Source organism: Paenilisteria riparia FSL S10-1204 (genome assembly GCF_000525995.1).
In the GTDB taxonomy this organism is placed as follows: domain Bacteria; phylum Bacillota; class Bacilli; order Lactobacillales; family Listeriaceae; genus Listeria_A; species Listeria_A riparia.
In genome coordinates, this window is sequence record NZ_AODL01000007.1 from 115,343 (window position 1) to 172,423 (window position 57,081).

The window sequence follows — 57,081 nt, forward strand, 5'->3', positions numbered from 1 at the left end:
GCAATGCCGCCAAAATAGCTCCTGCAGCAAACAACGCCACTTTTTGTTGTTGTGGATTCGCGATAAAACTTTGCAAACCAACTGCAATTGTCAAGTTCTCTGGCGTACGCAAAAGGAATTTAGCAAGCAAGAAATCACCGAATGGTCCCATAAACGCCCAGAGCGCCTGAACCGCAATCATCGGCCGAACGAGCGGTAAAATAATTTGTCCGAAAATCCGGAAATGTCCTGCACCATCGAGCTTTGCAGACTCATCCAAATCACGCGGTACCGTATCAAAATATCCTTTCATCAGCCAAATATTCATCGGAATTCCGCCACCAATATAAATCAGCGTCAAGAACCAGAACTGATCTAGTGCACCAAGTAGCATGGCCAATACATAGAACGCAGTTAGCGCAGCCATTGTTGGTACCATCTGAATAATTAAGAAGAAAATCAAACTGTTCTTACGACCTTTAAACCGATAACGACTATACGTATAACCCGCAATCGTTACAATCGCTACTTGGAAAACCATCGTCGTTACAGCAATAATCAACGTATTCCGGTACCAATCCAAATATAGCGTATCATTAAACAATGTCGAGAAATTATTCAGCGTCCAATTGTCGCCCCATTCCAACGTAAATGCTGCAATGTTACCCGGTTTAAAAGCCGACGATGCTGTAATCAAAATCGGATATAAAATGACGATAGACAACATAAGCAAGAATAAATACGTAAAGAATTTCATCAAAAAGCTACTTGTTCGCTGATCTTTAAAAAAACGCCCTCATCCTACATCATCCCTTCATTGCCAAAAGCATTTGTTTTCTTAAACGCAATCATGGATACCGAAATAACAACTATCGAGATAAGGAGCGTCACAGCAGCTGCAACTGCATATTGCGGCGATGTCCCTGTCGTCAACTTATAAATCCACGAAATCAAAATATCCGTTGAACCCGCGCCTGCACCAACGCTTCCTGGTCCACCTTCATTGAATAAGTAGATAATAGAGAAGTTATTAAAATTAAATGTATATTGCGTAATAAATACTGGCGCTGTTACAAATAAAATCATGGGCATCGTAATTTTGCGGAAACGAGCCATTGCACTTGCTCCGTCAATACGCGCTGCCTCATATAGTTCACCTGGGATTGCTTGCAATACCCCTGTAACCATCACATATATATATGGGAAGCCCAACCAACCTTGAATCGAAATCAGCGCTACTTTTGTCCAGAACGGGTCTGTTTTCCAAGCAAGCGATGGAATATCAACAAACGGTAAATGGTTTAATAATGGGATAACTTGCATATTAATCGCACCGATGCTGTCATTAAACATATTTGAGAAACTCATAATCGTAATGAAAGCCGGTACAGCCCAAGGAAGTAAGAAAATAACTCCAAAAAGACGTTTTCCTTTAATAAAACTTTGATTCGCCACAACTGCCGTAAATACACCTACTACAATTTGTAATGTCGTCGCGCAAATCGTCCACACGAGTGTCCATGAGAATACACTCAAGAAAGTATCTCGATATGAGCTAAGGAAGAAAATACTAAAGAAATTCTTAAAGCCTACCCAGTCAATCAAATTTGCTGGTGGAATATGATAAAAATCATAGTTTGTAAAAGCCATGAAAAGCGTAACTAACACTGGAAAAATAATTACAAATGTCATTACAAGATATGCAGGCAGTGTGAAAAGATATGGAAAACCTTTCTCTACCATGTTTTTTAAAATATCGATCGTTTTTGTATTAACCGTCTCTCCCAAGTTCCACGTTATCGCCACACGTTTAGCATCAAATATATTAAGGATATAAAAGCCGATAAAGAGAACCGTAACGATAAGTTGCAACGTTCCTTCAATCATTAGAAACAGGGAATGATCCACACCTGGCACAGAACCAAGCGTAATCAGTCCGACAAATGCATTAATACCAACTGCGATAAATTCAATAACAAAAGCAACGAATACAGCGAGAAAAACAATCCCTTTAAAAGCCTGCCCGTTATAAAATTGTCCCAGTCCTGGAATGATCGATAACAGCGTCGCTTTCCGAACATTTTTAATTGGTTGTTCCTTATTCATCGCGTTACCCCTACCTTTTTATAGCTTAGATATGTACATAACCCAGATAAAACAGAGGCAAGCACCCATATTCTGCAAGTTTCGCAAACTTCCAACGTTCACATACACCAGTATGCTCCGCTCCGGCTTCCACCAAACTTGCAGAATACAAACGCTCTCGCTCGATTTGTTCAAAGCTGTATCTACGTCTTACCATTGATTCTTACAGGCAACGTCCTCAAGCTTCTTTCTGCGTTCTGTATAAACCCAATTGCTTTATTTATTTTTGATATTTTTGGTCAATATTGTCTGAGATTACTTTCACTGCGTCGTTAGCAGATTGTTTTGGTGTTTTATTGCCAGATGCTGCATCAAACATTAAGTTCTCAGCGCCCGTCCAAACTTCAGCCATTTCTGGAATGTTTGGCATTGGTTGTGCATTTGCGTATTGCGCAATTACTGCTGATGTTAATTCATCTTTCTTAGCTTCTGCTGCGTCACGTGATTCATGGTTTGCAGGTATTTCATTTGTCATGTCATACAATGTGTTTTGGTTGTCGGTGTTTGTTACGTAATCCAACCATTTTTGCGCTACATCTTTGTTCTTAGAGTAGTTCGAGATAACCCAACCTTTACCACCAGCGAATGGAGAATAAGGCTTGCCATTATCCAGTGTTGGAATTTCTGCCACACCATAGTTTAATTTAGCTTCTTTGTAGCTTGCTGCTGACCAAGGGCCGCCGATGATTGCTCCTGCTTTACCTTTGACAAATTGATCTTGGATAAAGTCGTCTGCACTCTTATTGTCTTGCATTCCTTTTGGCCAGTAATTTTGGAACCATTTCGTTGCGTACGTGATACCTTCTATAGATCCTGCATTATTTAAACCGATATCTTTAGGGTTTGTGCCATTATCACCAAATACATAGCCACCATAACCTGCTAGTAAACCATATGAGAAATAGAAATCTGTCCACTTAGCTAAGAAAGCGGTAGATTTACCTTTTTCTGTTGGAAAATTGAAGCGAGAATCTTTTGTTAGGGCTTCTAAATCTTTAAATGTTTTTGGCGCTTTGTCTAGTAAATCTTTATTGTAATACAGTACTAGCGTTTCAATAATTGCTGGTGCACCGTATACTTTGTCGTCAATCGTTACTTGTTTCATATCGTTGTCATCTAGTTGATCTTTATTTCCTAGTTTCACCTCAGCTAAATGCCCTTGTTGTCCCAGACTTCCGATTCTGTCGTATGCCGACATCATCACATCTGGTGCTGTTCCTGCTGGTCCATCTAATGGTAAAGCTTCTAGTGTTTCAAACATGTCTTTTTTAACAACTTTGACAGTTACATCGTTATCTTTTTCAAATTTGGTTTTAATTTTGTCTATATATTTTGCATAGCCTTCATCGACTGAAACTGTCAATGTCTTCTTACCGTCACTGCTTGAACTGTCTTTAGACGAACTTCCGCTACCACATGCTGCTAACATTAAAACCATTACTGCTACCATTGCTAATAAGCCGAACTTTTTGAATGAACTCATTACCATTTTTCCTCCTCTTTCTTTGAAAAACTCCTGTATCGACAAATGATGTCGCACATTCGATTTCCACACCCTATTTTGAATTGATTTGTGAAACAGGTTAACCTCTAGCGCTATTATAGACTTAGAACGAAAACGTTTTCAAGGTATATTTTTGTGTTACCGATAACAAGATTTTTAACAAGCGCTGTACTTATTTGTTTGTGAAAACAAGTACAGCCCGTTGATTAATCTTCCAATGTTACGAACGATTTCGCAGGTACAGTGACTTCCTCGAGTGCTTTTTCGGACCATGCGTCTTGTAACACCGACATGTCTGTGAAGTCCGCTTTCGTTAGAGTTATAGCTTCTTCTGCTTGGTTAAATACGAATGTTAGGCGAGCACCGTTGTATGTTCTTGAGAAAATAACACAACGGTTTTCATCATCGACTGTATGCCAAACTAGGTCGCCGTAGGTGAGCGTTTGTTGGTGTTTTTTACGGAAAGCGATGAGGTGTTTCATGAAGCTGAACATTTCTTTGTCTTGCTTTGTTTCATCCCATTCCATACATTTGCGGCAAAGCGGGTCATCAGCGCCATCCATGCCGATTTCTGTGCCGTAATAAATACACGGAGATCCTGTATGTGCAAACATGAACGCAAGTGCTAGCTTAGCTTTATCTTTATCGCCATCACAACGCGTGAGTAATCGCGCCGTGTCATGCGAATCAAGCATATTGAACATGACGTGGTTTACTTGTTCTTGATAACGCATCAATTGGTCGCTAATTCCAGATACCATTTTAGATGGTGTGATACGCTCTTCTACATAGTTTTCGATAATCGTTTGTGTGAATGGGTAGTTCATTACGGAATCAAACTCGTCGCCAAGCAACCAAAGCCAAGAGTCATGCCAAATTTCACCGAGAATATATAAATCATCTTTTTCAGCACGAACAGCTTTACGGAACGACTTCCAGAAAGCATGATCGACTTCATTGGCTACATCCAAACGCCAGCCATCAATGTCAAACTCACGAACCCAATATGTTGCAATATCAAGCAAATACTTTTGTACAGCAGGATTGGCTGTGTTTAATTTAGGCATATGCATGGTGTATCCAAATGTGTCGAATGAGAGTGTGTTTTTACCTTCAATGTTCCCATTTTCGCCTGGTGTCACTGGGAAAGAATGTATATGGAACCAGTCTACATATTCTGATTTAGAACCATTCTTCAGCACGTCTTGCCACTCCGGAGATTTATCGCCAATATGATTGAAAACAGCATCTAGCATGACTTTTATACCACGTTTATGTGCTTCTTGAATGAATTGACGAAACGTTTCTTTATCCCCAAAATGCGGATCAATTTCAAAATAATTTAGTGTATCATACTTATGGTTCGTTGATGCTTCAAATATAGGCGTTAAGTAAACCCCGTTGATTCCAAGCTCCACCAAATAGTCTAAATGCTCGATAATGCCCGCAATGTCCCCACCAAAAAAGTCATCGCGCCCCGGATCTTTACTTCCCCATGGCAAGACATTTTTTGGTGAAATATCAGGGTTTCCATTACCAAATCGTTCTGGGAAAATCTGATACCAAATCGTTTCTTTCACCCATTCAGGTGCTTTAAAAACTTCCGATTCATGCAGAAATGGAAATTTAAAATAATAGTCCATCACTGCACGATTGTCTTCTGTATTTTCGTAAAAACCACGTCCACCATAGAAAACTTCTTCTCCTGCCATGTCTATTAATACAAAGCCATACTGCAAGCGACGTTGCTCTGGTTTGACTGCAACCATCCAGTAGTCATGTTCTTCTGTCGTCGCTATTTTTTGAAGCGAAATGTTTTCAGGTTGCCAGCCATCTTTTGTATGCAAATAAGGATCCGCACCAATCATAACAACTTCTTTTATGTCGTCTTTCTTGCTGCGAACCTTGATATGTAGCGTTTCCTTGTCGTAACCATACGCAAAAGCGCTAAATGGCTGATGATAAATTGCTGCTCTTTCCATCTTTAAAAAACCACCTTTCAATTATCTCCCTTTACGTTAGCACGCATTGAAAACACTTACAACAGAATAACGCTCGTTAACGATAACAGAATATGCACTTCACGTTACCATAAGAAAAACAAGCCTTGTTGCGGCTTGTTTTTGTCCTATTCACGACCAACTACTGTTGAGCCACGAATGATAAGTTTGGGAGGAAATAAAATGGAGCCTTGCTGTGCCCCGCCTTCATTAATCTTCTTTAGCAATAACTGGGCACAAGTTTCGCCCATTTCGATAACTGGTGAACGGACTGTGGTTATTTTTGGAGAGGAGATACGATCTAGGAACACGCCATCAAAGCCTGTCACCGCAATATTTTCTCCAAAATTCATATGCAGAGCCGTTGCCGCTCGTACAGCGCCAATCGCCATTCGGTCTGAGGCACAAACGATTGCAGTTGGTTTCTTTGTGTTTTGCAGTATATCCAATGCTTTTTTCTCGGCTATACGAGAACTGTTTTTCATGAAATAACTTTCTTCTATTAAATCGTGTGCCTTCATAACACTTGAATAGCCAGTTAAGCGGGAACGCATGAACTCTTCTTCTAACAAATTTATGCCAAAAAAAATAATATGTCGGAAACCAATATCATATAAATGCTTCGTAGCGAGTTCAGTCCCTAGTCGATTATCCACGTCAATTGCATCGATGTTACGTTTGTTCTCTCCATATGCAATCACTGGCTTCTCAAGTCCTGCAAGTACTTTATCAATTTCTTGGTCACGCATGCCAGTCACAATTAATCCATCATAAGGCCCGATATTCTTAGATTTCTGCGTCACTAGTTGCAATGAATAGGAGTGTTTATCTAATTCTCTACTAATTCCTGTAAGCAAATTCATATAGTACGGCTCTACCGTATCGATTTCTTCTAAAATCAAAAATTTAACAACTTGAGTCCGATTTTGAACCAATGCTCTTGCCGCATAATTAGGAACGTATTCCAGCACTTCCATTGCTTGATATACTAATTGTTTTAGCTCGTCAGAAACTTGATCTGGATGATTGATAACACGTGAAACAGTCATTTTAGACACATTTGCTTTTTTTTGCAACATCTGCTAATGTAGCCATCCATATCCTCCCTTGCTCCTTTTCTCTCTTTCATTGTAGCAGTTTTTTTAGAAAATGGTAGCCTTATTTATTTTTTTCATAATCTCAAAAATAAGATTTGACAAAAAAAAGCACCTTTTCCGTAAAGAAAAAATGTGTATAAACTATGTAATTTAGCGTTTTGACGCAACCACAACTTTTTTTACAGCATGGTGTTCTTTACGTGTTTGAATCCATTTTACAAAAAATCGAATTCCTACAACAAGCCAACCGCATACTGTACCTACAAGGATAGCGACTAGACCGATGATAACAAATTGGGCTATGGGAAAAATAGGTGCACTAATACCAGCAATACCTAAAATAAATACAACTATCATCGGAATAACGAAATACCGTACCTCATGTTCCCCCACATCGAACGCTCCTTTACTGAAAAATTAATCTCGTCAAAACTATAGTTTCAGTATACTCCCAAACGTACCTTTTTTCAATACAGACAACGCTTTCAATAACAAATAAATTTATTGTCTTATTTTATATATAATGTTGCTATGACTCACTTTATATTCAAAAACTTGTCTACTTTACATAAAAGTAACATTTGTTCATAAAATGTAACACACATTTTTAGCCATTTTAGATGCTTTGAATTTGAAAAAATTCTTCTAATAGAGAAGCAACAAACTTAGATGTTTTGTTTTTTTTCGTCATTTAGTGGATTGATGCCTGTAAATGTCATCGCTTGAATTTGATTACTAAGAGCCAGATTTTTCATGAAATAGCGAATCTCTCGCCAATAAATACCACCTTGAGATAAGAAATCAGTTCCTGGTGTAAATTCTGGATCAATTGCGTCGACATCTAAAACTAAATGTACAGGTCCTTTCTTTTTTGCCATCCATTGAATAATTTCATCCGTCACCATACTAAAACCCATTTTATCGATTGTTGTCATTTCGTAATGCATAATTTTTTCATTTTTAATTAAATCTATTTCTTTCTGACCAATGCGCCTAGTTCCTAGTATACAAATGTCATCACCTTTAATAAACTGTTGATTCATAACCGTTTCTAAGACTTCAGGTCCCCTGCCAATAACTGTCGCCATCACATTGTGACATAAATCATCGCCTTGAAGGACTTGTTCCATATCGGCATGAGCGTTAACCCAAATCACCATCTGTTCAGTATCATTCGCCTGCATCCCTGCAATTGTGCTTAGTGAGATAAATTGGTCCCCTCCAAATACAATTGGCATCGCGTTCTCTAATCGAATATCAGTAACGATATCACGTAGTTCTTTCGCTTTATATGTAATCGCTTTCATATCCTTTGATTTTAAAATAGCTTCTTGCTCCATTTCCGTAAAAAAAGCCATGTTATGATAATCAATTATGTCATTTCCCATCTTGTCTAATGCGCCTATAATTCCTGTATAGCGAATCGCATACGGTGCTAATGCAACACCTTGACGCTTTTCATGAAACATCCATGGTACACCAAGAATCCCGAGTTTTTCCATCCACATTCACCTTTTTCTAAATTATATCTTACATTCTACCATAAATCCTCGCCTATGTTAAAAATAAACTTTATTAAATTTAACTAAAATTGTTTTTTTAAGGTAGGTTGTGGTATTAAAAAGGCTTTTTCACCTAGAATAAAACGCTAATTTCAGTTCTCTTAATCCAACCTAAATGATATTCTGTCCGTTTTACGCTTGCTTTATTTTTTGGTAGGATGAGCTTAGTCCTCCTGTACAACCATTTTGTATAGTTGTGAATTGCTGAGAATATGCAAAGAGATGTCACAGTCATCCCTTTTTTTTCCTGAGAATCTATCCCCCAGATTTTTTGGCTCCTATTGTGACATCTCCGCGCTATTCTTATTCTTTTAAGTGATATGGATAGGTTGACACGACTACATCTTTTTTAAATAACAATTTGGTTCTAATTAATAAACTTGTTTGGTTATGCAATACATTTTGCCATCCTTTTTTCGGTATAAACTGTGGTATTAGAACGGTTAATGAGTATTTATCTTGATTAGCTTTTTGCTGTGCTGTGTCTATAAATTTCATTAAAGGCTCAGTAATCGAACGGTATGTGGAGTATAAGTCAACGATTCGGACTTCTGGATGTATCCGATTCCAGCGCTCTACGAATTCTTTCCCTTCTTGACGATCTAATGAAACGTGAACAGCGATAACGGTATCACCGATTGACTTAGCATAACGTAAAGCACCTTCTACCACTTTTGTTGTATCAGATACACAGATAACGACAGCATTCCCTTCGAATGCAGGTAAATCCATCTGTTCATCAATACGAAGCTGCGGTGCTAATTTGGCATAATGCGTTCTTGTTCTGTGGAACACATAAAGCATCGTTGGCATCAAGATGAACACTGGCCATACTTCGCTCATTCTCGTTATAAAGAGTACAATCAGAACTGTAAAAGATATAAAAGCACCTAATAGGTTAGCAGATAGCTTACTCTTGTAACCTTTTGGTTTTTCTTTTAGCCACTTAATGATCATACCTGTTTGCGATAGCGTAAATGGAATAAATACACCTACAGAATAGAGTGGAATTAATGATTCTGTTTTACCTTGGAATAAGATAATTAGTAATATTGATCCTAATGCTAGCGTGATAATCCCATTGGAGTAACCAAGTCTATCTCCTCTATCTAAGTACATTCGTGGCATGAATTTATCTTTGGATAAGTTGAAAGCAAGAAGTGGGAACGCAGAAAATCCTGTATTCGCAGCTAAAACTAAAATAAGTGCCGTTGTTGCTTGAATAAAGTAATAGAAGAAGTTTCGTCCGAATATATTTTCAGCAATCTGTGAAAGTACCGTTGATTTAAGTTCTGGTACAACCCCATAGAAGTAAGCAAGTAAGGTAATTCCCACAAAGAAAAATCCCAGAATGGATGCCATGAGAATCAGCGTTCTGGAAGCATTTTTTGCTTTTGGGTCTTTAAATAGAGGAACTGCATTAGATATCGCTTCAATTCCTGTTAATGATGCAGAACCAGAGGCAAATGCCCGAAGTAAAAGGATTAATGTCACACCAGATACATGGGTTCCAACAGAAGCGGTCTCATGTGTGACATCTTGACCTAAAGCAAGTTTGATTAAGCCTGTGATAATCATAACTATCATAGAAAATACGAATAGATAAACTGGAATCGCTAGTATCGTTGCAGATTCCGTCACACCACGAAGGTTGATAACAGTCACAACGATAACTAGTATGATAGCTAACGGTACTGTGAATTGATATAACGATGGTATTGCAGCAACAATTGCGTCAGTCCCAGATGACACACTTACTGCTACAGTTAACATATAATCAACTAATAAAGATCCCCCTGCCAATAATCCAGCATTCTTACCTATATTCTCTCTGGAGACAACATAAGCACCACCACCATGTGGATATGCATAAATAATCTGGCGGTAAGACAAGCTGAGTGCAAATAATAGTACTAATACGCATATAGCAATCGGCAAGGAGTACCACATTGCTGCTGCTCCAACCGTGATTAGTACTAGCAAGATTTGCTCAGTACCATAGGCAACAGAGGACAGTGCGTCTGATGATAGTACTGCCAAAGCCTTTAATTTCCCTAGTTTTTGCTCCCCAGCCTCTGATGATTTAAGTGGCCTACCGATTAAAATTCTTTTCAATGGAGATGGCATTTTTGTTCCCTACCTTTTTCACTAATTTTTATGTGCTTATCTGTTATAAAAATAGCATACGTCACATTATAACACAGCATTTTGAAAATGGGATAGCCCTTTTCAGCAGAATGAAAATATAGTGTAAATTGGGTTGCATCATCTCATTTTTTTGTATAAATATTTATTTTTCTATAATTATTATAAAGTAATATAATCTTCTATTTCCTTGTTACTCTAAGCTTTAAACCTATTTTTAATTTATCTGAATAAAAAGAATTTAATTTAAGTATTTACAAACCACCCATTCTCTTTATATAATAGTTTTCGGCTGGTAAATTTGCTAGCCAAACATGGCCCGTTGGTCAAGCGGTTAAGACACCGCCCTTTCACGGCGGTAACACGGGTTCGAATCCCGTACGGGTCATTTTTTTAAAATTTTCGCATCAAAGTACTAGTCAAAATTCAAATTTTGTTATATTATAAGATAGTATCTTTTATGGGGCTTAGCTCAGCTGGGAGAGCATCTGCCTTACAAGCAGAGGGTCAGCGGTTCGATCCCGTTAGCCCCCACCATTCATCTGTAATTGTTAATTAGGAACAGTTCTCTTGGGCGGTTAAACAGTATTTGCTGTTTTGCCAACTTAGCTCAATCTGGTAGAGCAACTGAATCGTAATCAGTAGGTTGCGGGTTCAATTCCTGCAGTTGGCATTGGAACGATTTTAATATGGAGGGGTAGCGAAGTGGCTAAACGCGGCGGACTGTAAATCCGCTCCTTCGGGTTCGGCAGTTCGAATCTGCCCCCCTCCACCATTTATTGGGCTATCGCCAAGCGGTAAGGCAACGGATTTTGATTCCGTCATGCGTTGGTTCGAATCCAGCTAGCCCAGCCATTATTTTAGAGCCGTTAGCTCAGTTGGTAGAGCATCTGACTTTTAATCAGAGGGTCGATGGTTCGAGCCCATCACGGCTCATTAGAAAAGCAATTGATAATTATCAATTGCTTTTTTTGTTGCTTCTTAGCATGTATCTGTATGCACTTAATAGTATACCTTACAAAGAAGAGAAGCTAGCCAAACTAAGGCTTGCATTGAATCGATAAAAAACTCACTTTGTTTTTATTCCTGGTTGCTGGCTTACTTATGCTATAATAAACGTAAATCTGCTTTACGAGGAGGAAATTTTTATGACAACTTTTTCATCTCATTTTTTCTCGACATCGCTTGAATTGCGTACTTCTTTGCAGGTGTTTATTCCTGATCAAATTGATGAGAGTAAACCTATGCGATTATTGTATTTACTGCATGGGCTTTCTGATGATGATACTGCTTGGCTTACAAATACGTCGCTTGTTCGTTATGCGGAGAATCGGAATATTGCTATTGTAATGCCGCAAGTTCATCGTAGCTTCTATACAGATATGCAAATTGGTAATCGCTATTGGACATTTTTGTCGAAAGAATTACCTGCCTTAGTTCATCGTTGGTTCCGCTTGCCTGCTGAACCTGAGAACACCTATGTTGCAGGACTTTCTATGGGCGGATTTGGTGCGTTAAAATGGGGCCTAAACTATCCTGAGAAATTTGCTGGAATGGCTTCGCTGTCTGGGGCACTCGATTTGGTTGCGCTTCGCCATCAGAGACCAGAAATGGAAGTGGAGATGGTTCCTACTTTTGGGAACATTGAGGATATGGAAGGTTCGTTGAATGATTTGGTCGCTTTGTTACCTAAGGTGGCAAACCAAGACCGGAAACCGCGAGTGCTGCAACTTTGTGGGACGGAAGATTTTTTGTATGCGAATAATCTTGGTTTTAAAGCGGCAATTGAGAAAATGGATTTTGCCTACATATATCGGGAAATTCCTGGGGAGCATAATTGGAAATACTGGGATTGTGAAATTCAGACTGTGCTTGATTGGATTGATAAAAAAGGAGATTTTGCATGAGTCATACTAGAAAAAATGCCACGGTTTTATTTACTTTAAGTGCTGTGACGGCGATTGGATTTCTTGTTTTTCTGATTGGTGTTGCAACGAATGCCCGTTTTATTAAGCAGTTTGATACGTATTGGATTGATATTGTTCGTGTGAATATTTCTACGAAGAAGACGGATGTCATTGCTTTTATTACGAATTTTGGTGGTGTTGGAGCTATTGTTATGATGACAATCGTGCTACTACTGATTTTTATTTTCTTGAAGCGTTATACGATTGCGATTTGGTTTGGTGGAACAGTTTTGATTGGTGGCGCACTTTTGCCATGGATTATTAAGCAACTTATTGCTCGGCCGCGCCCTAATGATATGCTTATTTCGCAAGGTGGTTATAGTTTCCCGAGTGGGCATGCGACGGGGTCAACGGCATTTTACGGGATGATTGCGGCGCTACTTATTATTGCCCTTTCCGAAATATGGCAGCGGATTGCGATTGGAATCGTCGCATTTTTAATTATTTTGACGATTATGTATACGCGGGTATATCTTGGTGTGCATTATCCGTCGGACGTTACGGCTGGGCTGTTGCTTGGTAGTACAGCAGTATTTGCTGGGAGCGCGTTGTTTCTACTTTACAGCCAATCTTGCCATCGCTATTTGCTTTCGCGGAATTGGAAAGATGTGTATTTGAAAAATTAGGATGAAAAAAAGGCTATTCTGTCAGCAATTGACAAAACAGCCTTTTTGTTATTTCCGCTTATTTCGAGCGCTTTGTATCAAGTTCCAAATAATTAAAATCAGAACGACAATTAATAAAAGATTGATTAACGCTCCGCCAATATGGAAAATTAGCCCTATAAGCCATACCGCGAACAGGATCACGATGATTCCCCAAATAATTCCTAGCATGTGTAACCCTCCTCGAATTATGCCATTAGTGTCTTTACCACAATTAAAACAACTTCAAACATTTTTTACTCAAATCGAACAACAATTTTTCCTTTTGCATGGTGCGTTTCGCTTAATGCATGTGCGTCATAAACTCCTTTTACAGAGAACAGGAATGTCTCGCCAACGATAGCTTTTACTTTTCCTGATGCCATTAGGTCTGCTATTTTTTGTAGTTGTTCTCCGTTTGGTTGTAGCCAGATGCTTTTTGCTAGGATGTTTTTGGCTTTGGCTAGGTCTTTATCTGGTTCTGATACGATTGAGATTAGGCGTCCCGTGCCCTCTTTTAGCACTCGGAAGCTGTCTTTTTGGATGTCGCCACCCATTGTATCAAAAACGAGGTCTATGTCTGTTAGAACATCTGCAAAATTGGTTGTCCGGTAGTCGATTACTTCATCAGCGCCTAGTTCTTTTAGGAACGCAGTGTTTTTCTCACTTGCTGTTGTCACGACATAGGCGCCAGCGTTTTTTGCCAGTTGAATCGCCAATGTGCCGACACCTCCAGCTCCTGCGTGAATAAGGACCTTTTCGCCTGCTTGCAAGTTACCGTGATCGAAAAGTGCTTGCCATGCTGTCAGGCCTGCTAACGGGATGGATGCGGCTTCTTCAAATGATACGTTGTCAGGAATTTTAGCTAGCAATGGTGCGTCGACCACTGTATATTCTGCGTATGTTCCAAAACGTGTCGTCTCTGGTCTTGCGAATACTTTGTCACCAACTTGCCAATCGGTTACGTCTGCGCCAACTTCAGAAATAATACCAGCCGCGTCCCAGCCAAGGATAATCGGAAATGGCCAGTCCATCATTTGTTTCAAGTAGCCTTCGCGTAATTTCCAGTCGATAGGGTTAATGGATGTAGCTTTTAGCTGAACCACGACTTGTCCTGCGCCCGCTTTCGGATCTGCAACAACTGCGTCTTTTAGCTCTTCTTTGCCACCATAATTTTCAATAATAACTGCTTTCATTTTAAAATTCCTCCTCTATCTCTCATTTCATATTGTGCGACATTCGTTCTAGCAAAGTCGTAAACGCCGCTAGTTCTTGTTTGGAAAAACCGCTTAATAACCGTTTTTGAAAAGCTTTTTTCTGTTCGGTTAGAAAGGTTAGCTGATTTGTACCTTGTTCTGTAAGGCGAATAAAAGTGGCTCGCCGGTCTGGTGCTTTTTTCTGGCGGGTGATGAAGCCGTCTTCTTCTAGTTTTCGCAAATGCCTTGTGATTGCTGCGGCATCAAGGCCGAGTGAATGTTGAAGTGCTTGCTGATTCTGCTCGTTTGCGCAAGAAATCTGATGGAGTAGCTCGACTTTTGTTGCGCTCATTTGTAATGTTGCTTCGAAATTTTGATTCATGTTTTTGCATAGGTCGTGCATTTGTGCGAGTAGTTCCGCGCGCTTGGAGCAGTCATCGGACATTAGTTTTCCCCGCCTTTCTTATTAATTGATACGTCAATCATTTTACGCGTTTGAGATTTGGTTGCAAGTTATTTGCTTGTGGTCGGAGAAAATAGGTTTGACAGTCTCAAATCCCTTGTGCTACAATAATTCTATCAAATTCGGGGTGTTAGCTCAGCTGGGAGAGCGCTACGCTGGCAGTGTAGAGGTCAGGGGTTCGATCCCCCTACGCTCCATTCGAACAAAAAAAAAGGAAACTGGACGGCAACACATCCAATTTCCTTTTTTTTATGTATATGGGCGGTATTTTCTGCGCAATTCGCTTTGTTCTCGTTTTCTTCGTTCCACGTCGTCTTTAAAGAATAAGCTGATTTTGCCTTTTTCAATGCGGTCTAGTTTGCCTCGTTTGACTAAAGAGGATAGTGCTTGTTTGGAGATGCCTAAGAAGACTGCGGTTTCTTCAGTGGTTAGGAAGTATTTTTCTAGGAGTCCGAGAGCTTTCTTTTTTTCCACGAGTGGGTCACCTTCTTTCTATTTTCTTATTTTACTGGATTCGGGGACTTCTTTTCAAGTGCTGGCCTTAAAAAGCTTTATTCTCATTCGAAAAAAGGCTATACTTAGTTTGTTACGATTATTGAAATGGGGGTTTTCCTTTGAATTCGATTATTGATCATTTGAGGAGTCATCGGTCGTTTCGGAAGTTTCAGACGGACCGAACGATTCCAAAAGAGCAGTTAGACGCGATTATTCGAGCAACGCAAAGTGCACCTTCTTGGATTAATGGGCAGCAATATTCGATTATTGCAGTGCAGAGTCCGGAACGGAAGCAGAAAATGGCGGAGTTATGCGGAAATCAGCCGTACATAGCGGAGAGTTCGGTTTTTCTTGTGTTTGTTGCCGATTTTTATCGGACGTATTTGGCAAGTGAAACGCATGGTGGATCCTTAGCAGCAGTGGAAAATGTGGACGCTTTACTTGTTGGTGCAACTGATGTTGGCCTGGCTTGTGAAAATACGATTATTGCTGCGGAATCTTTTGATTTAGGTGTTGTTTGCATCGGTGGGATTCGACGCAATATGGCAGATGTGATTGATTTCTTGCAGTTGCCGAAATATGTTTTTCCGGTGGTTGGGCTTTGTATTGGTTATCCGGATGTGGAAATGCCGATTAAGCCGCGTTTTCCGAAAGAAGCGGTTTATTTTGAGGAGACGTATCAGACGGATGTGACGGATGCTATGACCGCGTATGATGAAACGATTATTCCTTTTTCAACGCGTGAAGGTGGTATTTCTTGGACGAAGCGGGTGTCTGCTTTTTATGACAAAGACTACTATCCTTCGATTGCGGAGACGTTGAAACAGCAAGGTTTTTTGATGAAAGATAAAAATTAGGAGGCTACTATAATGACAAAAGCTTTATTTTTAGATTCTGTTTTTCAAGATCGAATTTGGGGAGGTACGAAACTGCGCGATTTCTTTGGCTACACGATTCCATCGGAGACGACTGGCGAATACTGGGCGATTTCGGCGCATCCGCACGGTCCTTCTACGGTAAAAAATGACGCGTATAAAGGCAAAACCTTGATTGAGCTTTGGGAGCAAGAGCCCGCATTGTTCGGCCATCCGAAAGAAGCTGTTTTTCCGTTGCTTACGAAAATTTTGGATGCGAATACGGATTTATCGGTGCAAGTTCACCCGGATGATGCGTATGCGAAAGAGCATGAGAATGGCGAGCTTGGTAAGACGGAATGTTGGTATATTATTGACTGTGAGCCTGGTGCTGAGCTTGTTTACGGGCATAATGCGACGTCGAAAGAGCAGTTGATTGAATGGACGCGTGACGGTAAATGGAATGAGTTGCTTCGTAAAGTGGCGATTAAACCGGGCGACTTTTTCTATGTGCCAAGTGGAACGATTCATGCGCTATGTACTGGGACGCTAGTTTTAGAGACGCAGCAAAGTTCGGACACGACGTATCGTGTGTATGATTATGATCGTGTGGATGACCACGGCAACAAGCGTGAACTGCATTTAGGTAAAGCAATTGACGTGACGACAGTTCCGCATCATGACGCTATTTTAGATATTAAAACGGAAACGACTGGTGCGCTTACGAAGACAACGTTTGTAGATAGTGACTTTTTCGCAGTATACAAATGGGACATCGACGGCAAAGCGGACTTCACAGCTACAGCGCCGTACACGTTGGTAAGTGTTCTAGCTGGCGAAGCGGTGTTAACCATTGACGGGGATACAACGCCAATCAAAAAAGCGGATCACTTCCTACTTCCAAACACCTGCAAAAACTGGACAATCGACGGTAAAGTAAGTTGCATCGTGTCTACGCCTGCTAAATAATTTGGAACAGAAGCCTTCACATTATTGTGGAGGTTTTTTTCACAAACAGGTGCTGAGACATCGGGCTTCGTGGTATGTTACAATTTAGGTATTACATAGAGAGGAAGTGCTTTATATGAACGAAGCAGTTAAAACGTTGGATGGTTGGTTCTCGCTGCATGATTTCAGATCGATTGACTGGCCTGCTTTTCGCGAGGTATCCCCTGCTGATCGCGATTCTATGCTCAATGAATTACAAAATTTCTTAGGAGACATGGACATAACGAAAAAAATGGGCGAAGGGGAACACACGGTTTACTCGATTTTAGGTCAAAAAGCAGACTTGCTTTTCTTCACATTGAGACCGACTTTGGAAGGCTTGAATGAAGTTGAAAACCAACTGAACAAAATGCGTATCGCGGACTATTTACTCCCTGCTTATTCGTACGTTTCTGTGGTGGAGCTTAGCAATTACTTAGCGAATCACATGGCAAAAGGAGAAGATCCACTCCAAAATAAACATGTTCGTGAACGTCTGTATCCTGAATTGCCGCCTCGCAAACACATTTGTTTCTATCCAATGACGAAAAAACGAAATGGTGTGGATAATTGGTACATGTTGCCGATGGAAGAGCGCCAAGTGATGATTCGTGATCACGGTGCGATTGGTCGGACGTATGCTGGTAAGATTAAGCAAATCATCGGTGGGTCTATTGGTTTAGATGATTTCGAGTGGGGCGTTACGCTATTTGCGGATGATGCACTTGATTTCAAACGAATTGTAACAGAAATGCGTTTTGATGAATCTAGCGCGAGGTTTGCTGAATTTGGCTCATTTTTAGTGGGAAATTATATTGCTTCAGATGAGCTAAGTCTTTTTTTTAGAATCTAAATGGGAAAGAGGAATCCAAATATGGACTCCTCTTTTTGTATGCTTATCTTTCATGACAAAATTGTAAGTAATACGCCCTATAATGTCATATTAGCGAATGGAACGCCCACCAGATTACCTGTAGACTACTAGTATAAGTTAATTTTTTAGGAGGAGTTTACATGGAAATCGTTCTACATGCAAAAAATGTTCGTAAAGTCTATGGCATTAAAGGTAATGTATATACAGCTTTAGATAATATAAGTTTAGAAATCGTAAAAGGAGACTTTGTTGGGATTATGGGGCCAAGCGGTGCCGGGAAATCAACCTTGCTAAATGTCTTCTCAACTATCGACAAACCAACATCTGGTGAAATCAAAATTTCTGGTCAAGAAATAGAAACAATGAACGAACAGCAAATGTCGGCTTTCAGGCGCGACCAACTAGGTTTTATTTTCCAAGATTACAACTTGCTAGATACATTAAGTGTGCGAGAAAATATCATTTTACCACTTGCACTTGCCAAACAGCCTATCAAAGAAATGGAAGCACGCCTTGAAAAAATCGCCGATACATTTGGAATTCGCGATATTCTTGACAAATATCCAAACGAGATTTCCGGCGGGCAAAAACAAAGAACAGCTGCCAGTCGCGCCATTATTGCTAATCCAAGTCTGATTTTCGCAGATGAACCGACTGGTGCGCTAGATTCCAAATCGGCAACGGATTTATTGGAGAGTTTAAAAGACTTGAATGAGCGCGAGCATTCGACAATCATGATGGTAACGCATGATGCTTTCGCTGCTAGTTTTTGCAAACGAATTTTATTTATTAAAGATGGTGCTATTTATACAGAAATTTATCGCGGTACGAAAACGCGTAAAGAGTTCTTCCAAAAAATTCTTGATGTGTTGGCGAAATTAGGAGGGGACATGAATGACGCTATTTGATTTAGCAAAAAAGAACATCAAACATAACTTTATTCACTACTTTCTTTACTTCGCATCGATGATTTTCTCGATTATGATTTATTATACGTTCGTGTCACTGGCGAAAGACCCCGCAGTTATTGCCCGAATAGACAAGAGTGCCAAGCTTTCAGTAGCCTTCGATGCCTCGTCAATCGTACTTATTATTTTCGTGGCTATCTTCATTTTATATTCGAACCATTTCTTCACACGAAAACGTAAAAAAGAAATTGGCCTGTACTCCCTGCTTGGTCTTCGCAAAAAAGAAATCGGCCGCATGCTCTTTTATGAAAATTTCCTAATGGGGCTTGGAGCCTTGGTTGTTGGAATTGCTTTAGGAACCTTGATGTCTAAACTATTCGTAACTATTTTGCTCCGTATAATGAATATTGGCGGTATTAGTAACTTCGTCTTCTCAATCGATGCTGTGATTAATACAGTCGTTATTTTCCTAATCATTACGCTCGTGACATCATTCACTGGTTACCGCATTATTTATCGTACAACACTCTTAGACCTATTCCACTCCGAAAGTAGCCGCGAAAAAACACCAAAAAGCAATATCTTCTTGGCACTATTATCTGTTGCTTTAATCGCACTCGGTTATGTTATCGCGCTGCAACCACTGGAGTCGAAATTCTCCATTTGGGTGAAACTTGGATTCGGACCAGGTGCACTTATTATTTTAATCTCTGTCATCTTAGGAACCGCACTATTATTAAGTAACTTCTTGCCGTTCCTATTAGGTCAAATTCGCAAAAACAAACGAATTTTCTATAACGGAACGAATATTATTAGTAACTCTCAGCTCTCGTTCCGCATCGCATCAAACGCTAGAACACTCGCTGTCATCGCCATTTTGAGTGCAACAACACTTACAGCAATCGGCGCTATTGGTAGTCTTTATTATAGTGCAAACAAAGACGCAGACACGAGTTACCCAGCAACTTTTGAATATCATGTTGTAGATAAAAAAAGTAACGAAGAAGCTTTGCAATTAGTTAAAAACAACAAGAAAACACCATTTATCAGCAACCAAGAAACCGTTGTGAATTACGTCAAAGCAACAAGTGATCGTGAAATGCCTATCGAATATGAGCCAGAAGAAGGCTTTGCTATTCTTAGCCAATCGCAGTACAATAAGCTTCTCAAACAAGAGGATAGCAACGTGAAAAAAGCCAACTTGAAAGACCATGAAGCTATTCTCATCGCGCCATCCATCGCTTACACCCCAGATAATGAGAAAGCACTAAAAAACCAGCAGTTCACATTAGAAAACAGTACGAAACAGCAAGTGACACTGACTGATGCTAGGCAAGAATCACCATTCAGTACGATTTTTGGCATACTCATTGTTTCTGATGATGTCGCTGCAACAATAAACAATGTAAAATCCACAACTGTTCAAACGATTATGACTGAATCACCAAAAGATGGCGCAGCACTAGGTGATCAAATGAAAAAAGTACTTCCAGAATCCGCCATGTTCACAAGCTTCCCGAACGGATATGAAGAGATTATGAGCATAAGTGGTGTACTTTTATTCATCGGCATGTTCATTGGACTTGTATTCCTTGCAGCAACGGGTAGTATCATTTACTTCAAGCAGCTAACTGAAGCATATAACGATGTTCCAACATACGATATTTTGAAGAAAATCGGTTTAGACCGCAAGCAAATTCGCAAAACTATCGCTAAACAAATTCTCGTCGTTTTCCTTGTTCCACTGATTTTAGGAATTGCGCATAGCTCGGTAGCATTGATTGCCCTATCGAATATGTTGCAGATGGATTTGACCTTACCAGTTATTATGACGACTGGAATTTACACATTGATGTTCATTGTGTATTACTTCTTGACAGTAAATACGTATACGAATATTGTGATGGGAAAGAAAAGATAACGTATAACTCGAAAGCAAAATGCACTAAAAAATGACGTATGGAGAATCTGAATTTAGATTCTCCATACGTCATTTTTATTCTAAGAATTTTCTCTTATTCTCATAACCGAAGCATATTGTCATGCTTACAAATTAGTTTGCAACAATTACTTGAACTAGGCTTCTAAGATTTAGAGAATCGCTTAACACTAGTTTATGTCCAGCGATAAACGTTTGTCCTGCTGGTAGTGTATAGCTGTAGTTACCTAGGCTATCAACTTTTACATCATTACCAGTTGCAAGAACTTTTTTGCTTGTAACGTCGTTAATATTGATATAGTGTCCTGGAATTCCTTTACCTGTAATAGTTGTGCGGCCATTTTTAACTGTATCTACAGACAATGATCCAGCGAAAGAATATACAACGTCTTTTAGATTAAAAGAATCACTTACAGAATATGTGTGCCCAAGTTGTACAGCATAGCCTGCTGGTAATTGAAGACTGAAATGACCTGATGCATCAATTTTCAAGTCATCACCAGTTGCGAAAACTTTTTTACTTGTGAGGTCATTAATATTAATGTAGTGTCCTGGTGTTCCTGTTCCTGAAATAACCGTGTCGCCAATTGCAACTTTGTTAACTGACAAGTTTACGTACGCTGGTTGTACACTTGCAGATGCAATAGCTGGAGCTACAGCTGAAACGGAAGCTCCTAAAGTCGCTGCAGCAACGAATGCAATCCCTGCTTTTTTCAATAAATTCTGTTTTTTCATGTTTATTCCTCCATGTCAACTTTTTTGAAGCAAGTTTAATTATTGAATATTGTCTCTATTCGGACTTCAACTAAAGTAAAATAGATAGTAGTATTCATAAATTCCTTACTTACACTATGTATTATAGCAAAGCCACTCACTGATTCATACCGAACCTTCTGTGAATAATTATTCGATTGATAGTGTTTTTACGGGTTTTTTACGCGTACAGGAAATTTTAGTTATTTTTAATATAGCTAAATATCGTTTGTTGCTTTCGTGGCTCTATCTAAACTCCGATCCCATTTTCGCTGGTTTCGTTGCATTATCTACCTCTTCATCTCGTGAACATCATTTAGATGCTATCCCTAAAATAATCATAAAAACAAGAGGAAAAGCACCGGCAATAAAATGACCCGTGCTAAAAATAGAGATATATTGCGAACATTATTAATTAGTGCCTCATTTTAACTATTTATTTCCCCAATGCCTCCTTAGACACATACCCCGAAAGAAGCCCTTGCAAAGAATGCATCTCTATCTTCCGAAGCTTAAGTACTGTTTCAAATAACTCTTCTTTCGTGCAATCTAGTGATTCTTTCGCACAATGAATAAGTAAAAACTCAATAATTGCTGTATAGAAACTCGTATGATTAGAAACGACATCTGTAAGACTTGTCTCCATATCAAACCGATCCTCTCCAATTTCCATTGAATGAGGAACCTCATCTAAATTTGCCAAAGCACGTTTGCAAAGTAGAATAGACTCTTTGCGATGTGCCTCTAGGTAGCCCGGAATATATTTTCTTTTCTGATATTCCTCTGACTCTACATAATACATACTAATCCAATAATTCACTGCTTCCTCTATATGGATATTTAAAAAGCTCCAAACATTTGACATACCAATCTCCCCCTTTCATAGCCCTAGATTTCTCGATGGCCTAATAACTGAGCCAAATAGGGAGTTAGTCTCCATTATAACTACTGCTAACAAAAAATAACATAACAAGTTCTCTACTCCTCTTATTTCTGTATTTTACAAAAAAAAATGTTTTTTTACAAATATTAAGATGCATGCGAAAAAAAAATAGCTAAGCAAGGATTAGCAAATAAACCTGACTAATAGATTTATCCAAGCTTATCTGCTATGCTAATAAAGCAAAAATGAAAGGAGCCAATGAATATGGCCAGGACAATATCGTATTTAACTTTTAGTGGGAACGCAAATGAAGCCCTTGATTTTTACCAAGCAGCCTTCGACATAGAGGTAACCATGAGGAATTTATATAAGATGTTACCGAACTTTTCCGGTGACGAGGCGCAAGGTGAACTTGTAGCACATGCCCGTTTAGCAAAAGATAGTGTGGAGTTATTTTATGTTAGCGATGCTCCAAACGGCGAAGTAGTAAGCGGTGACCAAGTGTCTGTTACATATTTTGTTGACAACAAAGAAGCCCTTGAAAAAGCCTTCACATCACTTTCGAAAAATGGCGTGGTAAAGATGGAAATTCAAGAAACTGGCTGGGGTGTAAGTTACGCGGAAGTAACAGATCAGTTTGGCGTGAATTGGAAATTGAATTTTCAGGTTTAGGCATGATTTCAGTGGGATTTTGATGCAAGGCATGGATGAATTATATTTTAAGCATACTAAGATTGGTAGCGGCTTGTACATCAGAGATTCTGAAAATCCTTCCATGTTCCAACCTTTTTCTGCGTATGTATAGAAATCACAACACAAAAATAGCACCCTTTGTTAAAATTAAAGTACCAACCAAAACCCAACAAAGGGAGTGCTATTTATGTATATCAATTATAACATGGACCAATTAATTTTTCCAATGGATTTAGAAACAATGATTCCAGAAGATCATGTATTACGTATCTATCTTCCTGGCTACCTTCTTAAAAACGAATTTGACTACAAAAGACTATATTAGCATATTATTAGGGGCGGATTAGGGTTATAACCCAGGGCATGGATGATTATATTTAAAAACATCGATCGGTTGCTGATCGGTGGTTTTTAGCTTTAGGTATTCAACGTTTTCCATGTGAAGTCTCGTACTTTATCCAGAGGTTCATTTAATTTCATTCTTTCGTCGAAATCATCTACCCAAATATAAAATTCTCCGAGGCCACCGTGCGGCGGATAAAGTGAATTGTTCATTCTTCTAAGTGCTTCTAACACTTCATCTGTCACTTCTCCACTGTTTACCTCGTCTATGAATTCTAATATGTTCTTTAATTGACGAATTTGCGGTCTATTTGAACTACTTCCATACCTCGTCATTTCTTTTAAAATAACAAGGTATTGTTTTTTGAGCAAATCGAACTTATTATTCATCCCATAGTGGCGATTGGTACTCTGGATTCTTATTTTGTCTAACTCTCAGCTTGTTATACTCAACTGTTAATTTTAATTTCTTCAAAAAATCATCTACTGCATCCTCATAATCGGAATAACTTTTTACCTTTCCCATCAAACTGGCTCTATCTGCCAGTGAATACACCTTATATTCATTTGTTTCACTATCATATTCAATTCTTGTTTGCCATTCATCTCTATTTTCAGTAGGCCTATTAAAAATAGAAACACGCAAACTACTGTAACCTAACTCATCTATTATGTGCTCTAATTCCAGTTTATTCTCACTAATTGTATTCATTTACTTTACCTCCTTTAATAGTCCCATTTTTTCATACCACTCAACCGAAGTTTCAAATTTTATTTGCGTACCTCCGCCAGAACCAAATACTTTGGATACTTCTCCTTGCTGAGCTTTTGCCATGTCCGAAAATGTAAATTCATACTTATCCATTAGTATTGTTAGTTCGTCTTTATCTAATTGAGCCATTTTATTAAAGCCTTCCTTTAGATTCTCGACGTTGATATCTTTCATAATTTTATATTGATGATATTTCATGCTAGTTTCTGGATAAGGCAAACCTCTTGTATCGTAATCCAATATTTTACCATTCTCAACTGGACTGATAAATCTACCACTGGCATCGCCATATCTATCAATCACCTGGCCAACTTTTAAATTCGCATCAAATGTAATGGCTTTTCCAGCCTTATCTACAACAAAACCATCCGCTTCTGGCCATTTTATACCGCCTGACTCATCTAGATATTTAGGTGAGCGAACAAGGACTCCCCATTTTGATTCGTATGCTATTTCTCCGTTTTCTAAAACGATTTGCTTTGGAGAGAACGGCTTTGCAACTGCTCCGAATTCATTGCTCAAGGCATTTACTTCAGCATTTGTATTTATTTCATTTACTTTTTTTATTTTACCTAAATCATTAATACCTTTTGTAATTCCAAATAAACTAGCAAACACAATGGTACTACTTGCCAGGCCGTAAGCATCCCCTTTTTTATAGGGCTCCAAATAGCTTTCTACAATGCCATTCCAAAACATGCCTGCCGTTCCTGATGGATCACTTTTTAAGTTTTTTCATCAACATAGCGATGCTTTCTAGGTGCTTCTCCGGGTGTTTCAAGCTTTCTATCGCTCTTTTTCCGAATCCGAAAATAGAATCTCTTGTAGATGCGCCGATTTGGCGTACTTTATTTCGATCATATTGGCGATAATCTTTCTCGATTTCAGAAGCGTGTGCGTGATCCATTTCCATCAACCGCCGCATATCTTGGCTGATTCGGTGCATCGCTTCGCCTTCGTTTTGCTGTAATTGTGTCAATTTCTGCCGTAAGTAATCATCTAAGTCTTCCATCAATCCTTGATTATGACGCATAATCCATAGCTCGTCCGGATCATCTGGCAAGGCTCCAATACTCGGCTGCGACACGCAAAACACATCATACTTTGAAACACCGATTGGTTGCTGATCGGTGTTTGACTCTAGCCGTAATGCTACTTAAAAAATTAGTAGCTCCAGCAATAGTATTTTGAATTTCTTTATATCCCAATCAATATAAAACAATCACTACTATTTCTGCCAAAGCGGTGATGGATAGTCCGCCTGATACCCTTCTTCTACATCGCTTCTGTTTCTTTTTACAGATAAGAATAGGGTTCTAAAGAATTTTTCTTTAGCCTCTTCGAAACTATTAAATTCAAACGATTTTCCAACCACATAACTTCTCTCATCTCTAGAATTGACTATAAATTTCCCATCCTCCCAGAATAAATGAACAGCGAATGGGGTCCTATCCTTTTCACTAAATAGCACATAACGCAGTGATTCATAATGATTATTTTTAATTTCCGAAATGATAATTGCTTTAAATTCATCAATATTTATGTTTTCCATACTCATTTAACCTCCTTTATTAGCCCTAATTGTTCATAGTACTTAACACTTGTAGTAAATCTAATTTGTGCTCCCCCACCTGCTCCAAAAACTTGAGCAACTTTACCTCGTTGCGGATTCGCTAAATCTTCAAAACTTAGTCCCCATTCTTCCATTATGTCATCAATCTTGCTTTGGACTTCTTTGGAAGATTTGCTATAGGCAGTCTTTATATTAGTCTCTGTGATATCTTTAAGTACCTCATACTGGTGATATTTCATACTACTCTCTGGGTAAGGAAGCCCTCTAGTATCATAGGCTAGTATTTTCCCACCCTCTACCGGGCTTGTAAACCTTCCACCAGCATCTCCGTAGCGGTCAACAACTTGCCCAACTTTCAAATCAGCATTAATTGTAATCGCTCTCCCATTTTTATCTACAGCAAATCCATTTGCTATGGGCCACTTTATTTCCCCAGCTCCATCAAGATAATTAGGTGAACGAACCAGCTCCCCCCATTTAGATTCGTATGCTACTTCTCCATTTTCTAAAACGATTTGCTTTGGAGAAAAAGGCTTTGCAACTGCTCCAAATTCATCGCTCAAGGTATTTACTTTAGCGTTTGTATTTATTTCATTTACTTTTTTTATTTTCCCTAAGTCATTCATACCTTTTGTAATTCCAAATAAACTAGTAAACAAAATGGTACTGCTTGCCAGACCGTAAGCATCCCCTTTTTTATAGGGTTCTAAATAGCCCTCTACAATGCTGCTCCAAAACATACCTGCCGTTCCCGATGGGTCACTTTTTAAATTTTTCATCAGTATAGCGATGCTTTCTAGGTGCTTCTCTGGATGTTTCAAGCTTTCTATTGCTCTTTTTCCGAATCCGAAAATAGAATCTCTTGTAGATGCGCCGATTTGTCGGACTTTATTTCGATCATAGTGGCGATAATCCTTCTCGATTTGAGAAGCGTGTTCGTGATCCATTTCCATTAACCGCCGCATGTCTTGGCTGATTCGGTGCATGGCTTCGCCTTCTTCTTGCTGTAATTGCGTCAACTTTCGGCTTAAATAATCATCCAGATCTTCCATTAAACCTTGGTTATGACGCATGATCCATAGCTCGTCTGGATCATCTGGCAAGGCTCCAATACTCGGCTGTGGCACGCGAAACACATCACTTTTCGCATGATCTAAAATATCGCGCTGGGTTTCTGCCAGACTTTGAAGTCCTCGGGCATCGATTAACATGTCCCTATTCCGATAGGTTGGACTGTCAATCGATTTGAGATCCGATACATAGCTTTCCAGGTACGTATAAAGCTTCGTCACGGTTCCTTGTTGCCGAGAAATATCGTCTCGGTGGGCGCCGAATTCAATGGAAAGGGCATCCGCTAGTTTCCCCTTTTTGTTTCCCCACTGCATCTTGGACATTCACCAGAACATTATCCAGCGTCTCTAAACTTGCCTTCATTTTGTGCAAAGATGTCAGCACTTCCTCCAATTCTCCCATATTGATTTTAAAGTCCATCAGCCTTTGCCTCCTAACTTGGCATCCGTTTCGATGAACGCACGCACTGCGGTTTGGCTATCCACAAAAGCTTGTTTTAACTTCGTAAATTGGTCCGCTTCTATTTCTGTCACTAATCCTTCTTTTACTTCGATGTAGCGTGTCATAAAATCAGGGGAAACTTGCTTATTCAATGTATCCATGGTGTGTTGAATCCTTGTGGCTTCAGCTTTGAAATCTAACGCGGCTTGCTCTCCCATTTTTAATTGCTTCAAAATCCAAGCAGTGTCTATATCAATTTGCGTTGACATATCATATCTCCCTCTGTAAAGCATTCGCTGTCTGCTCACAGTAGGAAATCATGTCGTTGGCTTCCGCTTCTATTTGATTCAGCCTATGTATCATTTTTTCCTTTATCTCGTGGTTTTCATCTTGTATCCCGTTTTTCCTGTTCTTAATACCATCCACTATACTCTCTAAACCATGCTTTCTAGCAGATATCGCATGTCGAACTTGTTCGTAATGTGGCATAGGTCACTTCCTCTCATGTTAGTATCTTCCACCTCTGATTATAGCAAACTAGGGTAAAATAAAAAAGTTCTCGCAGACTTCAACTCTTTATTCCAATTAATAATACTACACAGAAAATAGTTTTTCAGTGTTATAGCACAAAAAAAATCGCTAATCCGGCAATGTCAGCAGGTTTAGCGACTAAAAGGGAGTTTAAGGTAAGAAAGACTCTCAATTACTAAAAAGGGAGAAAAAGTAATTAAGATGTCGTTGCTTACATGTATAGTACCCCGTTCATTTAAATTACAATCCTCTTTTTCAATATTTCTTTGTTAAAGTTTGATAACAAAAATTACCACGTGTCGGCTAAAAGCCTGAAAACCGTTCTCCCATAGGCTTTTTTATATTACAAAATACTTTTTTCTTTGACTACTGCAACGATGAAACATATCCATCCTGCGATAAATGCCACACCGCCAAGTGGTGTAATTGCGCCGAGCACAGAAATTTTTGTAAGACTTAACACATACAAACTTCCGGAAAACAACACGATTCCTGTGGCGAATAAGTAACCTGCTGTGCGTAACAAACCACGGTTCACTTTGCCAAGGAGCAGTCCGACAATCAGTATCGCCGTTGCATGGAACATCTGGTATTGCACGCCTGTCTCATAAGTCGTATGATAGCTGCCCAACGTTTCTTTCAAGGCATGTGCTCCAAAAGCTCCAATTCCAACTGCCAAACCTGCAAAAATTGCGCCTAAAATCAACATTTTCTTCATTATAAATTCTGTTCCCCCTTAAAAATCTAACAAGGAATCACCGTTCGCGCCGTCATCTGTTTCGATTTTCTGACTTTCAAGTGATGTCGGTTTTGATATTGGCAACTCGCCAGTCATTGCTTTATATTCTAAATCACTGCTAAATGTCTTTGGTATTTCTTGTTTCGCACCACGCATTACTTCTACCAAAACTGCTAAGCCATGCAAATGTAGCTGTTTTTCTTGTTCGGATTTCGCTATTTTTGCTTGTTGTAATTCCTGCTCCATTTTGGCAAATAGTGCTTCGTCGGATACTGTCATCCTTCGCTTCCTCCTTGTTCGCCTAGTTCGCGAATGACGCGTGCTGGATTTCCTGCAACAACGGTGTTTGCTGGAACGTCTTTGGTCACGACGGAGCCTGATCCTACAACGACATTGTCGCCAATCGTTATTCCGGGATTAATGACGCTGCGTCCGCCAATCCAGACATTATTACCGATCGTAACGCTTTTCGCATATTCAAGACCACTATTGCGTTCTACCGCATCCAATGGATGATACGCCGTATAAATATGCACGCCTGGTGCAAACATGCAGTTGTTCCCAATCTTAATCGGCGCGCAATCTAGCAAGACACAATCGAAATTCGCATAGAAATCGTCGCCAACTTCGATATTATAGCCGTAATCGCAACGCACATTTGGCTCCATATACACATTTTTACCGACACGACCAAACAAATCACGAATATGTACTTCTCGCTCCTCTTTATTACTAATCACAGCATTAATCGCCGCACATGCATGTCTCGCACGGTCACGATCTGCCACTAATTCTGGGTCCCCTGCACGGTATAACTCACCGCTAATCATCTTTTCGCGTTCTGTCATCATTACCTGCCACCATCCTTTTCTCATCTTCTCCTTCCATTATACTGGTTTTAACTAAAAAAACCTACCTAAAAAAGCCCTATTCAAAATTCTCGGTTTGAACAGGACTCATCTTTTTATTACTTGTCAGACGGCATAAATTGAAATACTTTCTTCAGCGGACTTGTAATCAATGTCACGACTGCCAACACGACCAATACAAATTCAGGCTCAAAACCGCCCAAAAAGCCGTCGGAAAGTTTCACGGTCACGATTGCCACGCCTAAAATCCCGATAAATAATGCCGAAACATATGGTACTAATACGCCAAACGCAAGCGCCAATCCGCCGACCAATTCAATACTTGCCACGATATATCCCATAAACCCAGGAATTCCTAAACTTTCGAAAAACTGTACTGTTCCGCCAATCCCATTTGTGAATTTTTGTAGTCCGTGTAGGAACATCAATCCACCTAGTAAAATCCTAACAATTAAAATCCCGTATTTATTCATTTTGCAAAACTCCTTTGTCTGTAAGAATAGGTCCATTATCCTCGAAAACTATATCCCACTGATTAACTTGGTATTAAATTTTTATTAAATCTGTCTTGTTAAGCGTATACAGTTAGAATTTTACTTACTGCAATTTTCATAAAAAAGTGATATTCTAATGGGGTAGGCAAGAAAATGGGAGGATTATAATCTATGATAAAAGTAATTGCTTCAGATATGGACGGCACACTGCTCAACTCGAAAATCCAAGTGGATGAAGAAGGCGTGAAAGCAATCGAACAGGCTCGCGCAAAAGGAATTCATTTTGTTCTCTGCACTGGACGGATGTATGACGACGCAACACAATTAATCAATCACGCGAATCTTTACGCTCCGGCAATTTGTATGAATGGCGCTGAAATTCGTGATGAACACGGTAAAATCCTGAAACAAATCCCAATTGACACACCGTCAGCACGATACACGTATAAAGTTTTAGAAGATTTGGGTATGTATTGCGAATTTTTCACAGACATTGGTCCGATTTCGCCGAATAAAGACAAGGGAATCGCGCTGATGAAAGATATTCAACGCAAGGCCCATCCTAATTTCACAGCGGAAGAAGTGGAACAATATGTGATTGAACGCTTTGAAAGCAAAGATGTGCATGTGATTGATGACCCAGAACGCATTTTTAATAATGATGACATAACGATTTTGAAATTCATCGCTTTCTCGTCAGACCAAGCGATACTCAAAAAAGCGAAAGATACGTTGGAATCAGAAGGAAATCTGGCAATTAGTTCCTCGTTCTCTGATAACATCGAAATCACGCATATCGACGCCCAAAAAGGACTTTCTTTACAATATTATGTAGAACGCATGGGCATAACAATGGACGAAACGTTTGCAATCGGTGATAATTTTAATGACGTCTCCATGCTAAAAATGGCTGGGTACAGCGTCGCAATGGGAAATGCCGAAGCTCCTATCAAAAAACTAGCGAAATACCAAACCGACTCCAACGACGAACATGGCGTAGCAACGGCAATCCGCAAAATGCTTGAAACAAATAACTAAGTTTTATAATTGGAGGTAATAGACATGACAATCAAAAAAACATTAACTATCGCCGGTTCTGACTCGAGCGGTGGTGCAGGGATTCAAGCAGATTTAAAAACATTCGAAGAGTACGGCACATTCGGCTTCTCGGCACTGACAACAATCGTAACGATGGACCCAGACAACAACTGGAGCCACGGCGTTACGCCACTTGATGCGGACCTACTTCGTGCTCAATTGAAAACCGTTCTTTCTGGCGGTCCCGTTGATGCAATGAAAACAGGTATGCTCGGTTCTGTCGAAATCATTGAAGCAACACGCGATGCCATCGACAAATACGATTTAAAAAATGTCGTGATTGATCCCGTTATGGTTTGTAAAGGCGAAGACGAACTTATCCAACCAGAAAATGCGGATGCCATTCGTGAACTATTATTACCTCGCGCTTTAATCACAACACCCAATCTTTTTGAAGCTGGACAACTTTCTGGTCTCGGCAAATTGTCCACATTAGACGATATGAAAGAAGCCGCTAAAAAAATCATTGACCTCGGTGTGAAATATGTTGTTATCAAAGGCGGAAAAGCACTAAAAAGCGATAAAGCCATCGATCTAATGTATGACGGCACGACTTTCACTGTTCTGGAAACACCAAAAATCGATACCAACTACAATCACGGTGCTGGTTGTACATTCGCCGCAGCAATCACAGCCGGTCTTGCAAAAGGCTTAACTGTCGAAGAAGCCGTGCATAAAGCAAAGGATTTCGTCACAGCAGCAATCAAAGGCGGTTTTGCACTCAATCAATTCATCGGCCCGGTATGGCACGGCGCTTACAACAATGCTGAAAACAGATAATTCATGCCTTACTATTTGAACCTTGTTTGGATTTTTCCAGCAAGGTTTTTTCTTTTCTCACCATTTCACAATCAATACATGATATAATAGTGAGGAAACTTATTTTAGGGGGATTTAAACTAATGACACAAAAAAAAGATGCGATGAGTAAACCGACATCTGAAAAAAATTATTTCTGGCCAATTATGATTTTGTCGTTTGTAGCGGTAGTTGTGATTTTACTACTGTTCTTCTCGCCAATCGGCTATCAAGGAAAAGTGGATTATGATTTGACAATTTTCCCGCGCTTAAATGCGATTTTTAACAGCTTCACATTTGTCTTTTTATTAATTGCTTTGTGGGCTATTATTGTGAAAAAGAATATAAAGATGCACCGTGGATTTATTTTAGCAGCGTTCACATCGACATTGTTTTTCTTAGTTAGCTATTTGACGTTCCATTACATGTCTGCTGAAACATCTACATTTGGTGGCGAAGGTATTGTTCGTCCGATTTATTTCTTTATTTTAATTACGCATAGTTTTCTTGCTGCGATTGTTGTTCCACTGGCGTTATTTGCGCTCGTGTGGGGCTGGACAAATCAGATTGGCAAACATAAAAAGATTGTTCGCTGGACAATGCCGATTTGGTTGTATGTAAGTTTGACTGGTGTACTTGTTTATTTATTCATGGCGCCTTATTATTGATTTTGTAACATTCGCGTAACAAGGGTTCGCTATACTATTGGGAGACTAGGGAAAATCGTTTTGCTGTGGGCTTCAATTTAACAAATGAGGTGGAAAATATGGCTACTCGCCAAGAACGTAATACTCCAACAAGGAAGAAGAAATTGAGAAAAGGTAGAACTATTTTTGCTATTATTTTAGTTCTAATTGTAGCTATTGCAGGTATCGGTTTCTATCAATATAAATCGAGCTTAAGCGCGGCCCAGAGTGATAACCAAATGAAAGATTTCAAGTTTAATGGAGAACAACCTGAAGATGTGAATGATCTCAATGTTCTTTTAATCGGTAGTGATTCACGTGGTAAAGACCAAGGTCGTTCGGATTCCTTGCTTATTGCTCACTATGATACGAAATCGAAGAAGCCGAAATTGGTCTCGATTATGCGAGATACATATGTCGATATTCCAGGACATGGCTTAAATAAAATCAACGCGGCCTATTCTTTTGGTGGCCCTGAACTTGTTCGTCAAACAATTAAAAAGAATTTCGGCGTCAACCTAGAGTACTACGTCGTCGCGAATTTCGAAGGCTTTCCAAAAATTGTAGATACGCTAGCTCCAGATGGTATTGAAATCAATGCAGAAAAAGATATGTCCAAAAACATCGAGGCAAACATCAAAGCAGGTAAGCAAAAAATGGACGGTGCGACATTGCTGCAATATGCGCGTTTCCGTCACGATGCTGAGAGTGATTTCGGACGTGTCCGTAGACAACAACAAGTGCTAACCGCTTTGAAAGATCAAGTGCAAAGCATCGGTACGATTACGAAATTACCAAGTCTAATTGGAACGATGCAGGGTTATACAAACACGAATGTAACAACTGGTATGATGCTTTCGATTGGGAAAGATTTTGTTTTAGGGAAAACAGATGATATTAAAGATTTCCGTCTCCCTGTGGATGGTACGTATAAAGGCGAACGAACTTCTCATGGTGATGTGCTAGATATTGATGTCGCAGCGAATGCGAAGGCGTTGCAGGACTTTTTGAAAGATTAAAGATGTAGGAACTATCTGTCATTGACGGATAGTTTCTTTTTTTGGACGCATTGGCTTTTGGTTGATATACTATTAGTCAAAGAAGGGCAGTGATGATAATGTCAAAAAACAAATTTGGGCAAGTCCCCCTATCGATTCTTGATTTAGCGACGATTCGCGAGGGTTTTAATGAGGCAGATGCTTTTGTAAATAGTAAAAATTTGATTCAGTTCGCCGAGCAACATAAATTCTATCGCTATTGGGTGGCGGAGCATCACGGGATTTCTGGTGTGGCGAGTTCTGCAACGGCAGTTTTGATTGGATATTTGGCTGGGCATACGAAGTCGATTCGGGTTGGGTCAGGCGGAATCATGTTGCCAAATCATTCGCCACTTATTATTGCGGAACAGTTTGGGACGCTTGCTACGATGTATCCGGATCGCATTGATCTTGGGCTTGGACGCGCACCAGGAACGGATTTCAAAACGGCACGGGCCTTGCGACGGGATGTACACGGAGCTGTAGAGGAATTTCCAAACTCGGTTTTAGAGCTACAGGACTATTTCTCAGATTACGGGCATGACGGGATTATCGCGATTCCTGGTCGCGGTTTAGGCGTGCCACTTTATTTACTAGGTTCCAGTACTTACAGCGCCAAATTAGCCGCAAAACTGGGCTTACCGTTTGCTTTTGCGAGCCATTTTGCACCAGATGAACTTGGCAATGCTTTAGAATTATATCGCAGCCGTTTTGAACCATCCGATATTTTAGCAGAACCCTATGCGATGGTAACCGTCAATGCAATCATCGCGGACACGGATGAAGAAGCGAATTATTTAGCGACATCCGGTTACTTATCTTTCCTTCAATTGACACGCGGCGCACCAACACCTCTTCCAAAGCCAATCAACAACATTGACCAAGTGTGGACAGACTATGAAAAACGTGCCTTAAAACATCAACTAAAGTACGCTTTTATCGGCACCCAGCAAAAAGTAACCACCGATTTGCAAAATTTCATGGACATCTACGAACCAGACGAACTCATCGTCGCATCCAATATTTATGATCCAGCTCTAAAACAAAAAAGTTACCAGCTACTTGCTGAGTCTTGGTTTACGTAAAAAAAGCTTAGATGCGCAGGCATCTAAGCTTTTTCTGTGTATATTTGTTCTATCCCGTTCATACCAATAACAACACCATGAAGCGCTCCGCCAAACACCGCCCCGCCGTCAATATCAATAATCGAGCGGTCAGCGTTGTACCATATCGCTGGTGACCCGTCAGAGTTTAACGATTCTGTCGGAGTATGACCGACAATAAACATTTTCCCAGTCCTGTTTATCCCCTGCTGAAACGGTTCACGAATCCAGACCATATCATGTTGAGAGGTCTCCTTCCAATCAGCTAGCATCAAATCCACCCCCGCATGTACAAAAACAAAGGAACCCCATTCATAGTAGTATGGTCGTTCGCGAATAAATGCGAGTTCCGCGGCAGCCTCCTCTTCTACACAACGCGCTAGCTCTCCTGGGGTCATTTTGGCATTATGCTTACGTTCTAGCAGACTCTCAATTGTCTCCATCCCGCCTTGGCTAATGTAGTACATCATCTTCTGGGTCGGTTCTGCTAGCCAGTCTAGCAACATATTCTCATGATTTCCCCGCAAGAAAATGGCGTCATACTCGCGAGTAAGTCGCATCGCCTTACGGATTACCGCGCCTGGATCTGGACCGCGGTCTATCAAGTCACCTACAGATAATAAGCGTTCTTGCTCTGGCTGCCAATGTGTTAACAGTGATTCAAATAAAGTCATTTCTCCGTGTATATCTCCAACTGCAAATATTTTGTCCACCTTACTTCACCTCGATATGTAATACCCCCAAAAAGCACCTGTCCATATGTTTCAGATGCTTCCAAAGGCTGGTCTATGATTAGATTATTTCAATTTGTTTAGCTTCTTCTCAACCGAACGGATTTCTTTTTCTAAGGCATTCATACGTAGTTCCGTAGCAGAAATGGTGCCATTAACTAAGTTCGCGTCATTAAATTGATCTGTTTCACCTAAAAGTTCTTGGTGTTCACGACGTAATTCAATAAGTAATTCTTCTAATTCTTGTCTCTCAGCCATTATTTTCACCTCCAGCATTTTCGAGTATTCCACCTTTAGCCTATTCCCCATTACTTGAAAAGTCAATCATTTTGATAAAATTACTCATTATTGCTATCAATAGTGCGCATATTATGGTATTTTTAACGTATGTATGTTTTTATTATCGAAGGGAGTTAATATTTTATGATGAGTATTTCAGAAATTAGAAAAGCGACCAAACAGTCCTTAAAAGGGAACTGGGGGCTGGCAATTGGTGGTATGGTGCTTGCTTATATCATCTTGACGGCTGTGGCGATGATTACGTTTATACCTATCCTTGGGGCGATTGCATATTATGTGTTTGCAGGACCATTTATGATTGGTGTTACATGGTTCTTCCTAGCACTGACACGCCAAGAAAAGCCTGAGATTGGCTATTTATTTAGCGGATTTCAAACGTTTGGTCGGAATTTACTTGCCGCTGTTTTAGTTTTTGTTTTCACTTTTTTATGGAGCTTATTGTTGTTTGTTCCTGGTATTATAAAATCATTTTCTTATTCACAAACATTTATGATTTTACGTGATGACCCGAATATTTCGCCACTTGATGCGATTACGGAAAGTCGCCACCGTATGAACGGACATAAGGGGCGTTTGTTTGGCCTTATTTTATCTTACATTTGGGTATTTTTCATTCCTGCGATTGTGATGCTTATTTTTGCAATTATTGCCATGGCATCAACGGCTATATTCCAAGATGGACTCAATAGCAACACGTATGATAGCATTTATAACTCTAATGATTTCGCGTCTATTTTCTTAATCGTATTCCTCTTAGTTTACATTTTAATGAGTGCGATTATGCTTGGTTTGGCAATTTGGATTTATCCTCAAGTGCTCGTGGCCTCTGCTGTATTTTACGATGATTTATATGCAAGTACTGGTACTTTCAGCGAGGACATGAATGCTACTTCTTATCAACCAGAAGACGACACAACATTTGGCGCAGTCCCACCTGTTGAAACACCTGAAGTGCCTGTAGAACCCGAAGATGCACCGCATTTCGAAAATAAAACGTGGGGGTCTGAATCGGTGGTAGCACCTGAATCACCAACTACCACAGAAGCACCTGTAAAAGAAGAACCTATTGATGACACCATAAGTGAAGCCGTTCGCCCGTCTCAACCTGAAGAAACAACAACCGAGCCCAAAAATGACGATGAGCAAAAATAAAATGATGCTTGCTGGTACCACATTTACAATGCGAGAGGCTTCCGTTTCTGACGGGGGCTCTTTGCAGCAGTTAATGATAGATACGGCGACTTGGTTAAAAGAAAGCGGCTCTTTGCAATGGAGCGATATTTTGGAAGGCAAGGATGTTCATCAACTTCGCGACCGCATTCGAGACGGCGAGGTATTTGTGCTTCGTGATGCAGATGAACAACTCGTTGCCACTTTCATTTTACGAAAAACGGCAAGTGATTGGGACGCAAGACTTTGGCGTAATCAAAACCAAGTTCCAGCGCGCTATTTGCATCGTTTAATGATTGCTCGTTCATACGCAGGCCAGAACTTAAGCCAGGCATTGCTAGATTGGGCTAATGAAGAATCAAAGCGTACTGGCTATCACTTTTTACGACTAGATTGCATCGCTAGCAATCAGAAGCTTAATACACTTTATCAAACAGCTGGTTTCACAAAATGCGAAACTATTGATGGCTTTTGTATCTATGAAAAAAGAACCTTGGAATAGTCTCCTTGGTTCTTTTTCTACTAACGAAATGCGCTCAAAGCAAATTCTCCAAACATATCTTGAATGCGTTCATTCGCTAAATCGTATTCTTTTTGCTCGAAGGCCTCGGCAATTTTAGTGAATTTCTTGATTGTTTCGTCGCGCCTATCTTCAGAGCCTTGTTTTACCACGGTTTCCATTGAGAAATTATTGATTGTAAAGAAAACACGTTTGACATTTTCATAATAAAATGGATTTGGGTCATGCTTTAAGATGCGGAAAAAAAATTGATGCTGGTTAAAAATGTAATCCTCCATATTTTGCAAATAAGAGGAACGATCCATCGATGAAATATAGTTACGAAGCGCGTTTATATCTACATCGACCTGATTCTTCTTCATTTTTTGAATGGTTGCATCTATGAATACTTCAATCACTTCTAAAAGTTGCGCGTACTTTGCGGCATCAATCATTGAATCACGAACAACTACACCACTGTACGTACGATAGTCGAGGATTCCTTCTGAAACTAGTGCTGTAATTGCTTTACGAATTGGAGATCTACTTACATTTAATTCTTTGGATAAACGTTCTTCCGTTAAATGCTCATTTGGTTTCAATTCACCTGTTTTTATTTTCTCAATAATACTGAAATATACCATTCTGTCTAGCGTCTTATATTCTCGTTTACTTTTCACTGGTTTCGACACTCCTATCTTAATTACGAACATTGTAGCATAAAAAAAGGAATTTACAAAGTCAAAACATAACTGTTATCGGAACGTTTTGATAATAAAATAGTTCACGGATTCCCGCACGAGCGTAGCGGCTTTATCAAATTCTCTATCCTCTAGCGCATTTATTATCTTTAATTGTTGCTCAATTAAATAGGCACCATTTTGATATGGTATTAACGCAATTTCTTGTGGGGCTTTCGTTAAAAAATCAATGCCAATCCGGCGAACCATGCTTTGTGCATATGTGTTGCCCATGTACTTCATGAAATTAAAAATCGACTCCCAACTCGCCTCTAAAAAGCCATTCACATCTTTTCTTTCCAGACAACGCTCCATCGTATGTAGGTAGGCATCCGTCCCTTGCTTTTCAAAAAAGATTCCTTTGTTCTCAATCTTTTCCATCGTTTTCGTTGTCAATATTTCCAACATTTCGAGCATCTCGATAAATCGGCTAACCGTTACCTTGCTCTCAGAAACAAACGCACCACGATTACTCTCAATCGTTAAAAAACCTTCTGTTTCAAGCATGACAAGAGCACGACGCACTGGTGTCCTGCTAATACCTAACTCTTTAGCAATCATATTTTCAGGCACGCGATCTCCCACACGCAAATACCCGTTTAAAATTTTGGCTTTCATTGCCTCATACGCTTTTTTCTCATAATTTTGTTTATCCATGGCACTCGTTCCCCTCGAAGTCTTTTTAAAAGTATTTCTTTCGCCAAAAAACAATCGTTGTTACAATCGTGATAATCAGCGTTCCAATCATAATCAGTCCAAATGCGTGCTCTTGATTCGAGAATGGTAGCTTCACATTCATCCCATAAATGCTCGCGACAATGGTTGGTAAGGACAAAATAATCGTAAATGACGTCAAAAATTTCATGACGCGGTTCAAATTATTAGCAATCACCGACGAAAATGTATCCGACATACCACCAACAATTTGTGTGTATGTGTCGGTCATCGCAATCGCTTGCTTGTTCTCAATAATCACATCTTGCAATAACTCTATATTTTCCGTCTGTCTTGTATAGTGTTCCGCAGTCGCCATCTTATCCAAAATGGCTTTATTTGATTGCAGTGCTGTCGCAAAAAACACCAAACTGCGCTGAATTGCCATAAAAGCATACAATTCCTCATTTTTCATTGAAACTCGAATATTTTTCTCCAACAAATGCATATGGTCAATCAAATGGTTCAAGTACTTCAGAAAATAATAAGACACCGCGTACAAAATTTGCAACACAAACGCGATATGATTTTCGGTGTCGTACTGCTCCATTCGCCGATCCATAATATCTTCTAGCACTGGTAATTGTTTGAGCGCTATCGTTAAAACAGCTTCTTTGGTCGTAATAATCCCAATTGGAATCGTCCGAAACTCCAAAAAACCCATCTCATCTTTCGCTTCCAAAGGACAATCGATAATCACCAAGGAATGCTTAAAATTTTCTTCCACATGCTTTAGCTCAATTCGCGACCTTTCTTCTCTATCTAAAGGGTCTAAAATATGATCTTTCGGCACATCAAATGTCTTGGCTAGAAAATCGATTTCTTCTGGACTTGGAGCAATAATATTCACCCAACAGCCCTTTTCAAAGCTATTAATATGACTCATTTCCCCGTTTTCCTTCGTTTTATAGTATTCAATCATGCTTTTTCCTCCCAAACAACGTGTGCTAAGTTTACAGAACATTTCATTTGTGTTACAATAATACTTAATAATAATAAATTCGTAATAATAGTGAGGTGGACACGGTGACAGATATGAACTTAATGACGATAGGTTTTTGCTTTGCAATTTTCTTTTTTGCCCTGTCTTTTATTATTAGTAAAATGGGGAGATTGCCTATTTACTGGATATCCCTCTGTGCGAATACTGGCTTTTTCCTTGCCTTTTTACTTGTCGGACGGGCGTTTCCAGACGACTCTCAAATAGCACTTTTTTTATTTGAATCTAGGTATCTTGGTCTTTGTACTTATTCAAGCTGCAGTTGGTTTGGCGCACTGGCTCCTAAAGAAAACAGCCACTCGGTAAAACGCTCCCTAATGCCATTATAGCAAAATTCGATCTATAAAGAAATAGAACGCAAAATAAGCTGAGTAACGCGAACTCTTTTGGAGAATTGGCGTTACTCAGCTTTTATTTGTATCATTTAGTTGGTTATTTGCAAGGCGATACCGTTCGGATCAGTGAGCAGCACAGCTCCGTTTCGCTGTTCAAAAGGAATGGCGTTCTCTTGCAAGTGTTGGGTAACCCTGTTTAAATCAGTGGTGATGAGTGTGTAATAAGCCAAACCGGTTTCATTTGACTCAAGCGGCGGTAAATTATGGCCAGCCCAGACATTCGCACCGATATGATGATGATAATCACCACTCGCGAAAAAGAGCGCAGATGGGATTTCCGTTTTAATGGTAAAACCTAAGAGATGATGATAGAATTCACGCGTTTCTTCCAAATCGGTAATTTGTAAGTGAATATGTCCGATAGTTGTTCCCGCAGGCGCACTACTCCAGTCCAATTCAGCGCCAGCCATGAGCAGGTTGTCACCGTCAACCGGATTTGTTGCCATTGGCAAATCACCGTTTTCATCGCGTTCCCATTCATCCATTGGTCGATCCGCGTAAACTTCAATGCCATTTCCTTCTGGGTCGCGGAAGTACAATGCCTCACTAAAAATATGATCACCCGCCCCATCTAACGGATACTCACTTTCCAATAAATGTTGCAAAAAACTTCCTAATACAGCTCGTGATGGTAATAAAAAGGCAGTGTGGTAAAGCCCTGTCTTCGCTTGCTTCGGAAAGACTCCATCTCTCACTTCTAGCAGTTCCAACAAGGCATTATCCCCAACACCCAATATTGTTTTGGCATTTTCTTGGGCCAGTATTTTCAAACCAATAATTTCGTGGTAAAAAGCAGCTAACCTCTTGTGGTTCTTTGTCTTCAAAACGACCTTCCCGACCGTCATATCGTTTATCATTCCAAACACTCCTTCGTTGTAACTATATATATTACAACACACCCGTAAATAAAAGTCTATCAAAACAGCTTACATTTAGTAAGTGATTTTTATTTCCCTCGATAATCCTTCAACTTTCTGTATAAAATCGAGCGGTGAATGCCAAGCTGTTCAGCGGATTTGGTAATGTTCCCGTTGTTTCTTTCAATCGTTTTGCAAATGCAGTGTATCTCTACTTCGGCTAGATAAGTTTTTAAATCCTGAAAATGGTCGATATGCGCATCATAAAACAAATCGAGCGAGCGAGAAGATTCATTGATTTCCACTTTTTCCAAATGTATCATCCCTTTCGTTTGCTCATTCATGAACATATTATAACACACTTATGGATGAAGAAAAAATCATCGTTTTCCCGATTTATTTCAGCTATAACAAAAAAGACTCTCTCTAATAAAGAAAGACTCCCTCTATATCTATTATAACATAATAAAAAAAATATAATATCAGTCTCCCATTTCATAAAAATTTCGCCTATAATAGGGAATACTCTCTAAGTAAAGGAGAATATTTCTTGAATGGAGTGGATCGTTTGAGCAAAAATCAAAAAGTTGAAGAAGCCCGCATGTATCACGTACTTGAGGTCATTGAACAAAAAACGGCGCAACTAAAACAGAAACAAGGAAACCTAGCCACTGATGTCATCGATTTACGTAAAAATTTTTGGGATGAAATTAAGGTCAATTTGGAAACGTTTGACGATCGTTTGGAAACAGCGCTGAGTATTAAACAGCAAGCGGAATTTCTGGCGGAGCGGGAACTCACACACCATCATCGGGATAAAGCCTTACAAATACTGCGTAAACTGAAGGACTCGCCTTATTTTGCACGGATTGATTTTACGCCAGATGATACGAAAAAGACGTCGCCAATTTATATTGGTATTGCGGGATTATCGAATGAAACGGATGATGATTATTTGATTTACGACTGGCGTGCTCCAATTTCAAGTATGTATTATGATTTTTCACCTGGCCCTGCTGAATATGCCTCTACGGAAAATATCGTGTCTGGGAAGATGGAGTTAAAACGACAATTTATCATTCGTCACGGCGAACTGCAAGCCATGTTTGATACGAATGTCGCGATTGGTGATGAATTGTTGAAAGAAGTACTTGGAAACAACGCTAGCGATAAAATGAAAAACATCGTTGCCACCATTCAAAAAGAGCAAAATCAAATTATTCGTAACGTCAAAAACAAATATTTAATCGTTCAAGGTGTAGCGGGTAGTGGGAAAACCTCTGTTGCCCTGCAACGGGCTGCTTATTTGTTGTACCATTATAAAGAAGACCTAAATAATGACAACATGTTACTCTTTTCGCCAAATCCATTATTTAGTAGTTATATTGCTTCTGTCCTGCCCGATTTAGGTGAAACAAGTATTCAACAGTTTACTTTTCAAGCATATGTGGAAAAACGTCTCGGCAAGCATTTAAATATTGAATCTCCTTTTTCGCAGATGGAATCTTTGTTAACGACAGAAGATGCGGCACGCGAGGCTGGCATTCGATTTAAGGCGAGTCTTGCTTTTAAAGAATATATCGATCAGTATGCAAAACAGCTTTCGACAGATGGGCTTATATTTAAGAATATTGCTTTGCGCGGTAACGTTATCATTAGTAAAGAAGCGATTGGCGCCTATTTTTATTCGCTGGATTACACAATTTCGATTCCAAACCGTATGAGTATGACGAAAGATTGGTTACTGGAGGAGCTCGCTTTTTTAGAGAAGGAAGAGCGAGATAAAGATTGGGTGAAGGATGAGGCCGAACTGCTCGACATCGAGGATTATACCGAAGCGTACCATGATTTGCAGGATAATTCGGAGGACGACACATTCGATGATTTTGATAAAGAACTGAAAATCCTCACCGCCAAAATTGCTAGAAAGTACTTTCGCAAAATACGAGTAGCCGTAAGCAAACTCAAATTCTTGCATGTTACTGCTCTGTATAGGAATTTATTTGAGGCGCAAGCAGATCACACGTCCTTGCCGGAAAACTGGGATGCGATTTGTGTATATTCGTTGAAACCGTTGCGGCAGAAGGAATTATTGTATGAAGATACATCACCATATATGTATTTAGAGGATACATTAACGCGACTAAAAACAAATACTCAAATAAAACATGTATTTATCGATGAGGCGCAGGATTATTCTCCGTTTCAGTTTTTCGTGTTACAACAATTGTTTCCGTCAGCGCGGATGACGATTTTAGGTGATATTCATCAGGCGATTTATATGCATACGTTAAATAGTGCGACGCTTTTTTCTGGGGAGGAAGTACAGACGGATAACACCGAAAAGATTGAGCTGCAAAAAAGTTATCGTTCGACGAGGCAAATAGTTGATTTTACACGGCATCTTTTAGCAGCAGATTTGGCGATTGAACCATTTGAGCGAGACGGGGAGAAGCCAAGTTTTGTTTTATGTAAGGATAGGCAAGAACGCGATGGGAAGTTGCGTCATATGCTGTCTCGTCTTATTGGTAAGGAGTATGGGACGATTGCGGTGATTTGTAAAACGGCGGCAGAAAGTGCGGCGATGTATGAGCAGTTGTCTCCTGCTTTTGATGTGCAGTTGGCGACGGAGCATTCGTATTCGTATGATAGTGGTATTATTTTGTTGCCTGCTTATTTAGCGAAAGGAATTGAGTTTGACGCGGTTATTATTCCTGATGTTTCTGCAAAAAATTATGAGAAAACTTTTGAGCAAAATTTATTCTACACGGCTTGCACACGGGCGATGCATGAGTTGGTTTTGTTTTCTGTGGGCGATAAGACGCCGTTTATGGACCGTGTTCCGGCGGATTTTTATACTTTTGCATGAGATTTTAGGGCTGAGATAGCGCTAAGCCCCACACAAGATAAGCAGGAAATCACGAATCCCCTTTTTCGGGTAGGATGTAATTTCTGCTATACACAAATCGAGCGAAAGCGTTTGTATTCAGGGAGTTTTCGAAAGGAATAACCGTTCACGTTGTTCGTGCTTATATTGGGACTGTAACTCAGTGCTTCGAACAGTCGGAGAGGATTAACCACTCTCTTTGTTCGTGCTTATATTGGGACTGTAACTCAGTGCTTCGAACAGTCCCAACAAAGCGGAGCATACTTGGGTATGTGATGACTGAAAGCAGGGAGAGAGTCGTATCCCCGACCATGCGAGAAGTTATGCGTAACTTTAGTGTAGCAGAACCGCTTGGAACTCGCCGCCCGAATCTTGATGGAATGCCTACTCGCAAACTCGTAGGCATTGTCGCCGATTTATTTAGCTTATGCTCAATTTAGTCAAATTCAATGACTGTTCGGCCGACGTTAACAGCGTTGCAATCGTGAAAATCGGCGAATGCTTCGTTGATTTGGTCTAGTTTGATTTTGCGTAGTACGAGATGGTCTAAGTTGAGTTTGCCATCTAAGTAGAGTTGGGCAAGAATCGGGAAATCTTGGAATGGTTGGGAATCGCCGTAGAAGCTGCCGCGTAATACTTTAGCAACTCGGTGGAAACCGCCTGCTGGCAAGGCTACTTGTTTGCTTGGGTGAAAGGCTCCGACTACGACGGTAGTCCCGCCTTTTCGGGTTGCTTTCCAAGCGGTTTCGGTAGCAATTGTGTTTCCAGAACAATCAATGGCAAAATTGACGCCAAGGCCGCTACTTAAAGCCTGGATTTGTTCGATGATGTCTGGATCTAAGGAGTTGACTGCGTGTGTGGCACCGAATTGTTTGGCTAGTTCGAGATTATCAGGCTTGATGTCGCACGCAATGATTTTTTCGGCTCCAGCGATTCGGGCACCTTGGATAGCATTGACGCCGACGCCTCCGATACCGAAGATGGCCACAGTTGAGCCTGGGGTTACACCAGCAGCGCGAACAGCAGCGTTATATCCTGTGGAGACCCCACAACCAATTAAAGAAGCTTCGGCGAATGGCATTTCTTTTGGAATTTTGACGCATGATTTTTCTGGGACAACGGTGTATTCGGCGAATGTGGACAACAAGGAGTAATGATAGGCCTGCTCTCCGTCGATGGAAAGGCGTGATGTGCCATCTAACAAAGTGCCCTCAAACATTGGTCCAAATGCTGATTCACAAAGGTGTGGCGTACCAGCTGCGCAATAGTCGCATGTGCCACAATAAGGAACCCAGTTCAATGCTACATGATCACCTGGTGTGACACCAGTTACAGCGCTTCCAACTTTTTCAACGATACCTGCTCCTTCATGTCCTAAAATGCTTGGCGTTGGTGTTGTTGCGTCTTCGAAGGCATTTAAGTCGCTATGGCATACACCGGTTGCTTTGATTTTAACTAATACTTCGGTCGATTTTGGTTCTGCTAAATCTACCGTTCTTATTTCTAGTGGCTCGCCTAATTTACTCATAACTGCTGCTTGCATTTTCATTAAAATATCCCCTTAAAAAGCGCCTCACCGTGAGGCTAAAGCGCTTCATTCTATTTTTTAATAAGCAAACCAGATTGCTTTTTGTTTCGTATAAGATGCTAGGGAGTGGACGGCGAATTCTTTGCCCCAACCGCTTTGTTTCCAACCTCCGAACGGACTTGCAAAGTCGTAGCAACCGTATTTATTGACGAAAACCATACCTGCTTCTAGTTGGTTAGCTACGCGGTGTATTCTGCTCGCGTCGTTTGTCCAAAAACCTGCTGCTAAACCATAGGTCGTGTCGTTCGCAATAGCAACTGCTTCTTCCTCAGTTTCAAACGGAATGACACATAATACTGGGCCAAAAAATTTCTTCGCGTACTGCTTTCATCGAGTTATCCATATCGGACAGGATAGTTGGACGGACGTAGAAGCCGCGTGCGTTGTCGCCTGAAATGTCACGATATCCGCCTGCTGCAACAGTTCCGCCTTCTTCTTTGGCACTTTCGATATAGCCTAGAATTTTTTCCATATGCGCTTCAGAAACGGAGGCGCCTTGATGGATTTCAGGATCGAATGGATTGCCGAGTTTGTAGCTGTCCGCGTATTCGGCTAGTTTTGCGACGACTTGATCGTAAATTGGTTTTTGCACGATAAGGCGAGTTGGTGCGGAACATTTCTCGCCTTTGTGAGTGAACAAGCCGTAAAATGAGGTTTCGATGGCTTTGTCTAAGTCTGGTGCATCCGCAAAAATAATGTTTGGTGATTTTCCGCCTAGTTCTAGTGATACGGCTTTCAGGTTAGAATCTGCGGAGGCACGAACTAAATCGCGACCAATTTCGGTGCTTCCTGTGAATGCCACTTTATCCACATCGTTGTGGCGAGCAAGTGCAGAACCTACGAGACCATCGCCGAGTAATAAATTAATCACGCCTGCTGGTAAAATGCCTGCTTCGTCGATTATTTCAAATAAGCGAATCGCTGAAAAGGATGTTTTTTCGGACGGTTTCAAAATAACGGTGTTTCCCATTGCGAGTGCTGGCGCTAGTTTCCAAGCTGCCATGTCGATTGGGAAATTGAATGGGACGATTTGTCCGCAAACACCGATTGGATCGCGCGTTGTGATGCTTAGGAAATCGCCTTCTACTGGGTTGTTTTCACCGTAATATTTGTTGGTCCAGCCAGCGTAGTATTCGAATAAATCAGCGGCTTCTTGAACGTCATCTTGATAGGATTCGGTGTATAATTTGCCGTTATCTAATGTTTCTAATGTCGCTAATTCTGCTTGGTGCTCTAAGATTAATGCCGAAATTTGACGCATCATCGCGGCACGTTCTTTTCGTGTGACTTTCTTCCAGTCGTTGTTTAATGCGAATCGCGCGCTTGCCACTGCTTCGTCGACTTCTTTTGCGCTTCCTGCGTAAATTGCGCCGATTTCTGCGCCGTCGATTGGGCTAATGGATGCGATGGTGTTTTCAGTAGCCACCCATTTCCCGCCGATATATAGTTTTTTCGGGGTGTTTAGCCAATTTATTGCCCAGTCTAATTTCGGTTGTTCGATTCCTTCAAATTCTGCTATCATCTATTCGTCACTCCTTTTAAAATTTCAATCAGTTCGGTTTTCGTTTTGGTTGTTAGTAATGTTTGTACTTCTGTGTAGCTATAATGCGCTTTCAAATCAACGACTAGCGGGATAAGCGCGTTTGCATATTCGGTGCATTTGGCTTGGTTCGCCATAATATCTTTCAGACAACGTTCGCCGAGCAAATCCGTAATAGCACTTAGTTCTGCGATGGCTTCCATCAAAGTCATGCCTGCCATATGTTCAAAAACGTTTAAATCCGTGTCGCTATGTCGGTAACAAAGATGAATCGTCTCTATCTTGCCAATAATGCTAAAAGCGCCTTGCATCACGGTTTCTGGCACCACCGGGTTTACTTTTCCAGGAAAAAAGGTCGAGCCTGCCATGAACGCGGGTAAAATAAGTTCCCCAACGCCCGCCTCGGGTCCAGAAGACAAGAAGCGCAAGTCTTGGCAAAATTTAATCAATGTTTCCGCGTACAATTTCACCACATCGGCCAAATCAGCCAACAAATCCACATTTTGCGCCGTATCAAAGCCATTCGCCGTCATCACAAGCGGCAGCCCCGTCACATCACGCAAACACGTCGTAATCCCGTCGCGATACGCGTCACTAGCACCAACACCCGAACCAAGCACAGTCTTCCCAAGGTTCACCGTCAACAACCGCGGCATTTCCATCCTGATTTTGTCACGCCGCCGTTTAAGCACTGCGGTATACCCACTGAACCGTTCCCCCTGCCGAATCCGCATCGCATCCTGCATACACGTCCTACTTATCGTCTCGATTTCCGCAAAACGCGCCGTCACGTCCGCCGTCACATCCACAAGCCCAAGAAGCCTCACGTCCAGCGCCGCAAACTCCCGATATAGCGCAATATGAAGCGCAGTATGACACGCGTCCGCCGTCGATTGCGAAGCGTTCACATCATCCGTCGCACTCACTGCCATGCCAGCAACATGTGCTATCACCTCGTTCACGTTCACATTCGTTGCAATGCCACCACCCCCATGGTACGCATCGACAACAAAATCCGAATAATCCCGCGCATCAAGCAAAGCATCACAAGCTCGCACTATCGCCTGCCCTTTCGCCTCACTCAGTTCCGCCGTCCGCATATTCATCATGGCAGCCGCCTTCTTCACTTCCAGCATCGCCCGAATAAAGGACTCCTTCTGCGCCAACGGTTCCCCCGAAAAAGACAAATTCTCCATCGCGCGCACCGTCAACACTCCATACCGCTTGCCGTTTGGAATTTCCACTTCACCAAAATAATCGCGTTCTACTCGTGATGCCTTCCCTTCACTCATAGTCTCAGACCTTTCTCACATTTCTGCTTTTGATTGCGTTCAAATCAAGAATCTCCGAAAATGAAATCGCTTTCTATTCTCGTTACCGTTCGCCGTCCGAAAAAATAATCCCCCAACCATTTTGTTCATATTGCGAACTTTATATTTCTTAATTTGAATTCAAAGCCATTATAAAACAGAATTTTGATAGCGTCAACATTGTATTTTTATTCACGAAGATACGTAATAATCACTGCTATTCCGCCACTTCAGCGACTCTAAATTGAAAAAAAGCCAATTTATCGTTATAATAAAAACATGAAGAAAATAATAGAAGATTCACCTAAAAAACATATTTCTACTGTGCAATCCGTTGATAAAGCGCTTTTATTATTAAGAATGATCAGCGAAAGTAAGATTGGGCTTTCCATTAATGATCTAATCGACAAAACGGGATTTAACCGTACAACCATTTGGCGATCGCTTAATTCTCTCGCAGAGCAAAGCCTTATCGAACGCAATCCACAGACAAAACTGTATACGGTCGGAACGTTCTTTTATTTACTGTCGAACAAAAACAATTACCATCAGTTCTTGATTCGACGTACGCATCATCTGATGAAAGCGTTATGCGAAGAGATTCACGAGAGCGTTCATCTTAGCTTGCCTCTCACGACAACAACGATTACCATCGAGCAACTCGTGCCAGAAGACCAAGTGAAGCTAATCGATTATATCCATGTCGAACTCCCCCTCCACTCGACTTCCAGCGGTAAAATCGTGCTAAGTACATTAGAAAAAGGCGATTTAGAAGCAATTTTATCAAGTCATCTAACGAGCTACTCACCAAGCACCATTACGGAGCCCGATAAGCTCCGCGCAGAAATTGCCCGTATTAAAGAAAACGGTTATGCAACAGTATTTGGAGAACTAGAAACCGCAGAAAATGGCCTTTCGCTTCCTATTCTCGATGCAAACGAACAACTCATCGCAGTTTTAAGCGTCTCCGGTCCAGAATTCCGCTTTACAGAAACAAAAATGCAAGAAGCACTTCCGGTTGCTAAAAAATATCGCGACCTCATGGCAACTGCTATACTAAGAGACACAATGGAATAGTGGCATCCCTCTGCTGAGTCCGCAACAAGCAATCTATGTGTTACAGCCCAATTTTTCGTCCTATCCAAATCAAAATGGGTAGGCGATTTTGATTTATTTGCACCTATTTTTTCACAATATTTCCGTATACTTTATTACATGAAAATCTTGGTACAATGCTATTTTTCATTATTGGAAATAAAAGCGTTGACAAAGTTTGTGATTTTATCGTAGGATAGATAGCAAATAGTGAAATGTATTTTTCGCTATTTGAATTTTTAACAATCCCCCAACTCGTTTTTTTGTAAGCCTTTACACTTTAAAATTAGGAGGATTTACTTATGACTACTGAAGCAAGCATTCGCTTAGACGATGCGCCGCTTAATAAATTTCATATTAAAATGGCTGGACTGACATTCGGTGCTCATTTCACGGATGGCTATATTATTGGGGTTATCGGATTTGCTTTGACGTTAATTCAGCCACAAATGGGGCTTACCCCGCTATGGGTTGGTTTGATTGGGAGTTCTGCGCTAATTGGTTTGTTTTTAGGAAGCTTGGTGTTAGGCTGGGTTTCTGATTATATTGGGAGACAGAAGATTTTTGTAACGAGCTTTATTATTATTACGCTTGGTTCCGCGCTACAGTTCTTTGCTGATACGCCGATGGAATTGTTTTTATGTCGTGTATTGATTGGCATTGGGCTTGGCGGTGATTACAGTGTGGGACATACGATGCTGGCGGAATTCGCGCCACGGAAACATCGCGGTGTGTTACTTGGCTCATTTAGTGTTATTTGGACGTTTGGCTATGTTGCTGCAAGCTTCGTCGGTTTCTTCATGCAAAATTTAGGACCAGATGCGTGGCGATTAATGTTGGCTACTTCGGCATTACCTGCTTTCTTAATTTTAATTTTACGAATCGGGACGCCAGAATCACCACGTTGGTTGATTAGTAAGGGGCGCAAAGATGAGGCGCTTGCGATTGTCCAAAAACATGTTGGGCCGAATGTTGTACTCGACGATGAGGCTGAAGTGGATTCGCATCAAAAACGAAGCTTCATGGCGCTGTTTAGTAAGGAAATGCGGAAACGGACGGTATTTAATAGTTTGTTCTTTGTTTGCTTAGTCATTCCTTATTTCGCGATTTATACGTTCTTGCCTTCGATTTTGAATTTGATGGGGCTTAGTGAGAACTTTGGAACCGATTTATTGTTGAATGTGATTCTAATTGTCGGCGCTGTGCTCGGGATTTGGTTTACGGTGATTTTTTCTCGTCGTGGTTTCTTGATTTATTCATTTATTTTCCTGAGTGTGATGTTGGTGCTTCTAAGCGTGCTACCGACGAGTGCGAGTTTCTTGATGATTCTTGTATTCGCTGGGTTTACGCTGATTATGTCGGCGGTTAGTAACTTGGTTGGTGTCTTTCCTGCGGAGAGCTTTCCGACGGAGATTCGGTCGCTTGGTGTTGGTTTTGCAACATCGATGAGTCGTCTTGGTTCAGCGATTGGGACGTTTTTATTGCCGATTTCGACGGCGAGTTTTGGGATTCAGTTTTCGACGATGGGGCTGGCGATTGTTTTGATTATCGGGACGATTGTCTCGATTGCTTGGGCTCCGGAAACGAAGAACTTGACGCTGACTGAGGCAGCCACGAAGGACGAACGTACGGTCAAAACCGCGCTTAAGGGGGAGAAATAAATCATGAATGGATTGCAACATACGATGTCTTCTTCTGGTGGGCTACGATTGACGGAAAAAGAGCGAGACGAGCTTAATGTGACGCCATTTATGCCGCGGCGAGTGCTGACGGTGGACCAGGAAGTGGCGCAGATGATAACGCGTATTCGGGAAATTCCGACGAATATGGCGAAGTATTTGTTTTTGCGGTCGATTAGGGATCGTGATGTGGCGCTGTTTTTTGAAATTTTGAAGGCGCATACGGAAGAACTTTTGCCGATTGTGTATACGCCGACAATTAGTGAGCCCATTCAGGCGTTTAGTCATTGCTTTGATGGGACGGCTGGGGTGTATTTGTCGATTGATCGGGTGGCGGAAATGCAACGGTTGATGGAAATGGTGAAGGCGCGTCATCCAGAGATTGATATTGTGATTGTGACAGATGGTGAGGGCATATTAGGAATTGGTGATTGGGGCGTTGGTGGTAGCGAGATTGTGGCTGGTAAAAGCGTTGTTTATACAGTTGCCGCGCATATTCCTCCGGAGCGGATTTTGACGGTGATGTTGGATGTTGGGACGAATAATCAGGAGCTGTTAGATGACCCGTATTATCTTGGGTTGCAACAGCCTCGAGCAATGGGAGATGTATATGACGCATTTATAGCTTCTTTCGTTGCGGCGATGCTTCATCATTATCCAGACGCCTTACTTCATTGGGAAGATTTTGGACGGGGTAATGCCAGCCGTTTATTGCAAAAATACCAGCATTTGTTTACGTTTAATGATGATATTCAAGGGACGGGAATTATTGTTTTAGCGGCGCTAAGTGCGGCGTTTAAGCGAATTCAGGCGGATATTCGAGCGCAGCGAATTTTCATTTATGGGGCTGGCAGTGCAGGGCGCGGGATTGCAATGCAAATAAAGGATTGGCTTGTTGGTGAGGGCTTGACGCAGGACGAGGCGGAGCGCAGCTTTTATTATTTTGGTGCTGATGGATTGATTTCTCGGCAACGTGATATGGCGGGGCTTTCTTTGGAGGAAGCTGTGACGCGGTTTCAACCGACGGTATTGATTGGAACTTCGACGGCGAGCGGGGCTTTTTCTGAAGTGATTGTGCGGGAGATGCGACAGTATTGTGAGATGCCGATTATTTTCCCTATCTCGAATCCAACAGCGCTTGCCGAGGCTAAGCCGCAAGATTTGTATGATTGGACAGAAGGCAATGTGCTTGTCGCAACGGGAAGCCCATTTCCGAATGTTCATTTTGCGGAGAGTGAATACCGAATTGCGCAGGCTAACAACGCGCTTGCCTACCCCGGCCTTGCTCTTGGTGCGATTCTTGGCGATGCGAATACGATTGATACATCGATGCTTTCAGCCGCAGCAGTTGCGATTGGTGATTTTGCAACAACAAGTGATGCTTTGTTGCCATCTGTCGCTCAGTTATTCGACGTTTCGATAGCTGTAGCAAAAGCAGTTGCCAAAACTTGTACAGAACAACGTGGAGAATTTTTTGATGATATCCTTTTCCATCAGCGTTTAGAAACGTATACTCAATAAAAAACGAGGTTGGGACAAAACTCAAGATAAAGCAAAACCGCCGAGCCATTTACTTTGGTAAGACGAAAAATTTTGCTTTACACAAATCGAGCGAAAGCGTTTGTATTCAGGGAGTTTGGAAAGGAATAACCGTTCACGTTGTTCACGCTTATATTGGGACTGTAACTCAGTACTTCGAACAGTCCCAACAAAGCGGAGCATACTGGTGTATGTGATGACTGAAAGCAGGGAGGGAGTCGTATCCCCGACCATGCGAGAAGTTAAGCGTAGCGTAAGCGAAGTAGAACCGGAAGTCCGCCAAATTCCCTGAATGCGAGCGCTTGTCGCCGATTTACTTGGGTTATGTCCCAGACTCGTCTTTCTGTTAAGCTGTAATTTCGACTTGGTTTCCTTCGCTGTCTAGGATGACACTTTCGTAATAGCCGTCACCCGTCGTGCGTGGACCGCTTTCTAGTTTGTAGCCAGCATCTTGAAGCTCTTTCGTTAAGCTATCCACGCGTTCTTTACTCCCTAAAGAAAAGGCAATATGCGCCCAGCCAAGCATTACGGTTTCTTTTTGTGTTGTGACATCTGTTCGTGTCATAATTTCTAGGCGCGCGCCGCTCGGATATGTGATGAAGTAAGATGCAAAGCCTTTCGTTTCATTCACATATTTATCATTGGCAACACCTTCGAAATAACGTGTGTAAAAATCCTTCGCACGCTCAATATCTGCCACCCAAATGGCTACATGTTCTATCTTCATTTCGCTACTCCCTCTTTTGGCGTTCTTTTTTTAAACTCAAAATTCTTCATCCATGGCTTACCTTTCTTAAGTGCCCAGTAACCGATCAGCACAAAGACGAGCGAGCCAATGACATCAACAATAATATCACCCATTGTATCTGCTAATGCCGCACGACCGACAAGTGGTGTTCCGTTTGAAAGTTCATAGCGTTGCATATTCAAATGCATCAAGCCATCAAATGTGTATTCATAAATTTCCCAAAAAGCCCCCAAAGTCACCGCAAAACAAAAGGCAAACACAGAAAGGAATCCTGGCTTCATTTTCATCACGACATGTTCGTCATTATTCAATAAATTCACAAAGGAGAACCCAATCGCACCTAGCATCGCCCCACTGAACGTATGTAGAATTTTGTCCCAATGCGGCACAGTAGAGTAGAATTTCTGGACAGTCCCTAAATAAATGGATGCGTATAAGAAAATAAGGAATAAAATATAAACAAGACCTGGAATTTCAAATTTAAATCGACGTGAAATAATAGTTGGCAATAGTAGAATAATCACACCTAAAACACACTCAAACAACAGGAAAATATAGTCGCTTCGCAATGTTTCTTTTGGCTGCCCAGCCGTCTGTTTCACTGGCGCTAGAAAAATCTCAATGGTAATAAAAATCATCGAAATACCCATCGAAACAAAAAATAAAAAATCGCAATCCACTGCGCAATGCTTAGGCTTTTTAATTTCTTTAACATGGCTTTCATCTCCAATTCTTCCAAAATACACAAATGTCATTTTTATTATAGCAGAGTTTAGGAAAATACTCCTGTTATACCACTAATTCCTTTACATAAATGGCAGTTCCCGTGATGGCGACTTTCATTTCTGATGCCGGCTTCCTAATATGAACGATTACGCGCCCATCTCGGCCTATCTCCAATCCTTGTTCTACCGTCAGATCTGCCTCCCCTTGTTTTATGTATGTCGCAAAATAGGCTCCCATCACACCAGATGCCGTTCCTGTCACAGGGTCCTCGATTGTTCCCGAAAACGGCGAAGAAAAATGTCTCCCGTGCATATCCACTGCTGAATCGACTGTTTCCAAACAAAACGGATGGATCGAAGCACGAGGTTTTTCCGTTAATATCTCCGGGAAACCTGCATTATTTGGCTTCATCTTTTGAAATGCCGTCAATGTTTTTATCGGCACAAGCAATGTCCAAATACCCGTACTTCCATACACAATCGGCATCGTCTGGTCAATATCCTGCTCCGTCAAACCAATCACTTCCGCAAGCGCCTTAGGACTCCCCGAAAATGCCTCAAAAACCGGCGCTGCTTGTTGCATCGTAATCATTGCCCGAGCAACCACATCTTGCGCTATGTTCACCGTCAAAATCCCTGCTTTAGTCTCTACCCGTATTTCCGCATCTTTAGACAAAAACTCGCAATCAATTAACGCTCCAATCGCCGCCATCGTTCCATGACCACAAAGATTCATCTCATGACCTGGTGTGAAATAACGTAGCTGAACATCCGCCACGTCCGATGTCAACGCAAAAGCTGTCTCATTAAAACCAACTTTTTGCGCCACTTCCTGCATTTCTTCCGTCGTTAAACCGTTCGCATCCAACACAACACCTGCTGGATTACCCATATTTGGAACCTCACTAAACGCATCATAATGATACACCTTCATACTTGAACCAACTCCTTTTCCGCAAAGTATACCATTATTCCCCGGGAAATAATAAAAAAAAGACCGAGCAACATGCCCAGCCTTCTTCTTGTCTATTTATTAGCATCGATTTGTTTCTGCAATTCTCGTTGCCTTTCTTTAAACATATCGATGGTTTGTTGTAAGCGTTCCTGCTGATCTTCCGTTTGTTGCCGCATCCGATCAATAATAATTTGAAAAGCTTCGGCACAGTCACTCCACGTCGTATCCTTTTGGCCATCTTTTAATGCATCATCCCGCGATTGCATATGAATAGCACCTTCTTTCGATTTCTTTTTTTATCTATCTTCCTCCTTGATTATAACAAATTATAACTCATCTCGCCAAGCAAAAAATAAATATTTTCCAAAATAAGAGTATGGCAGCAAAAACACCATACTCTAAATTTCATCTATTTCTTTTTCATTCTGTCTAAATAAATTTCATACAAGACAAAAGCAATCAATGCGAACACGACTGGTCCAGCGATCATCCAGATGGTACTACTGTAATCGCCTTTAATTGCCGGGTTGATGATTGTAAAGATGTTTGCAAATCCAACAACGATAAGCACGACACCTGTTCCAAGATATGTTTGCCATTTCTTTTTGTAAATGACGAACTCGCGTGTTAGACCTTCTTTTGCTTTAAAGAATGGGAACGCGAATGCTAGGAAAAGATAAGGTAGTGTCATTGAAACGTTCGCCATCAATGTTAATTTGTTATAGAAAGCAGAGGCATTATCGCCGCCAAATGATGCGAGTAAAATAATAACGACAACGGCTAAACATTGCATCCACATCGCAAATTCTGGCATGTTTGCTTTGTTCATTCGTGTCATTTTCTTCGGCCAAACTTCTGCTGGAGTTCCTTGAATCAATGTTTTAAGCGGTGAATAAATCAATGTGAAGAAAGCACCTGTGTACGCTAGGAACATCGATAAACCAGTAATACGAGCAAACCATGTACCCATTTGGCCGGCCGCTGCAACACTCATATGGAATGCGTTACCTAATTCAAATCCAAGATTGTACATCAAAACGTACGTAATATTCCCTAAGTTCGTTGTTTTGCCGCTAAGCACTTGTAGCCAGTTTGCACTTACGCCCCAAAGGAAAATCCCAAGCGCGTAGCCAACCGAGATGATAATCGCTGAAATAATAACTCCTTTTGGAAAGTTCTTCTCAGGATTTTTCGTTTGGTCAACTAAACCACCGACAGCTTCAATCCCACCGTATGCAAAAATCGCAAACACGACAAAAGAAAGCGTCGCAAGTGGTGTCACATACGATGGATTTGGCGATTCAACAAACGATGTCCAACCCGTAATTGGCTGTGCAAATTCCCCGCCGTTTAGCGCTAAAATAAGTAAGCTCACAAGTAACAAAACCACATTCAAGCCTGTTACTGCAATACCTCCAACTGCTGTCACTTTCGAAATCTGTTTCAAACCACGCGATGCAAAGAAAGTAATCACGATAATCCAAAGAATCGCTAGAATACCTACCGTTTGCGTCGGTGTCAGTGAAAATAAGCGCCATTCCTGCGTTTTATCCCCACCAAAAATAAAGGTCGATAGTGGAATCCAAACTTTCGAAGATGTACTTACCATCCAAATAACGTAAGATGCAAACCACATAAACGTGCCGATAAAAGCAAAACGCGGTCCTACGCTATCGTTCATCCAAGAAAAAATGCCCCCTTGTTCTTTCTTGTATGTCGAACCAAACTCAGCCATCATGAGCGCGTATGGAATGAAGAAACAGATGGCAGATAAGATATACCACGGAATCGCTCCATATCCCATTAAATAAAACGCGGACGGACTGTTGGCAAACCCGAAAACCGATGTAAAAATCATCAGTATTAGCCCAATTAATGTTAATTTCTTCACTTGTGTTGTCATTTTAATTCCCCTCTTAATTCGTCTTTTATGCCTATACCTGAGCCAAATAGCATTCTGATGTTAG

The 57,081-nt window shown here is 40.8% G+C and carries 60 protein-coding genes, 6 tRNA genes and 3 pseudogenes (1 of these 69 running past the window's edge); 27 read left to right on the forward strand and 42 right to left on the reverse strand.

Annotation, left to right across the window (positions count from 1 at the left end; genetic code table 11):
- The 8 genes and pseudogenes from PRIP_RS05325 to PRIP_RS05360 all read right to left on the reverse strand — a co-directional run.
- On the reverse strand, window positions 1-736 hold the 5' portion of the coding sequence (locus PRIP_RS05325; protein ID WP_036100487.1) for a sugar ABC transporter permease. 74 nt of this gene lie to the left of the window's left edge; only the first 736 of its 810 coding nucleotides appear in the window; it begins with the start codon at window positions 734-736; the stop codon falls past the left edge of the window.
- A 44-nt stretch (window positions 737-780) separates the two neighbouring features.
- A complete protein-coding gene (locus PRIP_RS05330) occupies window positions 781-2,085 on the reverse strand; it encodes a sugar ABC transporter permease (protein ID WP_036099970.1) in 1,305 nt (434 codons plus the stop codon).
- A gap of 259 nt (window positions 2,086-2,344) precedes the next feature.
- The gene (locus PRIP_RS05335; protein ID WP_077912909.1) at window positions 2,345-3,607 is read right to left on the reverse strand and encodes an extracellular solute-binding protein; all 1,263 of its coding nucleotides are present in this window, start codon (window positions 3,605-3,607) and stop codon (window positions 2,345-2,347) included.
- A gap of 227 nt (window positions 3,608-3,834) precedes the next feature.
- Window positions 3,835-5,610 (reverse strand): glycoside hydrolase family 13 protein, encoded by a 1,776-nt coding sequence (locus PRIP_RS05340; RefSeq protein WP_036099973.1) that lies wholly within the window; start codon window positions 5,608-5,610, stop codon window positions 3,835-3,837.
- Window positions 5,611-5,756: 146 nt separating this feature from the next.
- A pseudogene (locus tag PRIP_RS05345) lies at window positions 5,757-6,723 on the reverse strand (LacI family DNA-binding transcriptional regulator).
- Window positions 6,724-6,875: 152 nt separating this feature from the next.
- Window positions 6,876-7,118 (reverse strand): hypothetical protein, encoded by a 243-nt coding sequence (locus PRIP_RS05350; protein WP_036099974.1) that lies wholly within the window; start codon window positions 7,116-7,118, stop codon window positions 6,876-6,878.
- 272 nt (window positions 7,119-7,390) lie between these two features.
- A complete protein-coding gene (locus tag PRIP_RS05355; RefSeq protein ID WP_036099976.1) occupies window positions 7,391-8,227 on the reverse strand; it encodes an arginase family protein in 837 nt (278 codons plus the stop codon).
- A 363-nt stretch (window positions 8,228-8,590) separates the two neighbouring features.
- On the reverse strand, window positions 8,591-10,414 hold the full coding sequence (locus PRIP_RS05360; protein WP_036099977.1) for an APC family permease: 1,824 nt from the start codon (window positions 10,412-10,414) through the stop codon (window positions 8,591-8,593).
- Window positions 10,415-10,748: 334 nt separating this feature from the next.
- On the opposite strand from PRIP_RS05360, the gene PRIP_RS05365 reads away from it, so the two are divergent.
- The 7 genes from PRIP_RS05365 (at window position 10,749) to PRIP_RS05400 (ending at window position 13,025) form a co-directional block, all read left to right on the forward strand.
- Window positions 10,749-10,820: transfer RNA gene (locus PRIP_RS05365), tRNA-Glu, on the forward strand.
- Between the two features lie 211 nt (window positions 10,821-11,031).
- Window positions 11,032-11,105 (forward strand) — tRNA-Thr (locus tag PRIP_RS05375).
- Window positions 11,106-11,123: 18 nt separating this feature from the next.
- Window positions 11,124-11,207 (forward strand) — tRNA-Tyr (locus PRIP_RS05380).
- Window positions 11,208-11,212: 5 nt separating this feature from the next.
- Window positions 11,213-11,287: transfer RNA gene (locus PRIP_RS05385), tRNA-Gln, on the forward strand.
- Window positions 11,288-11,295: 8 nt separating this feature from the next.
- Window positions 11,296-11,368, forward strand: a tRNA-Lys gene (locus PRIP_RS05390).
- 212 nt (window positions 11,369-11,580) lie between these two features.
- Window positions 11,581-12,339, forward strand: coding sequence for an alpha/beta hydrolase (locus tag PRIP_RS05395; protein ID WP_036099979.1), 759 nt, complete (start codon window positions 11,581-11,583; stop codon window positions 12,337-12,339).
- On the forward strand, window positions 12,336-13,025 hold the full coding sequence (locus PRIP_RS05400) for a phosphatase PAP2 family protein (RefSeq protein WP_036099981.1): 690 nt from the start codon (window positions 12,336-12,338) through the stop codon (window positions 13,023-13,025). The genes PRIP_RS05395 and PRIP_RS05400 overlap by 4 nt, the downstream gene beginning before the upstream one ends.
- Before the next feature lie 48 nt (window positions 13,026-13,073).
- Here the strand turns inward: PRIP_RS05400 and PRIP_RS16945 are convergent, their stop codons facing one another.
- The 3 genes from PRIP_RS16945 to PRIP_RS05410 form a co-directional block, all read right to left on the reverse strand.
- Window positions 13,074-13,235, reverse strand: a complete 162-nt coding sequence (locus tag PRIP_RS16945; protein ID WP_149023764.1) for a lmo0937 family membrane protein — start codon at window positions 13,233-13,235, stop codon at window positions 13,074-13,076.
- Window positions 13,236-13,300: 65 nt separating this feature from the next.
- Complete coding sequence (locus PRIP_RS05405; protein WP_036099983.1) at window positions 13,301-14,239, reverse strand: NADP-dependent oxidoreductase; 939 nt, start codon at window positions 14,237-14,239, stop codon at window positions 13,301-13,303.
- A 22-nt stretch (window positions 14,240-14,261) separates the two neighbouring features.
- The gene (locus tag PRIP_RS05410; protein ID WP_052008734.1) at window positions 14,262-14,684 is read right to left on the reverse strand and encodes a MarR family winged helix-turn-helix transcriptional regulator; all 423 of its coding nucleotides are present in this window, start codon (window positions 14,682-14,684) and stop codon (window positions 14,262-14,264) included.
- A 142-nt stretch (window positions 14,685-14,826) separates the two neighbouring features.
- On the opposite strand from PRIP_RS05410, the gene PRIP_RS05415 reads away from it, so the two are divergent.
- Window positions 14,827-14,899: transfer RNA gene (locus tag PRIP_RS05415), tRNA-Ala, on the forward strand.
- Window positions 14,900-14,951: 52 nt separating this feature from the next.
- Here PRIP_RS05415 and PRIP_RS05420 read toward each other — a convergent pair.
- On the reverse strand, window positions 14,952-15,176 hold the full coding sequence (locus PRIP_RS05420; protein WP_036099984.1) for a helix-turn-helix domain-containing protein: 225 nt from the start codon (window positions 15,174-15,176) through the stop codon (window positions 14,952-14,954).
- Window positions 15,177-15,316: 140 nt separating this feature from the next.
- On the opposite strand from PRIP_RS05420, the gene PRIP_RS05425 reads away from it, so the two are divergent.
- From PRIP_RS05425 to PRIP_RS05445, 5 genes are all read left to right on the forward strand, one after another.
- Window positions 15,317-16,054: an NADPH-dependent oxidoreductase gene (locus PRIP_RS05425; protein WP_036099986.1), complete on the forward strand. Its 738-nt coding sequence runs from the start codon at window positions 15,317-15,319 to the stop codon at window positions 16,052-16,054.
- A gap of 12 nt (window positions 16,055-16,066) precedes the next feature.
- Window positions 16,067-17,020 carry a mannose-6-phosphate isomerase, class I gene (gene manA / locus PRIP_RS05430; RefSeq protein ID WP_036099988.1) on the forward strand — a complete coding sequence of 318 codons (954 nt, stop codon included), beginning with the start codon at window positions 16,067-16,069 and terminating at the stop codon, window positions 17,018-17,020.
- Window positions 17,021-17,135: 115 nt separating this feature from the next.
- On the forward strand, window positions 17,136-17,891 hold the full coding sequence (hemQ, locus tag PRIP_RS05435; protein ID WP_036099990.1) for a hydrogen peroxide-dependent heme synthase: 756 nt from the start codon (window positions 17,136-17,138) through the stop codon (window positions 17,889-17,891).
- A 161-nt stretch (window positions 17,892-18,052) separates the two neighbouring features.
- Entirely contained in the window at window positions 18,053-18,820 is a 768-nt protein-coding gene (locus PRIP_RS05440) for an ABC transporter ATP-binding protein (protein ID WP_036099992.1), read from the forward strand.
- Complete coding sequence (locus PRIP_RS05445) at window positions 18,807-20,741, forward strand: FtsX-like permease family protein (RefSeq protein ID WP_036099994.1); 1,935 nt, start codon at window positions 18,807-18,809, stop codon at window positions 20,739-20,741. Before PRIP_RS05440 ends, PRIP_RS05445 begins: the two co-directional genes overlap by 14 nt.
- 132 nt (window positions 20,742-20,873) lie before the next feature.
- Here the strand turns inward: PRIP_RS05445 and PRIP_RS05450 are convergent, their stop codons facing one another.
- Window positions 20,874-21,494: a hypothetical protein gene (locus PRIP_RS05450; protein ID WP_036099996.1), complete on the reverse strand. Its 621-nt coding sequence runs from the start codon at window positions 21,492-21,494 to the stop codon at window positions 20,874-20,876.
- A 454-nt stretch (window positions 21,495-21,948) separates the two neighbouring features.
- Window positions 21,949-22,377, reverse strand: coding sequence for a hypothetical protein (locus PRIP_RS05455; RefSeq protein ID WP_036099997.1), 429 nt, complete (start codon window positions 22,375-22,377; stop codon window positions 21,949-21,951).
- Window positions 22,378-22,659: 282 nt separating this feature from the next.
- Between PRIP_RS05455 and PRIP_RS05460 the strand changes: the two genes are divergently transcribed.
- A complete protein-coding gene (locus PRIP_RS05460) occupies window positions 22,660-23,067 on the forward strand; it encodes a VOC family protein (protein ID WP_036099999.1) in 408 nt (135 codons plus the stop codon).
- Between the two features lie 208 nt (window positions 23,068-23,275).
- Window positions 23,276-23,413, forward strand: coding sequence for a hypothetical protein (locus tag PRIP_RS17120; protein WP_159101517.1), 138 nt, complete (start codon window positions 23,276-23,278; stop codon window positions 23,411-23,413).
- Between the two features lie 92 nt (window positions 23,414-23,505).
- On the opposite strand, the gene PRIP_RS17125 is transcribed toward PRIP_RS17120, so the two are convergent.
- The 12 genes from PRIP_RS17125 to PRIP_RS05520 all read right to left on the reverse strand — a co-directional run bounded on the left by PRIP_RS17125 (window position 23,506) and on the right by PRIP_RS05520 (window position 29,899).
- Entirely contained in the window at window positions 23,506-23,676 is a 171-nt protein-coding gene (locus PRIP_RS17125) for a hypothetical protein (protein WP_159101518.1), read from the reverse strand.
- A gap of 136 nt (window positions 23,677-23,812) precedes the next feature.
- Complete coding sequence (locus PRIP_RS05470) at window positions 23,813-24,142, reverse strand: Imm59 family immunity protein (RefSeq protein ID WP_036100001.1); 330 nt, start codon at window positions 24,140-24,142, stop codon at window positions 23,813-23,815.
- The gene (locus PRIP_RS16660) at window positions 24,143-24,901 is read right to left on the reverse strand and encodes a glycohydrolase toxin TNT-related protein (protein WP_077912912.1); all 759 of its coding nucleotides are present in this window, start codon (window positions 24,899-24,901) and stop codon (window positions 24,143-24,145) included.
- A 19-nt stretch (window positions 24,902-24,920) separates the two neighbouring features.
- On the reverse strand, window positions 24,921-25,289 hold the full coding sequence (locus PRIP_RS05480; protein ID WP_036100002.1) for a hypothetical protein: 369 nt from the start codon (window positions 25,287-25,289) through the stop codon (window positions 24,921-24,923).
- Window positions 25,290-25,430: 141 nt separating this feature from the next.
- On the reverse strand, window positions 25,431-25,754 hold the full coding sequence (locus PRIP_RS05485; protein WP_036100003.1) for an Imm59 family immunity protein: 324 nt from the start codon (window positions 25,752-25,754) through the stop codon (window positions 25,431-25,433).
- Between the two features lie 2 nt (window positions 25,755-25,756).
- Entirely contained in the window at window positions 25,757-26,986 is a 1,230-nt protein-coding gene (locus PRIP_RS17390) for a TNT domain-containing protein (RefSeq protein ID WP_206538185.1), read from the reverse strand.
- Window positions 26,987-27,110: 124 nt separating this feature from the next.
- Window positions 27,111-27,266 (reverse strand): hypothetical protein, encoded by a 156-nt coding sequence (locus tag PRIP_RS17130; RefSeq protein WP_159101519.1) that lies wholly within the window; start codon window positions 27,264-27,266, stop codon window positions 27,111-27,113.
- Window positions 27,266-27,556 carry a hypothetical protein gene (locus tag PRIP_RS05495; RefSeq protein ID WP_036100004.1) on the reverse strand — a complete coding sequence of 97 codons (291 nt, stop codon included), beginning with the start codon at window positions 27,554-27,556 and terminating at the stop codon, window positions 27,266-27,268. Before PRIP_RS05495 ends, PRIP_RS17130 begins: the two co-directional genes overlap by 1 nt.
- Before the next feature lie 605 nt (window positions 27,557-28,161).
- Complete coding sequence (locus PRIP_RS05505) at window positions 28,162-28,536, reverse strand: DUF423 domain-containing protein (protein WP_036100006.1); 375 nt, start codon at window positions 28,534-28,536, stop codon at window positions 28,162-28,164.
- 18 nt (window positions 28,537-28,554) lie between these two features.
- Window positions 28,555-28,836, reverse strand: coding sequence for a DUF5327 family protein (locus tag PRIP_RS05510; RefSeq protein WP_036100008.1), 282 nt, complete (start codon window positions 28,834-28,836; stop codon window positions 28,555-28,557).
- Window positions 28,833-29,432 carry a maltose acetyltransferase domain-containing protein gene (locus PRIP_RS05515; protein ID WP_277620079.1) on the reverse strand — a complete coding sequence of 200 codons (600 nt, stop codon included), beginning with the start codon at window positions 29,430-29,432 and terminating at the stop codon, window positions 28,833-28,835. Before PRIP_RS05515 ends, PRIP_RS05510 begins: the two co-directional genes overlap by 4 nt.
- 92 nt (window positions 29,433-29,524) lie before the next feature.
- On the reverse strand, window positions 29,525-29,899 hold the full coding sequence (locus PRIP_RS05520; protein ID WP_036086854.1) for a DoxX family protein: 375 nt from the start codon (window positions 29,897-29,899) through the stop codon (window positions 29,525-29,527).
- A gap of 192 nt (window positions 29,900-30,091) precedes the next feature.
- On the opposite strand from PRIP_RS05520, the gene PRIP_RS05525 reads away from it, so the two are divergent.
- From PRIP_RS05525 to PRIP_RS05545, 5 genes are all read left to right on the forward strand, one after another.
- Window positions 30,092-30,958 carry a Cof-type HAD-IIB family hydrolase gene (locus tag PRIP_RS05525; protein WP_036100012.1) on the forward strand — a complete coding sequence of 289 codons (867 nt, stop codon included), beginning with the start codon at window positions 30,092-30,094 and terminating at the stop codon, window positions 30,956-30,958.
- A 24-nt stretch (window positions 30,959-30,982) separates the two neighbouring features.
- Window positions 30,983-31,798: a pyridoxine/pyridoxal/pyridoxamine kinase gene (gene pdxK / locus PRIP_RS05530; protein ID WP_036086858.1), complete on the forward strand. Its 816-nt coding sequence runs from the start codon at window positions 30,983-30,985 to the stop codon at window positions 31,796-31,798.
- 122 nt (window positions 31,799-31,920) lie between these two features.
- On the forward strand, window positions 31,921-32,484 hold the full coding sequence (locus tag PRIP_RS05535) for a DUF420 domain-containing protein (RefSeq protein ID WP_036100014.1): 564 nt from the start codon (window positions 31,921-31,923) through the stop codon (window positions 32,482-32,484).
- 98 nt (window positions 32,485-32,582) lie between these two features.
- On the forward strand, window positions 32,583-33,521 hold the full coding sequence (locus tag PRIP_RS05540; protein WP_036100016.1) for an LCP family protein: 939 nt from the start codon (window positions 32,583-32,585) through the stop codon (window positions 33,519-33,521).
- A 98-nt stretch (window positions 33,522-33,619) separates the two neighbouring features.
- A complete protein-coding gene (locus tag PRIP_RS05545) occupies window positions 33,620-34,624 on the forward strand; it encodes an LLM class flavin-dependent oxidoreductase (protein ID WP_036100018.1) in 1,005 nt (334 codons plus the stop codon).
- Between the two features lie 23 nt (window positions 34,625-34,647).
- On the opposite strand, the gene PRIP_RS05550 is transcribed toward PRIP_RS05545, so the two are convergent.
- Window positions 34,648-35,355 (reverse strand): metallophosphoesterase, encoded by a 708-nt coding sequence (locus PRIP_RS05550; protein WP_036100020.1) that lies wholly within the window; start codon window positions 35,353-35,355, stop codon window positions 34,648-34,650.
- 84 nt (window positions 35,356-35,439) lie between these two features.
- Window positions 35,440-35,631 (reverse strand): Lmo0654 family protein, encoded by a 192-nt coding sequence (locus PRIP_RS05555; RefSeq protein WP_036100022.1) that lies wholly within the window; start codon window positions 35,629-35,631, stop codon window positions 35,440-35,442.
- A 165-nt stretch (window positions 35,632-35,796) separates the two neighbouring features.
- On the opposite strand from PRIP_RS05555, the gene PRIP_RS05560 reads away from it, so the two are divergent.
- A complete protein-coding gene (locus tag PRIP_RS05560; protein WP_036100023.1) occupies window positions 35,797-36,825 on the forward strand; it encodes a DUF975 family protein in 1,029 nt (342 codons plus the stop codon).
- The gene (locus tag PRIP_RS05565) at window positions 36,806-37,345 is read left to right on the forward strand and encodes a GNAT family N-acetyltransferase (RefSeq protein WP_077912913.1); all 540 of its coding nucleotides are present in this window, start codon (window positions 36,806-36,808) and stop codon (window positions 37,343-37,345) included. The genes PRIP_RS05560 and PRIP_RS05565 overlap by 20 nt, the downstream gene beginning before the upstream one ends.
- A gap of 20 nt (window positions 37,346-37,365) precedes the next feature.
- Here the strand turns inward: PRIP_RS05565 and PRIP_RS05570 are convergent, their stop codons facing one another.
- The 3 genes from PRIP_RS05570 to PRIP_RS05580 all read right to left on the reverse strand — a co-directional run bounded on the left by PRIP_RS05570 (window position 37,366) and on the right by PRIP_RS05580 (window position 39,718).
- Window positions 37,366-38,022, reverse strand: a complete 657-nt coding sequence (locus PRIP_RS05570; RefSeq protein ID WP_036100024.1) for a GntR family transcriptional regulator — start codon at window positions 38,020-38,022, stop codon at window positions 37,366-37,368.
- 75 nt (window positions 38,023-38,097) lie between these two features.
- Window positions 38,098-38,739 (reverse strand): GntR family transcriptional regulator, encoded by a 642-nt coding sequence (locus tag PRIP_RS16170; RefSeq protein ID WP_052008738.1) that lies wholly within the window; start codon window positions 38,737-38,739, stop codon window positions 38,098-38,100.
- 25 nt (window positions 38,740-38,764) lie between these two features.
- The gene (locus PRIP_RS05580; RefSeq protein ID WP_036100026.1) at window positions 38,765-39,718 is read right to left on the reverse strand and encodes a magnesium transporter CorA family protein; all 954 of its coding nucleotides are present in this window, start codon (window positions 39,716-39,718) and stop codon (window positions 38,765-38,767) included.
- Window positions 39,719-39,822: 104 nt separating this feature from the next.
- Between PRIP_RS05580 and PRIP_RS16670 the strand changes: the two genes are divergently transcribed.
- The gene (locus PRIP_RS16670) at window positions 39,823-40,125 is read left to right on the forward strand and encodes a hypothetical protein (protein WP_241434091.1); all 303 of its coding nucleotides are present in this window, start codon (window positions 39,823-39,825) and stop codon (window positions 40,123-40,125) included.
- A 95-nt stretch (window positions 40,126-40,220) separates the two neighbouring features.
- Here PRIP_RS16670 and PRIP_RS05585 read toward each other — a convergent pair whose 3' ends face one another.
- Together PRIP_RS05585 and PRIP_RS18205 are read right to left on the reverse strand one after the other, a co-directional pair.
- Window positions 40,221-41,048, reverse strand: coding sequence for a VOC family protein (locus tag PRIP_RS05585; RefSeq protein WP_036100028.1), 828 nt, complete (start codon window positions 41,046-41,048; stop codon window positions 40,221-40,223).
- Between the two features lie 89 nt (window positions 41,049-41,137).
- Window positions 41,138-41,284: pseudogene (locus PRIP_RS18205) on the reverse strand (helix-turn-helix domain-containing protein); the annotation flags it as partial.
- A gap of 323 nt (window positions 41,285-41,607) precedes the next feature.
- Here PRIP_RS18205 and helD point away from each other — a divergent pair.
- Complete coding sequence (gene helD / locus PRIP_RS05595; protein ID WP_036100495.1) at window positions 41,608-43,917, forward strand: RNA polymerase recycling motor HelD; 2,310 nt, start codon at window positions 41,608-41,610, stop codon at window positions 43,915-43,917.
- Between the two features lie 454 nt (window positions 43,918-44,371).
- Here helD and PRIP_RS05600 read toward each other — a convergent pair whose 3' ends face one another.
- Genes PRIP_RS05600 through PRIP_RS05610 form a run of 4 tightly spaced genes read right to left on the reverse strand, consistent with a single transcriptional unit; the run spans window position 44,372 to window position 48,355 of the window.
- Entirely contained in the window at window positions 44,372-45,484 is a 1,113-nt protein-coding gene (locus PRIP_RS05600) for a Zn-dependent alcohol dehydrogenase (protein WP_052008739.1), read from the reverse strand.
- A gap of 57 nt (window positions 45,485-45,541) precedes the next feature.
- On the reverse strand, window positions 45,542-45,808 hold the full coding sequence (locus tag PRIP_RS17555; protein ID WP_338151585.1) for an aldehyde dehydrogenase family protein: 267 nt from the start codon (window positions 45,806-45,808) through the stop codon (window positions 45,542-45,544).
- Entirely contained in the window at window positions 45,798-47,045 is a 1,248-nt protein-coding gene (locus tag PRIP_RS05605) for an aldehyde dehydrogenase family protein (protein ID WP_241434092.1), read from the reverse strand. The genes PRIP_RS17555 and PRIP_RS05605 overlap by 11 nt, the downstream gene beginning before the upstream one ends.
- The gene (locus PRIP_RS05610) at window positions 47,042-48,355 is read right to left on the reverse strand and encodes a lyase family protein (protein ID WP_036100030.1); all 1,314 of its coding nucleotides are present in this window, start codon (window positions 48,353-48,355) and stop codon (window positions 47,042-47,044) included. The genes PRIP_RS05605 and PRIP_RS05610 overlap by 4 nt, the downstream gene beginning before the upstream one ends.
- A 297-nt stretch (window positions 48,356-48,652) precedes the next feature.
- Here PRIP_RS05610 and PRIP_RS05615 point away from each other — a divergent pair, with 297 nt between their 5' ends.
- From PRIP_RS05615 to maeA, 3 genes are all read left to right on the forward strand, one after another.
- Entirely contained in the window at window positions 48,653-49,450 is a 798-nt protein-coding gene (locus tag PRIP_RS05615; protein ID WP_077912914.1) for an IclR family transcriptional regulator, read from the forward strand.
- A 320-nt stretch (window positions 49,451-49,770) separates the two neighbouring features.
- Window positions 49,771-51,129 (forward strand): MFS transporter, encoded by a 1,359-nt coding sequence (locus PRIP_RS05620; protein WP_036100031.1) that lies wholly within the window; start codon window positions 49,771-49,773, stop codon window positions 51,127-51,129.
- Between the two features lie 3 nt (window positions 51,130-51,132).
- Window positions 51,133-52,668, forward strand: a complete 1,536-nt coding sequence (maeA, locus tag PRIP_RS05625) for an oxaloacetate-decarboxylating malate dehydrogenase (protein WP_052008741.1) — start codon at window positions 51,133-51,135, stop codon at window positions 52,666-52,668.
- 364 nt (window positions 52,669-53,032) lie between these two features.
- Here maeA and PRIP_RS05630 read toward each other — a convergent pair whose 3' ends face one another.
- The 5 genes and pseudogenes from PRIP_RS05630 to yjeM all read right to left on the reverse strand — a co-directional run bounded on the left by PRIP_RS05630 (window position 53,033) and on the right by yjeM (window position 57,017).
- Entirely contained in the window at window positions 53,033-53,413 is a 381-nt protein-coding gene (locus PRIP_RS05630) for a VOC family protein (protein ID WP_036100032.1), read from the reverse strand.
- A pseudogene (locus PRIP_RS05635) lies at window positions 53,410-54,149 on the reverse strand (DUF2238 domain-containing protein). Before PRIP_RS05635 ends, PRIP_RS05630 begins: the two are co-directional and overlap by 4 nt.
- Before the next feature lie 74 nt (window positions 54,150-54,223).
- Window positions 54,224-55,093: a PhzF family phenazine biosynthesis protein gene (locus PRIP_RS05640; RefSeq protein ID WP_036100035.1), complete on the reverse strand. Its 870-nt coding sequence runs from the start codon at window positions 55,091-55,093 to the stop codon at window positions 54,224-54,226.
- A gap of 92 nt (window positions 55,094-55,185) precedes the next feature.
- Window positions 55,186-55,380 (reverse strand): hypothetical protein, encoded by a 195-nt coding sequence (locus tag PRIP_RS05645; protein ID WP_036100036.1) that lies wholly within the window; start codon window positions 55,378-55,380, stop codon window positions 55,186-55,188.
- 143 nt (window positions 55,381-55,523) lie between these two features.
- A complete protein-coding gene (gene yjeM, locus PRIP_RS05650; protein WP_036100038.1) occupies window positions 55,524-57,017 on the reverse strand; it encodes a glutamate/gamma-aminobutyrate family transporter YjeM in 1,494 nt (497 codons plus the stop codon).
- Between the last annotated feature and the right edge of the window lie 64 nt (window positions 57,018-57,081).

Excerpts from the sequence above, each read along its gene's own strand:
- PRIP_RS05330 (WP_036099970.1), bottom strand. The coding sequence starts at position 2,085 with ATGAATAAGGAACAACCAATTAAAAATGTTCGGAAAGCGACGCTGTTA.
- PRIP_RS05335 (WP_077912909.1), bottom strand. The coding sequence starts at position 3,607 with ATGAGTTCATTCAAAAAGTTCGGCTTATTAGCAATGGTAGCAGTAATG.
- PRIP_RS05340 (WP_036099973.1), bottom strand. The coding sequence starts at position 5,610 with ATGGAAAGAGCAGCAATTTATCATCAGCCATTTAGCGCTTTTGCGTAT.
- PRIP_RS05355 (WP_036099976.1), bottom strand. The coding sequence starts at position 8,227 with ATGGAAAAACTCGGGATTCTTGGTGTACCATGGATGTTTCATGAAAAG.
- PRIP_RS05360 (WP_036099977.1), bottom strand. The coding sequence starts at position 10,414 with ATGCCATCTCCATTGAAAAGAATTTTAATCGGTAGGCCACTTAAATCA.
- PRIP_RS05395 (WP_036099979.1), top strand. The coding sequence starts at position 11,581 with ATGACAACTTTTTCATCTCATTTTTTCTCGACATCGCTTGAATTGCGT.
- PRIP_RS05400 (WP_036099981.1), top strand. The coding sequence starts at position 12,336 with ATGAGTCATACTAGAAAAAATGCCACGGTTTTATTTACTTTAAGTGCT.
- PRIP_RS16945 (WP_149023764.1), bottom strand. The coding sequence starts at position 13,235 with ATGCTAGGAATTATTTGGGGAATCATCGTGATCCTGTTCGCGGTATGG.
- PRIP_RS05405 (WP_036099983.1), bottom strand. The coding sequence starts at position 14,239 with ATGAAAGCAGTTATTATTGAAAATTATGGTGGCAAAGAAGAGCTAAAA.
- PRIP_RS05410 (WP_052008734.1), bottom strand. The coding sequence starts at position 14,684 with ATGTCCGATGACTGCTCCAAGCGCGCGGAACTACTCGCACAAATGCAC.
- manA (WP_036099988.1), top strand. The coding sequence starts at position 16,067 with ATGACAAAAGCTTTATTTTTAGATTCTGTTTTTCAAGATCGAATTTGG.
- hemQ (WP_036099990.1), top strand. The coding sequence starts at position 17,136 with ATGAACGAAGCAGTTAAAACGTTGGATGGTTGGTTCTCGCTGCATGAT.
- PRIP_RS05440 (WP_036099992.1), top strand. The coding sequence starts at position 18,053 with ATGGAAATCGTTCTACATGCAAAAAATGTTCGTAAAGTCTATGGCATT.
- PRIP_RS05445 (WP_036099994.1), top strand. The coding sequence starts at position 18,807 with ATGACGCTATTTGATTTAGCAAAAAAGAACATCAAACATAACTTTATT.
- PRIP_RS05450 (WP_036099996.1), bottom strand. The coding sequence starts at position 21,494 with ATGAAAAAACAGAATTTATTGAAAAAAGCAGGGATTGCATTCGTTGCT.
- PRIP_RS05455 (WP_036099997.1), bottom strand. The coding sequence starts at position 22,377 with ATGTCAAATGTTTGGAGCTTTTTAAATATCCATATAGAGGAAGCAGTG.
- PRIP_RS05460 (WP_036099999.1), top strand. The coding sequence starts at position 22,660 with ATGGCCAGGACAATATCGTATTTAACTTTTAGTGGGAACGCAAATGAA.
- PRIP_RS17120 (WP_159101517.1), top strand. The coding sequence starts at position 23,276 with ATGTATATCAATTATAACATGGACCAATTAATTTTTCCAATGGATTTA.
- PRIP_RS05470 (WP_036100001.1), bottom strand. The coding sequence starts at position 24,142 with ATGAATACAATTAGTGAGAATAAACTGGAATTAGAGCACATAATAGAT.
- PRIP_RS16660 (WP_077912912.1), bottom strand. The coding sequence starts at position 24,901 with ATGTTTTGGAATGGCATTGTAGAAAGCTATTTGGAGCCCTATAAAAAA.
- PRIP_RS05485 (WP_036100003.1), bottom strand. The coding sequence starts at position 25,754 with ATGGAAAACATAAATATTGATGAATTTAAAGCAATTATCATTTCGGAA.
- PRIP_RS17390 (WP_206538185.1), bottom strand. The coding sequence starts at position 26,986 with ATGTTAATCGATGCCCGAGGACTTCAAAGTCTGGCAGAAACCCAGCGC.
- PRIP_RS17130 (WP_159101519.1), bottom strand. The coding sequence starts at position 27,266 with ATGGACTTTAAAATCAATATGGGAGAATTGGAGGAAGTGCTGACATCT.
- PRIP_RS05495 (WP_036100004.1), bottom strand. The coding sequence starts at position 27,556 with ATGTCAACGCAAATTGATATAGACACTGCTTGGATTTTGAAGCAATTA.
- PRIP_RS05505 (WP_036100006.1), bottom strand. The coding sequence starts at position 28,536 with ATGAAGAAAATGTTGATTTTAGGCGCAATTTTTGCAGGTTTGGCAGTT.
- PRIP_RS05510 (WP_036100008.1), bottom strand. The coding sequence starts at position 28,836 with ATGACAGTATCCGACGAAGCACTATTTGCCAAAATGGAGCAGGAATTA.
- PRIP_RS05515 (WP_277620079.1), bottom strand. The coding sequence starts at position 29,432 with ATGAGAAAAGGATGGTGGCAGGTAATGATGACAGAACGCGAAAAGATG.
- PRIP_RS05520 (WP_036086854.1), bottom strand. The coding sequence starts at position 29,899 with ATGAATAAATACGGGATTTTAATTGTTAGGATTTTACTAGGTGGATTG.
- PRIP_RS05525 (WP_036100012.1), top strand. The coding sequence starts at position 30,092 with ATGATAAAAGTAATTGCTTCAGATATGGACGGCACACTGCTCAACTCG.
- pdxK (WP_036086858.1), top strand. The coding sequence starts at position 30,983 with ATGACAATCAAAAAAACATTAACTATCGCCGGTTCTGACTCGAGCGGT.
- PRIP_RS05535 (WP_036100014.1), top strand. The coding sequence starts at position 31,921 with ATGACACAAAAAAAAGATGCGATGAGTAAACCGACATCTGAAAAAAAT.
- PRIP_RS05540 (WP_036100016.1), top strand. The coding sequence starts at position 32,583 with ATGGCTACTCGCCAAGAACGTAATACTCCAACAAGGAAGAAGAAATTG.
- PRIP_RS05545 (WP_036100018.1), top strand. The coding sequence starts at position 33,620 with ATGTCAAAAAACAAATTTGGGCAAGTCCCCCTATCGATTCTTGATTTA.
- PRIP_RS05555 (WP_036100022.1), bottom strand. The coding sequence starts at position 35,631 with ATGGCTGAGAGACAAGAATTAGAAGAATTACTTATTGAATTACGTCGT.
- PRIP_RS05560 (WP_036100023.1), top strand. The coding sequence starts at position 35,797 with ATGATGAGTATTTCAGAAATTAGAAAAGCGACCAAACAGTCCTTAAAA.
- PRIP_RS05565 (WP_077912913.1), top strand. The coding sequence starts at position 36,806 with ATGACGATGAGCAAAAATAAAATGATGCTTGCTGGTACCACATTTACA.
- PRIP_RS16170 (WP_052008738.1), bottom strand. The coding sequence starts at position 38,739 with ATGGATAAACAAAATTATGAGAAAAAAGCGTATGAGGCAATGAAAGCC.
- PRIP_RS05580 (WP_036100026.1), bottom strand. The coding sequence starts at position 39,718 with ATGATTGAATACTATAAAACGAAGGAAAACGGGGAAATGAGTCATATT.
- PRIP_RS05585 (WP_036100028.1), bottom strand. The coding sequence starts at position 41,048 with ATGATAAACGATATGACGGTCGGGAAGGTCGTTTTGAAGACAAAGAAC.
- PRIP_RS05600 (WP_052008739.1), bottom strand. The coding sequence starts at position 45,484 with ATGAAAATGCAAGCAGCAGTTATGAGTAAATTAGGCGAGCCACTAGAA.
- PRIP_RS05605 (WP_241434092.1), bottom strand. The coding sequence starts at position 47,045 with ATGATAGCAGAATTTGAAGGAATCGAACAACCGAAATTAGACTGGGCA.
- PRIP_RS05610 (WP_036100030.1), bottom strand. The coding sequence starts at position 48,355 with ATGAGTGAAGGGAAGGCATCACGAGTAGAACGCGATTATTTTGGTGAA.
- PRIP_RS05615 (WP_077912914.1), top strand. The coding sequence starts at position 48,653 with ATGAAGAAAATAATAGAAGATTCACCTAAAAAACATATTTCTACTGTG.
- PRIP_RS05620 (WP_036100031.1), top strand. The coding sequence starts at position 49,771 with ATGACTACTGAAGCAAGCATTCGCTTAGACGATGCGCCGCTTAATAAA.
- maeA (WP_052008741.1), top strand. The coding sequence starts at position 51,133 with ATGAATGGATTGCAACATACGATGTCTTCTTCTGGTGGGCTACGATTG.
- PRIP_RS05630 (WP_036100032.1), bottom strand. The coding sequence starts at position 53,413 with ATGAAGATAGAACATGTAGCCATTTGGGTGGCAGATATTGAGCGTGCG.
- PRIP_RS05640 (WP_036100035.1), bottom strand. The coding sequence starts at position 55,093 with ATGAAGGTGTATCATTATGATGCGTTTAGTGAGGTTCCAAATATGGGT.
- PRIP_RS05645 (WP_036100036.1), bottom strand. The coding sequence starts at position 55,380 with ATGCAATCGCGGGATGATGCATTAAAAGATGGCCAAAAGGATACGACG.
- yjeM (WP_036100038.1), bottom strand. The coding sequence starts at position 57,017 with ATGACAACACAAGTGAAGAAATTAACATTAATTGGGCTAATACTGATG.